Origin of the sequence: Streptomyces neyagawaensis, assembly GCF_023516595.1 — a bacterium.
Taxonomy (GTDB): domain Bacteria; phylum Actinomycetota; class Actinomycetes; order Streptomycetales; family Streptomycetaceae; genus Streptomyces; species Streptomyces neyagawaensis.
Genome location: NZ_JAMGBG010000057.1, coordinates 1 through 57,193, shown reverse-complemented (window position 1 = coordinate 57,193; position 57,193 = coordinate 1). Strand labels below are relative to the sequence as shown.

The window sequence follows — 57,193 nt, the reverse complement described above, 5'->3', positions numbered from 1 at the left end:
GGCGTGCGTCCGGACGGCGCGCCCCCTGTACGCCGCGCACGCCGACCTGCCGGTGCCCGAGCGCCCGCACCTGGCGCTGTGGCATGCGGCCACCCTGCTGCGGGAGCACCGGGGCGACGGACACCTCACGGTCCTCCTCGGTGCCGGGCTCGACCCGGTCGAGGCGCTGGTCAGCCACACCGCCACGGGCAAGGGCATGTCCCCGAAGTGGATGCTCGGCACCCGCGGCTGGACGCGGGCCGACTGGGAGGCGGCCCGCGGGCGGCTCCAGGAGCGCGGACTGGTCGACGGCGAGGGCGAGTTGACCGCGGCGGGCATCACGCTGCGCGAGGAGATCGAGACGGCGACGGACCGCCTCGACCGGGCCCCGTACGAGCATCTGGGGGCGGCCGGTGTGGAACGCCTCACCGAGCTGATGGGCGCCATCGTGCCGGCGATGCTCGGGGCGGGGGCGTTCCCGGAGGGGATGATCGGCAAGAAGTGACCTGGCCGGGGCGGCGGCACACGGACAGGTCGGCGGCACGCCTGTGGTCCGGCTCTCCGGCCTGCGCTGTTCACGCATGAACGAAGCGGGACGCGGTACCCGTGCTTTCCCGGCCCGGTCGGCCGGGAGAGGAAAGGGGAAGTACGTGTTCCGTGCGATCGCAGATGTGTTGCGGCAGATCGGAGGGGCCATCGCCACGGTGGTGACCCTGCCGTTCCGGGCCGTGGCCCGGCTGTTCGGCGGCGCCTCCAGCTCCACGCGCCGCACCGGACGCGCCCGCCGGGCCTGACCCCGGCCGCGCCACCGACCGAGGGAGCCGGACGCGACCCCGCGTCCGGCTCCCGGTGTGTCCGGGTCCCGCTCGCCGGAGTCCGGACTCTGCTCCGGTTCCGCGCGGGTCCCGTTTCCCGGTCCGTCCGGTCCGGTGTCCGGCACGCGCCGCCCTGATCCCCCGTTGTCGGCGTCACCTGCCACAATTGCCGCGCAACCTCAGTGGAGAAGGCGGTACGGGATCGTGACGACACCCGGATCCATCGAAGTAGGGTCCATCGAAGGCAGGATCGCCGAGGAACTCGGCGTACGGGAGCGGCAGGTGAAGGCCGCGGTGGAACTGCTCGACGGCGGTTCGACCGTTCCCTTCATCGCCCGCTACCGCAAGGAAGCGACCGAGATGCTCGACGACGCGCAGCTGCGCACGATCGAGGAGCGGCTGCGGTATCTGCGCGAGCTGGAGGACCGCCGTGCGGCGATCCTCGACTCGGTGCGTGAGCAGGGCAAGCTGACACCCGAGGTGGAGGCGCAGATCCGCGGCGCCGAGACCAAGGCACGGCTGGAGGACATCTACCTGCCGTTCAAGCCGAAGCGGCGCACCAAGGCGCAGATCGCCCGCGAGGCGGGGCTCGAACCGCTCGCCGAGGGCCTGCTGGCCGACCCGACCGTGGAGCCGGCGGCCGCCGCGGCGGCGTTCGTCGACGCCGACAAGGGCGTCGCCGACCCGCAGGCCGCGCTGGACGGCGCGCGGGCCATCCTCACCGAGCGGTTCTCGGAGGACGCCGACCTGATCGGCGAGCTGCGCGAGCGCATGTGGGTGCGGGGCCGACTGGCGGCCAAGGTGAAGGACGGCAAGGAGGAGGCGGGCGCCAAGTTCGCCGACTACTTCGACTTCGCGGAGCCGTTCACCGAGCTGCCCTCCCACCGCATCCTCGCGATGCTGCGGGGCGAGAAGGAGGACGTCCTCGACCTGGTCCTGGAGCCGGAGGAGCCCACGGACGGCCCGTCGTCGTACGAGGGGATCATCGCGCACAAGTTCGGGATCGCCGATCGTGGGCGTCCCGCCGACAAGTGGCTCACGGACACCGTCCGGTGGGCCTGGCGGACCCGCGTCCTCGTGCACCTCGGCATCGACCTGCGGCTGCGGCTGCGCACGGCCGCCGAGGACGAGGCGGTGAACGTCTTCGCGGCGAACCTGCGCGACCTGCTGCTCGCCGCCCCCGCCGGCACCCGCGCGACGCTCGGCCTCGACCCCGGTTTCCGTACGGGCGTGAAGGTCGCCGTGGTCGACGCGACGGGCAAGGTGGTCGCGACCGACGTCATCTACCCGCACGTTCCGGCCAACAAGTGGGACGAGGCCATCGCCAAGCTGGCCCGGCTCGCCAAGGAGCACGCGGTCGAGCTGGTCGCCATCGGCAACGGCACGGCGTCCCGCGAGACCGACAAGCTCGCCGGTGAGCTGATCACCCGGCACCCGGAGCTGAAGCTCACCAAGGTGATGGTGTCCGAGGCGGGCGCGTCGGTGTACTCGGCGTCGGCGTTCGCCTCGCAGGAGCTGCCCGGGATGGACGTCTCCCTGCGCGGTGCCGTCTCGATCGCGCGGCGGCTTCAGGACCCGCTCGCCGAGCTGGTGAAGATCGACCCGAAGTCGATCGGCGTCGGCCAGTACCAGCACGACCTGTCCGAGGTGAAGCTGTCGCGCTCGCTGGACGCGGTCGTCGAGGACTGTGTGAACGGCGTCGGCGTCGACGTGAACACGGCCTCCGCGCCGCTGCTCGCACGGGTGTCCGGCATCTCCTCCGGCCTCGCCGAGAACATCGTGGCCCACCGGGACGCCAACGGTCCGTTCCAGTCCCGTTCCCAGCTGAAGGGTGTCGCGCGGCTCGGCCCGAAGGCGTACGAGCAGTGCGCGGGCTTCCTGCGGATCCGGGGCGGCGACGACCCGCTGGACGCGTCCAGCGTGCACCCGGAGGCGTACCCCGTGGTGCGGCGGATGGTGAAGGCGGCGGGCAGCGAGGTCGCGGCGCTGATCGGCAACACCGGTGTGCTGCGGTCGTTGAGGCCGGGTGACTTCGTGGACGAGACCTTCGGTCTGCCGACCGTGACGGACATCCTGAAGGAACTGGAGAAGCCGGGGCGCGACCCGCGGCCCGCCTTCAAGACGGCCACCTTCAAGGAGGGCGTCGAGAAGATCTCCGACCTGGTCTCCGGGATGGTGCTGGAGGGGGTCGTGACGAACGTGGCGGCCTTCGGTGCCTTCGTCGACGTCGGGGTGCACCAGGACGGGCTCGTGCACGTGTCCGCGATGTCCAAGACGTTCGTGAAGGACCCGCGGGACGTCGTCAAGCCCGGCGACATCGTCAAGGTGAAGGTCCTCGACGTCGACATTCCGCGCAAGCGGATCTCGCTGACGCTGCGGCTGGACGACGAGGCCGCGCCGCAGGGCCAGTCCGGCGGCGGCGCGCGGCCGCAGCGGGGCGCCCGGGCCCCTCAGCAGCGGCAGGGCCGCGGCGGTGGCGGCGGTGGCGGTGCCCGGCAGGGCGGCTCCCGGCAGGGCGGCGCCGCGCCGGCTCCGTCGAACAGCGCGATGGCGGACGCGCTGCGCAAGGCGGGGCTGCTGGACCCGAAGCGCCGCTGAACCGACCGGTCCGGTGCCGGGCGCCCCGTTCGCGGGGTGCCCGGCACCGGTGTGCCGTGAGGCCGTGGGCCTGCGGCTCAGTTCTCCGTGACCTTGCCCGAGGTCACCTCGAAGCGCCTGGTCACCCGTACCGCGTCGAGCATGCGGCGGTCGTGGGTGACCAGGAGCAGCGTGCCCTCGTAGGCGTCGAGGGCGGACTCCAGCTGCTCGATGGCGGGCAGGTCGAGGTGGTTGGTCGGCTCGTCCAGGACCAGGAGGTTCACGCCCCGGCCCTGGAGGAGGGCGAGGGCGGCGCGGGTGCGTTCCCCGGGTGAGAGGGTCACGGCGGGGCGCAGGACGTGGTGGGACTTCAGGCCGAACTTGGCCAGGAGGGTGCGGACCTCGGCCGGCTCGGTGTCGGGCACGGCCGCGCAGAAGGCGTCGAGGAGGGACTCGGGGCCGTGGAAGAGCGCGCGGGCCTGGTCGACCTCGCCGACGAGGACACCGGAGCCGAGGGAGGCGTCGCCCGAGTCCAGCGGGATCCGGCCCAGCAGGGCGCCGAGCAGCGTGGACTTGCCCGCGCCGTTCGCGCCGGTGATGGCGACGCGGTCGGCCCAGTCGATCTGCAGGGACACCGGGCCGAAGGCGAAATCGCCCCGCTTCACCTGTGCGTCGCGCAAGGTCGCGACGACGGCGCCGGAGCGCGGGGCCGACGCGATCTCCATACGCAGCTCCCACTCCTTGCGCGGCTCCTCGACGACGTCGAGGCGCTCGATCATGCGCTGGGTCTGCCGGGCCTTCGCGGCCTGCTTCTCGCTGGCCTCACTGCGGAACTTGCGGCCGATCTTGTCGTTGTCGTTGCCCGCCTTGCGTCGGGCGTTCTTGACGCCCTTGTCCATCCAGGAGCGCTGCATCTGGGCGCGGTCCTGGAGCGCGGCCCTCTTGTCGGCGTACTCCTCGTAGTCCTCGCGGGCGTGCCGCCGGGCCGTGTCGCGCTCCTCCAGGTACGCCTCGTAGCCGCCGCCGTAGAGGTTGATCTGCTGCTGTGCCAGGTCGAGTTCGAGGACCTTGGTGACGGTGCGGGTGAGGAACTCGCGGTCGTGGCTGACGACGACCGTGCCGGCGCGCAGGCCGCTCACGAAGCGTTCGAGGCGTTCCAGGCCGTCGAGGTCGAGGTCGTTGGTGGGTTCGTCGAGGAGGAAGACGTCGTAGCGGGAGAGGAGGAGGGAGGCGAGGCCGGCGCGGGCGGCCTGGCCGCCGGAGAGGCCGGTCATCGGCTGGTCCAGGTCGACGGCCAGGCCGAGGGAGTCGACGACCTCCGCCGCCCGTTCGTCGAGGTCGGCGCCGCCGAGGTCGAGCCAGCGCTCCAGGGCGGCCGAGTACGCGTCGTCCGCGCCGGGCGCCCCGTCCACGAGCCCCTGGGTGGCGTCGTCCATCACACGCTGGGCCTCCGCGACGCCGGTGCGGCGGGCGAGGAACTCCCGGACCGTCTCGCCCTCGCGGCGCTCCGGCTCCTGCGGGAGGTGCCCGACGGTGGCCGTGGGCGGGGACAGCCGCAGCTCCCCCTGTTCCGGCGGGAGGAGCCCGGCGAGCAGCCGCAGCAGCGTGGACTTGCCCGCGCCGTTGGCGCCGACCAGCCCGATCACATCGCCGGGGGCGACCACGAGGTCGAGTCCGGAGAAGAGCGAGCGGTCGCCGTGGCCGGCGGCGAGGTTCTTGACGACGAGGGTGGCGGTCACAGGGTGCGATCCTAACGACCCGCGGCCGACCGACAACCGCGGCCCGTCACCGCCCCACGGCGCCCCTCACCTCCGGTCAGGGTCCCACAGGCACCCTCGCGTACGGTCACTGCCCCATCGGCGCCCTCGCCCCCGGTCACCGCCCCACCGGCACCCTCACCGCCGGTCACCGCCCCATCGGCTCCACCAGCACCGTGCCCGTGGTCCGGGCCACGATGAACGACTCCCCCTTCACGGACTTCGCGTCCAGCCCGATCCGGTGCTGCCCCGCCGGCAGGATCCCGTCGAAGAACCGGTACGTGTGCGTCCGGTACAGCCGGTCGAGGCGGTACGCGGTGAGCTCCACCCGGCAGGTCGAGGTGATCTCGATCCCGGCCTGCCCGTCCGCCGCGATCAGCCGGGTGAGCCGGCGCTGCTCGGCCGGGCTGCGGTCGAGCGCGTTCTCGATCTGCGCGACGAGGAGCGGAATGATCGGGGCGAACCCGTCGACGTACGCGACCTCCACCCCCGCCCGGTCGAAGGCCCGCCGGACCGCCTGCCGGCCCTGTTCTCCGACGGCCCGGCCGAAGACGACCGCGCCGTAGCCGCGCAGTTCCTCGTCGGGCACACCGGCGGCGTCGTGCGCTATGTCGGCGCCGATCCCGATGGCCCGCAGGGCGGCGGCGAGTTTGGCGAGGACGGCGACCCGGGCACCGATGAGGAGGACCCGTCGACGCGGCGACGTTTCGTCGGCGTCCTCGCGCAGCAGCGACTGCAGGGCGCTCCGGTACTCGGAGCCGTGGAACCGGAAGGGGCCGATGCCGGTGTAGCCGTTCAGTCCGAGGTCGGCCTCCCCGTCCGTCTGCCAGGCGAAGTCGCGCCACACGTAGTCGTCGCCGTCCCGCTCTATCACCGCGGTCACGGCCCCGCAGGCGAGGTCCGCGCACTCGGGGCAGCCGTAGATGACGTACCGGCCGCCGGCCAGGGGCGCGTCGGCCTCCAGGAGCAGGCTGCGCACCTGGGCGGTGAAGATCGAGGGCGGGACGTCGGAGGCGAGCGGGGAGACGGCGTCGAGGTCGGAGAGCTGGAACAGCAGCGGGCGTCCGTCGACGATGAAGTCCACGAAGTCCCGGTGGGCTTGGTAGGCACCGTCGGCGAGGACGCCACCGGCGCGGATCGCCGGTGCCAGGCCGAAGGTCGCGTACTCGGCAGACATGGTGTGAGTATCCCCACAAAGTCAGACTTGTGAGCACGGCATGACATATTCCGTTAACGTCCCCTCGTGACCAAGGAATCGAACAGCGATGTGATCGTGGTCGGTGGCGGTGTCATCGGTCTGACGACGGCCGTAGTCCTCGCGGAGAGCGGCCGACAGGTACGCCTCTGGGCACGGGAGCCCGCGGAGCGGACCACGTCCGCCGTGGCGGGCGGGCTGTGGTGGCCGTACCGCATCGAGCCGGAGGCGCTCGTCGGCGCGTGGGCGCTCGTATCGCTGGCGGTGTACGAGGAGTTGGCGGCGCGGCCGGACGAGACGGGCGTACGCATGGTCGAGGGCGTACACGGCGAGACCACACTGGACGCGCTCGGGGCGTGGGCCTCGCGGGTGGCGGGGCTGCGGGCCGCCACGGCACAGGAGTACGCGGGGACCGGGCTCTGGGCGCGGCTGCCGGTGATCGACATGCCGGTCCATCTGCGGTGGCTGCGCGAGCGGTTCGTCGCGGCGGGCGGGACGGTCGAGGAGCGCGCGGTCACGGACCTCTCGGCGGTCGACGCCCGGGTGGTCGTCAACTGCACGGGGCTCGACGCCCGCGACCTGGTGCCGGACCCTTCGGTGCGGCCGGTGCGGGGGCAGTTGGTGGTGGTGGAGAACCCGGGGGTCACCACCTGGATGACGTCGGTGGACCACTCCGACGCGACGAGCACGTACTTCATTCCGCAGCCGGGCGGGTTGATCCTCGGGGGGACGGCGGAGGAGGACGCGTGGTCCATGACGCCCGATCCCGTGACCGCCGAGGCGATCGTGCGGCGGTGCGCGGCCGTGCGGCCGGAGATCGCGGGGGCGCGGGTGATCGAGCACCGGGTGGGGCTGCGGCCGGCCCGGCCCGCCGTACGGCTGGAGCGTGAGCGTGCGGCGGCCGGACGGCTGTTGGTGCACAACTACGGGCACGGCGGGGCAGGCGTGACGGTGGCCTGGGGATGCGCCCGGGAGGCCGCGGAACTCGCCGCCGGGTGACGGCGGGGCCGGGCGGGGGGCCGGGTGGGGGGCTAGGGTCATCGGGCCGGAGGCAGCGGGCACCGGGCCGGTGCGGCGCTCCCCGGTGGCGGTCATTCCTTCCGGTGTCCGATGGGGTCGCCCTCGATCTCCGTTCCCTGCCCCGGGCCGACCCTGATCTCGAACTCGCCGTCGTAGCGCTTGTGGCCCTCGATGACGGCGAGTTCGACGGCCTCCGAGGCCATCTCCTCCCGCACGATCACCGAATCACGGCGCAGGTCGCGCATGAGCGCCACACACATACCGATCATGACCAGGACGAACGGGGCGGCCGCCAGGATCGTGAGGTTCTGCAGGCCGGTGAGGGCGTCGCCCTGGCCGCTGCCGACGAGCAGCATGATCGCGGCGACGGCTCCGGTGAGGACGCCCCAGAAGACGACGACGAAGCGGCCCGGTTCGAGAGCGCCGCGCTGGGAGAGCGTGCCCATGACGATGGAGGCGGCGTCGGCGCCGGAGACGAAGAAGATGCCGACCAGGACCATCACCAACAGACTTGTGACGGTGGCCGCCGGGAACTGGTTGAGGACGGCGAACAATTGGCCCTCGGGGGTGGACTCGTCGCCGAGTCGGCCCTGGTCCTGGAGCTTCATGGCCGTGCCGCCGAACACCGCGAACCACACGAGGCTGACCGAGCTGGGCACGAGTATCACACCGCCGATGAACTGGCGGATGGTGCGGCCACGGCTGATGCGCGCGATGAACATGCCGACGAAGGGCGTCCAGGAGATCCACCACGCCCAGTAGAAGACGGTCCAGCTGCTCAGCCAGTCGGCCACGCCCTTGCCGCCCGACGCCTCGGTGCGGCCGGCGAGCTGCGGCAGGTCGCCGAGGTAGGAGAAGACCGAGGTGGGCAGGAGGTCGAGGACGAGGATGGTCGGGCCGGCCACGAAGACGAAGAGGAGCAGGGCCAGGGCCAGCACCATGTTGGTGTTGGACAGCCATTGGATGCCCTTCTCCACGCCGGACACCGCGGAGGCGACGAAGGCGAGGGTCAGCACGGCGATGATGCCGACGAGCAGCCCGGTGCTCACCTTGTCCATCCAGTCCAGCTCCCGCGCGCCGGAGCCGATCTGGAGCGCTCCGAGACCGAGGGAGGCCGCCGAGCCGAAGATGGTGGCCACGATGGCGAGGATGTCGATGATCCGGCCGCCGGTGCCGTTGGCGTGCTTCTCGCCGATCAGCGGGGTGAAGACGGCGCTGATGGTCTGGCGGCGGCGCTTGCGGAACGTGCTGTAGGCGATGGCGAGTCCGACCACCGCGTAGATCGCCCAGGGGTGGAGCGTCCAGTGGAACAGCGTGGTCGCCATCGCCGTCTCCATGCGCTCACCGGCCACCTCCGGGTTGGTGCCCGGCGGGGGCGTGGTGAAGTGCGCGAGGGGCTCGCTGACGCCGTAGAACATCAGGCCGATGCCCATGCCTGCGCTGAACATCATGGCGACCCACGACACCGTGCGGAACTCGGGCTTCTCCCCCTCCACGCCGAGGTGGATACGGCCGTAGCGGCTGGCGGCGAGCCACAGGGCGAAGATCACGAAGCAGGAGGCGGCCAGCATGAACGCCCAACCGCCGTTGTGGATGAGGCCGCTCAGCATCTTGCCGGAGACGCTCTCCAGCGAGTCGGTGGCGAGGGCGCCCCAGAGCACGAACGCCAAGGTCAGTGCTGCCGTCACGCCGAACACGACGCGATCGGTTCTGGGCCGCCCGCCGCCGGGGAGACCTGCCTCCGAGCCGGGAAGCAGGCCTCCCCCGTGGTGGGTGGTGGTCTGGTCGTGCGTCACAGGTGGAACCTTTCCGGGAGTGGCTGGAACTCAGCTACTCCTGCCCAGCGAGCCCTCCCACATGTGACCCCGACCCCTTCTTCTTCAACAGGCGGTGTCGGGTTCTCCCACCGTCAGGTGGTACGGCGCCCGTTCGTCCAGGAGCAGGGGAACGAGCGCGCGCAGTTGCTGGCGCAACGGAACGAGCACACCGTCGTCGCGGGTACGCGCGCGCACGCCGTGCAGGGCCAGCTCGTCGCCGACCTCCGCGTACTGCCCAGCGGTGAGCCGGTAGCCGCAGGGCGGGTCCTGGAGCACCTCGGCGGGTTCGGCGGGGTCGTTGTCGGCGCCGCCGAGATAGACCGGCCCGGTGTCGCCGAGGCCGGCGAGACGGGCCGCGCGGGTCGCCGCGTCGACCTGGCGGCCCCGCTCCACCGTGAACCCGAACAGGCCCTGGAGGGCCGCGCGTTGGGACTCCACGCGACGACGGTTGTTGACCGGCTCGGGAGTGTCCGGCGTCTGAGGTTCGACACGGCTCTCGATGAGCAGGCCGACGGAGTGCTTGACGCCGGACATGTTCCGCAGAATGCGTTCCTGGCCGTCGCCCGCGACCTGCCGAATCGGTTCGCCGGTGACCGGGTCGGTCCAGATGCCGTACGTGCCCGTCGAGTGGCCCGCCGCCCGCGCCGCCGGCCGTACGTGCTCCAGGGACAGGGTGCGCGCCTCGGTGTGGACGGCCGTGTCCGTGTTGAGGTTGCGCGGCCAGAGGTCGAACAGGTCCTTGTCGTAGTACGGGGGTGTGGCGCCGTACTCGTGCAGGTCGTAGACAATATCCGGTTTGCGATCGCGGACGATCGCGGCGAGCGTCCTGGCCTCCGCGGTTCGCAGGGCCAGATGGTCGCGGTTGATGTCGACGCCGTCGCTGTTGCCGCGGGTGTCGGCGGCCCTGCCGTCGGGATTGGCGGTGGGCACCACCAGCACGGTGGTGGTTTTCAGCAATCGCTCGGTCCGCCGGTCCCCGGGCCGGGCGAGGTCCCGGACGGTGGTGAGGCACGCCTCGCGGCCGGAGGGCTCGTCGCCGTGCTGGCTGCACACGAGGAGCACCGTCCGCGAGGTGGGTCGGGTGCCGATCCGGACGAGGTGGAGCGGGCGGTCCTGCGCCGTGGTGCCGACGCGGGCGACCGACACGCGGTGGCTCGCCCGGTCCACCGCGGCGAGGAACTCCTCCTCTTCCGGCTGGCTCGTCCACCGGGCTCCGCCGGACTGCTCGAATCCGGTGCGCGGCAGGGGCGTGGTGTCCCCCGCGTACGCGGGGGCCGACAGCAGGGGCGCGGCAAGCACGGTGGCGAGCAGCGCGGCGATCCGGGCCCTCATGCGCCGTCACCGGGGAGACGGGCGGGCCCGCTCGGGTCGCCGACGCCGCCGAGGACGGAGCCCTTCGGTGCGGACGGGGATCCCTCCGGTGCGGAGGTGGATCCCTTCGGTGCGGAGGTGGCGCCCGAGGTCGCCTTCTTGAAGGCGGTGGGTCCGCCGACCAGCGGCACCTTGGCGTAGGTGCGCTTGAGGTCGAGGGTCAGGGTGGGGGTCGTCGACGGCGGGTCGATGAGGCCCTCGTCGGTGCCCGCGACGATGAGGGCGAGCCGGTGGCCGGCCGGGACGACGTGATCGCTCGCGTGCAGATCGAGGGTGAGGGTGTACGCGGTGCCGGGGGTGAGCGGGGAGCCGGTGCCGGAGGAGTGGTTGCCGAGGTCGGCCCAGCCGCGGCTGAAGATCGTGTAGTCCACGGCGGCGTTCTTCGCGCGGGTCTTCAGGTAGCAGGAGCTGTCACCGGGGGTGCTCGGGCCCCAGCAGGTGCGGTCGGTGAGGGTGGTGATGCCCTCGCCGGTGGAGGAGTAGTCGCGGATGGTGTCCGGGCCGAGGTCCACGAGGATCGCCGACAGGTGGGCGGTGGAGGTGGTGGGCGTGGCGGTGACGGTCACCTTGGTGGAGCCGGACAGCCGCAGGTCCCTGGTGAGCGGGGCGGTGACGAAGCCCGCCTTCTCGGGGGTTGACCGGCCGATGTGGGCCGCCCAGTCGGTCTCGTTCAGGGTGGGGTTGTCGGTGAAGGTCTCGGTGCCGGACCGCTTGCGCAGACCGAGGGTGCCGACGCCGGCCCGGGCGCCCTTGCCGGGGCGGAGGGTCGTGGTCTTCGTCGCGCGCGGCGGCCAGGTCTTCGTCGTCACCCACTGGTCGGGGTGGCGCTCGATGTCGGCCATGGGCTCGTCGTCGATGCCGTTGTCGTAGCCGAGGAGTTCGTGGTCGAACCAGCGGTGCAGGGTGTCGACCCAGGCGGCGCGGCGGAAGTCGAAGGGGTCGACGTGGCCGGTCTGGGAGAGCCAGATCTTGCGCTCGACGCCGTGCTTCGCAAGGGCGTCCCACCACTGACCGAAGTGCTTGGGGCGGACGTTGAGGTCCTGCTGCCCGTGGATGACGAAGACGCTGGCGTCGATCTTGCGGACGTCCTTGACGTAGTCGCGCTCGGTCCACAGCCGCGTCCAGTCACCGGTGCGCGGTGCGCCGTCCACGAGCGCCTGCTGGACGTGGGCGCACTTGGCGCGGGCCTCGGGGCTCTCGATGGCGTCGGACAGCCAGTCCGGACCGGAGCTGTAGAGGGGGGCGCCCTTGGCGAAGTAGTAGTCGTACCAGGAGGAGATGGCGCCGATCGGGACGATGGTCTCCAGGCCCTCGACGCCGGTCGCGGCGACCCCGTTGGCGATGGTGCCGTCGTAGCTCTTGCCGATCATGCCGGTTCTGCCGTTGGTCCAGCCGGCCTTGGCCTTCGTGGAGCCCGTGCGGGTGGTGTACGCCCTTCCGCGACCGTTGAGCCAGTCGACGACCGCTTTGGCGGACTGGATGTCGGAGCGGCCGCCGACGTCCACGCAGCCGTCGGAGCGGTTGGTCCCGGCGAGGTCGACAGCGACGAAGGCGTAGCCGCGGGGCACGAAGTAGTTGTCGTAGAACAGCGGCATCTGGACAACGTTGCCGTTCGCGTCGTACGTCTTGCGCTGGCTCTCGTTGCCGCGTCCACAGCACGAGTAGTAGGGGCTGGCGTCCATGATCACGGGGATCTTCCGGCCCTGCTGGGCGGGTTCACTCGGGCGGACGATGTCGACGGCGACGCGGTCGTTGTTCCCGTCGCGGTCGCCGTCGAGTCCGGTGTCCACCCAAACGGCCTCGCGGATGGCCTTGTCGTAGGCGTAGACGGGCCGGCTCTTCCGCGGCGTCGCGCTGTCGGCGACCGCCGGGGTGACGAAGGTGGCCATCAGGACGGCGGACGTGGCGACCGTGGCGAGAGATCTCCAGGTCGAGTGGGGGGCGCGTCGCGCGGATATCGGCATGCGCCGGACGGTACTGCTGTCAACTCCCGTTCAAAAGAGGGCCCATTGGTGCGCGCGGGAGATCGGTCCCGGTGTTGGCCGGAAAGGAGCGTCAGGGGAAGTAACTCATGTCGGCGGGCGAAGGGTATGACGGCGCGTTTCCTTGGTCACGCGCATGGTTCGGCGGTCACAGACGTGGTTCCGCCTTCGCGTCGATCTGTTCGCCGAGGATCCTGCTCGCCAGGTTCGAGGCCAGTTCCGATACGTGGACGCGGAGTTCGGCCTCGGCGCTGACCCGGTCGGAGGCGATGCGGGCCTGGCCCCGGGTGACGATCGCCGCGTACTCGCGCCGGGCCTCCTCACGGGCCTCCGCGACCAGCGTCGTACCCTCCGCGAAGGCCCGCTGGCGGATACGGGCGGCCTCGTGGCGGGCCTCGGCCAGGGTCGCGGCCGCCTCCGCCCGCTTGATCTCCGCCTCCCGCCGTACCGCCTCGGCCCGCGCCTCCGCCCCGTCGGTGACCGCTTCCCGCTCCGCCAGCACGTGCTGCACCCGGGGCGCCAGCCGGACGAAGAAGAGGAACACCAGCGCGAACAGCACCGCCGCGACGACGAGTTCCGCGACCGGGGGGTTCAACGGACCGATGTCCACCGGAAGAAGGTTCATACCGGTGGCTTACCCGTTCACACGCGCGACGCGTCGCACGTCTGCGCCAGAGTTGACCGATAATCGACGACGGTTCACCCCAACGGCCGCCGCTCGGCCCGGCACGCCGCCGGGCCGTCAGTCCCCGTGGTCGTACACCGTCACCGCTATCCCCCGCCGCACGAGCCGCTCGCTGATCAGGGGCTCCACCCGCGACCATGTGCCGCCGGCGAGACCACAGCCGATGCGCGGCATGTGGACGGAGGCTTCGAGCTCCAGGGCCTTGTCGGCGAGCAGAGCCAGGGCCTTGTCGATGGCCTCGTAGCGGACGGGGACGCCCTTGCTGCCCGTACGGATGCCGCGCTGGCCGATCAGGTTGGCCACCCAGGTGTACGGCCCGACCTGGACGAACTGGGCCGCGCCGAGCCCGAAGTCGTTGTGCGCGCGGTCACGGTGCCAGGCGCGGTAGGCCGCCTCCGGTTCCGGCCAGCGGCGGGACACGGCGAGGACGAAGCCCTTGCCCCAGCCGCCGAGGTCATTGCTGACGTGGGCGATGACCTTGACGCCCTTGCCCAGGGGCACGGTGGCGTCCCCCCTGACGTATGTGATCCCCGACATGGCCCCACCGTAGAGGCACCCACTGACAATCCCCCGGAGCACCTGTTGAAGCTTTCACAGCACTGGTGGGACAGCGATACTGCTGAACATGACGACCGAGACCGGGGAAGGCGCCGACACGGCCGAGGACACCGAGGAGGGGGTCCTGACCGTGGACGAGCTGGCCGCGCGGGCCGGGGTGACGGTGCGCACGGTCCGCTTCTACAGCACCAAGGGGCTGCTGCCGCCGCCGGTGATCGGTCCGCGTCGGGTCGGCCGGTACGGGCGCGGCCATCTCGCCCGGCTCGCGCTGATCGAGGAACTCCAGCGGCAGGGCATGACCCTGGCCGCCATCGAACGGTATCTGCGGCAGCTGCCGCCTGATCTGTCGCCGCGCGATCTCGCCCTGCAACGGGCCGTCGTGGCCTCCTGGGCGCCGGACGCGGTGGAGACGGTGACACGGGAGGAGCTGGAGCCGCGGGCCGGGCGGCCCCTCGACGAGGACGACGTGGAGCGGCTCACGGCGATGGGCCTGGTCGAACGGGACGGCGACGGGTTCCGGGTGGACCCCGGTCTGCTGCGGCTGGGGGTGGAACTCCTCGATGTGCCCCTGTCCCAGGAGTCGATCCTCGCCGCGCGGAACGTCCTGATCGAGCACGCCCGGGCGGCCGCCCACGAGCTGTCCGGTCTCTTCCGCGACGCGGTGGCCGAGCGGGACCCGCAGGCGGTGAAGTCCCTCTCGGCCCACATGCAGCCCTTGGTCGTCCAGGCCCTGCTGACGACGTTCCAGCGCTCACTGAGGGACGAGCTGCGGGAGTGGCTGAAGGAGGGGTGAGGGGTGGGGGCCGTGTCGTTCGTCCGCGGGTGAGTGGGGGTTGTTCGCGCCCACGCGGCGGAGCCGCAGATGTCAGAGCCCCGCGCCCCTGGAGGGACGGGCCTGCGGCCCGCCCTCCCCCTTGAAGAGCACGGGGCGCAGCCCCGGTCGCTTTTCAGGGGCGCGGGGAACTGCGCGACCAGCCACAACGAACCCGCGGCCGCCAACGCACCCCCGCCCCCGAACCGTCACGCGTCGGTGAACCTCTCCCCCCGCTCCGCCTTCTCCACCAGCAGCGCCGGCGGCGTGAAGCGCGCGCCGTAGCGGTCGGCCAGTTCCCTCGCCCGGGCCACGAAGCCCGGCAGGCCGCCCTCGTAGCCGTTGATGTACTGGAGGACGCCACCCGTCCAGCCGGGGAAACCGATGCCGAAGATCGAGCCGATGTTGGCGTCGGCGACGGACGTGAGGACGCCCTCCTCCAGGAGGCGGACGGTGTCCAGGGCCTCGGAGAACAGCATGCGTTCCTGCATGTCCTCGAAGGGGATCCGGTGGTCGGGGCGGGTGAAGTGCTCGCGCAGGCCCGGCCAGAGCCTGGTGCGGCGGCCGTCGGGACCGTAGTCGTAGAAGCCGACGCCGCCGCTGCGCCCGGTGCGGCCGAACTCGTCGACCATGCGGTCGATGACCGCCTCGGCGGGGTGCTCCTCCCACGTGCCGCCCGCCTCCTCCACGGCCCGCCGGGTCTCCGTGCGGATCTTGCGGGGCAGGGTCAGGGTCAGCTCGTCCATCAGGGACAGGACCTTCGCGGGGTAGCCCGCCTGGGCCGCCGCCTGCTCGACCGACGCGGGCTCGATGCCCTCGCCGACCATGGCGACGCCCTCGTTGATGAAGTGGCCGATGACACGGGAGGTGAAGAAGCCACGGGAGTCGTTGACGACGATCGGGGTCTTCTTGATCTGCCGGACCAGGTCGAAGGCGCGGGCGAGGGCCTCGTCGCCGGTCCGCTCGCCCTTGATGATCTCGACGAGCGGCATCTTGTCGACGGGTGAGAAGAAGTGCAGGCCGATGAAGTCGGACTGGCGCTCCACACCTTCGGCGAGGGTGGTGATGGGGAGGGTGGAGGTGTTGGAGCAGAGCAGCGCGTCGGGGGCGACGACGCTCTCGATCTCCTGGAACACCTTGTGCTTGAGGGCGGTGTCCTCGAAGACGGCCTCGATGACCGCGTCGCAGCCGGCCAGGTCGGCCGGGTCGGCGGTGGGGGTGATCCGGGCGAGCAGGGCGTCGGCCTTCTCCTGCGTCGTACGGCCCTTGGCGACGGCCTTCGCGCAGAGCTTCTCCGAGTAGCCCTTGCCCTTCGCGGCGGCCTCCGCGGACACGTCCTTCAGGACGACGTCGATGCCGGCGCGGGCGCAGGAGTAGGCGATGCCGGCGCCCATCATCCCGGCGCCGAGGACGGCGACCTTGCGGACCTGGCGGGGTTCGACGCCCTTGGGGCGGTTGGCGCCGGAGTTGACGGCCTGGAGGTCGAAGAAGAACGCCTGGATCATGTTCTTCGAGGTCTGGCCGGCGGCCAGCTCCACGAAGTAGCGGGCCTCGATGACCTGGGCCGTCTCGAAGTCGACCTGGGCGCCCTCGACGGCGGCGGCGAGGATGTTCCGCGGGGCCGGGTAGGGGGCACCGGCCGTCTGCTTGCGCAGGGTGGCGGGGAAGGCGGGCAGGTTCGCCGCGAACTTGGGGTTCGAGGGCGTGCCCCCGGGGATGCGGTAGCCCGGCTTGTCCCAGGGCTGCTGGGACTCGGGGTTGGCGTCGATGAAGGCGCGGGCCTTGGCCATCAGCTCGTCGTGGGTGGCGGCCACCTCGTGGACGAGGCCATTGTCGAGGGCGCGCCGCGGGCTGTACTGGGTGCCCTGGAGCAGGACCTTCAGCAGCGCGTCGGCGATGCCGAGGAGCCGTACCGTGCGGACGACGCCGCCGCCTCCGGGGAGCAGGCCGAGGGTGACCTCGGGGCAGCCGATCTTGGAGCCGGGGGCGTCGAGGGCGACGCGGTGGTGGCAGGCGAGGGCCAGCTCGAAGCCGCCGCCGAGGGCGGCGCCGTTGATCGCGGCGACGACGGGCTTGCCGAGGGTCTCGATGCGGCGCAGATGGCGCTTGATCTCCAGGCCACCGTCGAACAGCTGCTGCGCGGTGTCGGGGGTGACCCGGATGAGGTCGCGCAGATCACCGCCGGCGAAGAAGGTCTTCTTGGCGGAGGTGATGATGACGCCGCGGATGGAGTCCTTCTCGGCCTCCAGGCGGTCGGTGATCACGGCGAGGGAGTCGCGGAACGCCTGGTTCATGGTGTTCGCGGACTGGTGGGGGTCGTCGAGGACGAGGGTGACCAGGCCCGAGCGGTCCTGTTCCCAGCGGATGGTGGTGCTCTCGGTCATGAGGGGGCTCTCCGTAGAAGTCTTGTGGTTCCGCCGGGTGTCAGACGCGCTCGACGATCGTCGCGATGCCCATGCCGCCGCCCACGCACAGCGTGGCCAGCCCGTACCGCTTGTCCTGGCGCTCCAGCTCGTCGACGAGGGTGCCGAGGATCATCGCGCCGGTGGCGCCCAGCGGGTGGCCGAGGGCGATGGCGCCGCCGTTGACGTTGACCTTGTCCAGGGAGATGCCCATGTCCCTGACGAAGCGCAGGACGACGGCGGCGAACGCCTCGTTGATCTCGACGAGGTCGATGTCGTCGATGGTCAGTCCGGCCCGGGCGAGGGCCTTGCGGGTGGCGGGCGCGGGCCCGGTGAGCATGATGGTGGGCTCGGAGCCGGAGACGGCGGCGGAGACGATCCGCGCGCGCGGGCGCAGGCCGTAGCGGTCGCCGATCTCGCGGGAGCCGATGGCGACGAGCGCCGCGCCGTCGACGATGCCGGAGGAGTTGCCCGCGTGGTGGACGTGGTCGATCTCCTCGACCCAGTGGTACTTCTGCAGGGCCACCGCGTCGAAGCCGCCCAGCTCGCCGATGTCGGCGAACGACGGCTTCAGCTTGGCGAGCGAGTCGGCGGTGGTGCCCGGCCGCAGATGCTCGTCGTGGTCGAGGACGACGAGGCCCGCGCGGTCCTTGACGGGGACGACGGAGGCGTCGAACCGGCCGTCCTTCCAGGCCGCGGCGGCCCGCTCCTGGGACAGGGCGGCGTACTCGTCGACGTCCCGGCGGGAGAAGCCCTCGATGGTGGCGATGAGGTCGGCGCCGATGCCCTGCGGCACGAAGTTGACGGCCAGGTTGGTCATCGGGTCGTTGAACCAGGCGCCGCCGTCCGAGGCCATCGGCACCCGCGACATCGACTCGACACCGCCGGCGAGCACCAGGTCCTCCCAGCCGGAACGGACCTTGGCGGCGGCCATGTTGACGGCCTCCAGACCGGAGGCACAGAAGCGGTTCTCCTGGACGCCGGCCACCGTGTCGGGCAGTCCGGCGGCGATCGCGGCGATACGGGCGATGTCGGAGCCCTGGTCGCCGACGGGGCCCACCACGCCGAGCACGATGTCGTCGACGGCGGCCGGGTCGAGGCCGGGGTGCCGGCGCCGGACCTCGTGGATCAGCCCGACGACGAGGTCGATGGGCTTGGTGCCGTGCAGGGCGCCGTTCGCCTTGCCGCGTCCGCGCGGGGTGCGGATCGCGTCGTACACGTACGCTTCGGTGCTCACGGGTCTGGCCTTTCGGGTGGCGGTGGAGAGCCGGGTGGTCGGGGGCGCGGTGGCCGGGCGTCAGACGCCGGCCTCGCCGTTCGGGACGGCTTCCCTCGGGGGAACGTCCGTGGCGGCGGCCGGGGAACGGGCGTCGAGGAGGCCGGGTATGCCCCAGTCGCGGGCGACGTCGGTCGTGTCGGCGCCCGGCTGGGCGGGGCCGCCGCGGACCGAGGTGTGGGTCGCGGAGAAACGGGGTGCGGGGGCGGGCTGGGTGATGCCGCCGAAGTCGGTGAACGTGCCGCGGGCCGCGAGATGCGGGTGGTCCGGGGCCTCGCGCAGCGACAGCACGGGCGCCACGCAGGCGTCGGAGCCCTCGAAGACGGCCGTCCACTCGTCGCGCGACCGGGTCTTGAAGCGGGCCTCGACCGTCTCGCGCAGGGCGCCCCAGGCGGCGACGTCCTTGCGGGCCGGCGCCCGGTCCTTGATGCCGAGGAGGTCGACGAACTCCTCGTAGAACTGCTGTTCCAGGGCGCCCACGGCCATGTACCGGCCGTCGGCGGTCTCGTAGGTGCCGTAGAAGGGGCAGCCGCCGTCGAGGAGGTTGGCGGCGCGGCGGTCCTGCCAGCCGCCGGCGGCGAGCATGCCGTGGATCATCGCGGAGAGGTGCGCGGTGCCGTCGACGATGGCCGCGTCCACGACCTGGCCGGCGCCGGTGGCGCGGGCGTGGTGCAGGGCGGCGAGGACACCGACGACGAGGTAGAGCGAGCCGCCCGCGTAGTCGCCGAGGAGGTTCGCGGGGGCGACGGGCGGGGTGTCCGGGGTGCCGATCATGCCGAGGGTGCCGGTCAGGGCGATGTAGGCGATGTCGTGGCCGGCGCGCTGGGCGAGAGGGCCCTGCTGGCCCCAGCCGGTCATCCGGCCGTAGACGAGGGCCGGGTTGCGGGCGTGGCAGTTCTCGGGGCCGACGCCGAGGCGCTCGGCGACTCCGGGGCGGTAGCCCTCGATGAGGATGTCGGCCCGTTCGGCGAGGGCGAGGACGGTGTCCGGGCCGTCGTGGGACTTGAGGTCGACGATCACGGACCGCTTGTTGCGGTTGGTGATGTCGTACAGGGGGTTGACGGCAAGGCCGGCGCCGCCGGGCCGGTCGACGCGGACCACGTCGGCGCCGAGGTCGCCGAGGAGCATGGCGGCGAACGGACCGGGGCCGATGCCCGCGAGTTCGACCACGCGCACACCGGCGAGCGGGCCGTGCCCGGGCGTCTTCGCCACTGCCATCGAGAGCCCCCAGCTCTGTGACACCGATGATGTAACACCAGTGATGCTAAGAACGTGTTCCACCGCGCACAAGGCCCGGGTGAGCGAACGCTTAGCCATTGTGCCCAAGGTAGTGCCGGATGTCCCGGCGCGCGTCGGCCAGGCTCAGCGGGTCTCCAGCTCCGCTATCAGGCGCTTCGGGGCGATCACGCGGTAGCTCTCCTCGACCCAGTCGCAGAGCAGTTCCGCGCTCGGGGCACCCGGCTCCTCCAGCGGGACGCGCACCCAGCCGGCCTTGCCGAGGCCGTATCCGGCGGGCTCGGCCCCCGGACAGGTCAGGGCGTGGGCGCGGGTCTCCTCGTCCTTGAGCTTCACGGTGACACCCAGCGGATGGCTGCCGTCATCCACACCGAGGAACACGAACACCTTCGTGTTGACCTTGGCGACGCTCTCGCCCCAGGGGAACTCCTCGGCGGCGCCGGGCATCCCGAGGGCGAACTCGCGTACCTTCTCCCATTTTTTCAGGGCGTTCCTGGGCACGGCCACGGCCACCTCCGGATCCCGCGCGTTCGGCTGCTCGTCCCTCACGCTAGCCTCACCCACCGACAACGGCGCGGGGGCGAGGGCTGAGGGGTTGCATGGGCACGCACAGCAGGGCGGATCGGGCGTACGACATCGTGCTCTTCGGGGCGACGGGGTTCGTCGGCGAGCTCACCGCGGAGTATCTGGCCGAGCACGCGCCCGAGGGGCTGCGCTGGGCACTGGCCGGGCGCAGCGCCGAGAAGCTGGCGGCACTGCGGGAGCGGCTCCCCGGCGGTGAAGGGATCGGTGTGCTCCGGGCGGACGTGTCCGATCCGGCGTCCCTGCGTGAACTCGCCCGGCAGGCCCGGGTGGTGGCCACGACGGTCGGCCCGTACATCACGTACGGCGAGGAACTGGTGGCCGCCTGCGCCGACGAGGGCACCGACTATCTGGATCTCACCGGTGAGCCCGAGTTCGTGGACCTGATGTTCGTCCGGCACGACGCACGCGCGCGTGAGACGGGCGCGCGGATCGTGCACGCGGCGGGCTTCGACTCGATCCCGCACGACCTGGGGGCGTACTTCACGGTGCGACAGCTCCCGGAGGACGTGCCGATCACCGTCGACGGCTTCGTGCGGGCGTCGGGGATGTTCTCGGGCGGTACGTTCAACTCCGCGCTGACGGGTTTCTCGCGGGCCCGGCAGACGGCAGCCGCCGCGCGGGACCGCAAGCGGCACGAGCCGCGGACGGTGGGGCGGCGGGCGTACGCGCCGGTGAGCGCGCCCCGTTTCGCCAAGGAGGTCGGTGCGTGGGCCCTGCCGCTGCCGACCATCGACGCGCAGGTGGTGCAGCGTTCGGCGCGGGCTCTGCAGCGGTACGGGCCGGACTTCCGCTACCGCCACTACGCGGCCGTCAGGACGTTGCCGTTCGCGGTGGGCGGGGTCGCGTTCGTGGGTGCGGTCGTCGCCGCCGCGCAAGTGCCGCCCGCCCGGCGCTGGTTGGGCAACCTGCACAAGCCGGGTGAGGGGCCGAGCGCCGAGACGCGGGCCAAGAGCTGGTTCTCGGTGCGGTTCGTGGGCGAGGGTGGCGGCCGGCGTGTCTTCACGGAGGTCGCGGGCGGTGACCCCGGCTACGGCGAGACCGCGAAGATGTTCGCCGAGTCGGCGCTCTGCCTCGCCTTCGACGAGCTTCCGCCCACCGCGGGCCAGGTCACGACGGCGGTCGCGATGGGCGACGCGCTGATCGAACGTCTGCGCGCGGCGGGCATCACGTTCCGGGTGGCCGCCTCCCGGTGACGCGGGCTCCCGACGTCGTGAGGCGGCCGGGGGCCCACCGCCCCCGCCGCCCTCGCCCTACTGGGCCCATCCCGTCAGCGTGTAGACCATCCCGCCGATCCACGCGAGCCCGGCGATCAGGGCGAGCAGCAGCCCGGCGGTGACGGCACGCTCGACGGGCTGGCTGGGGCTGGCGGCGGGCTTCGGGGCGCGGTGCGTCGTCATACCGACAGCCTGCCGATCATGACGACGCGTCGGTATCCGTACTCGTACTCAGATGCGAGCCCCGGACGTACTCACGTGCGCGCCCCGAGGGCTCAGCCCGCCGCCTCCCGCAGGGCCCGGCGGCAGAGTGCGTCGGCGTGCCGGGTCGTCTCCGGGATGCGGTAGGCCGGGGTCAGGGCGAGGGTGTGGGCGCAGGCGTTGTCGAGGGTCACGCGGTGGCCGACCGACACGAAGACCGGTTTGACCCCGGTGCGGGTGCGCAGCGCGCGGCCCACTTCCTCGGTGCCCGATCCGGTGGCGGCGAGGAGGGGCGAGGCGCTGCCGCGGGGGGTCTCCGGGTCGTCGTAGGTGAAGGTGAACGGGTTCTTGGCGACGCCGATCGTGGGAAGTCCGGTGAGGACGCCTAGGTGGCTGGCGAGGCCGAAGCGGCGGGGGTGGGCGAGGCCGTAGCCGTCGCAGACGACGAGACCGGGGTCGCACGGCAGCGCGTCGAGGGCGGCGAGGACGGTCGGGATCTCGCGGAAGGCCAGCAGCCCGGGGACGTACGGGAAGGAGACCTGGCCGATCGCCGTGGCCTCGGCGACCACGTCGAGCGTGGCCGCGTCCAGGACGACGGCCGCCGCCGCGACCACGTCCCGCTCGTCGTCGTACGCGACGTCGACGCCGGTGACATGTCCGGTGCCGGGCGGCGGCCCGGTCTCGTCGAGGACCACCTTGCCGCGCAACTCGTCCTGCACGGCTCGGGCTTGATCGTCGGTGGCGGGCCAGCCCGCGGGGATGCGTACGGTCGTCATGGTCCGACGAGCGTACGCATCCCCGCCGTGAGCACGCCTCCCAGGGGCTGTTCGGCTACTTGTCGAGGGCGCGCTTGAGCTGGCTCTTGTTCATGTCGGAACGGCCGCGGATATTGCGCCGCTTGGCCTCCTCGTACAGCTGGTCGTACGTGGGTCCCTCGGACCCACTGTGGGAGCGCTGCCCGCCGCGCTTGCTGGACGACATGTCCTGCGTGGACGTACGGCTCGCGGTCCTGGACTCGCCGGACCGGGCGCGTTCCTTGTTGACCGTGCGGGCGGCGATCTCCTTGGCGCGCGACTCGCTCTCACCGCGGTCCTCGGCACTCTCCTTGATGTGCTCGTACTGGCGTTCCCGCTTGGGGCTCGAACCGCGTGGCATGCCGATCACTCCCTTCATGACGCGAACACCGCACGGGTATCCCGGCGGGCGGGATCCACTCCCGCCCGCCGCCCGTTCACCGGCCGTCCCGTCAGTTCTCCAGCCGGGCCACGCGCCCCTTCTCCCCGGCGGCCCAGCAGCCCCGGTCGGGGGTGCAGTCGACCGTGTCGTACGAGCCGGTGTCGACCGTGCGCCAGGTCCGGCCGCCGTCGGTGGTGAGATCGGTGCCGGTGGGGCCGACGGCGAGGGCGGTCGTACGGCTGTACGGGAGCCAGGCGACGCCGGAGCGGTAGGCGGGCGGTGGTTGCGCGGCGGACGTCCAGTGGCGCCCGGCGTCACCGGTGGTGGCCGCCGCCCTCGGGGACGGCTGGTCGGCGCGGTAATCACCGCCGACGGCGATGCCGTGGGCCCGGTCGCGGAAGGCGAGGGCGAAGACTCCGCGGGCCGGGTCGCCCGCCGGGACGGGGGTGTCGGTGGCCGTCCAGGTCAGGCCGCGGTCGGCGGAGTGCAGCACACGCGCGCGTGCCGCTCCGCCGGTCGCCAGCCAGACATCGCGCCGGCCCGAGCTGACCAGGCACTGCCCGCTCGCCGCGAAGCCCGCCTCGCCCTCCAGGGCCGGGGGCATGCCGTCGTTCGGCAGGACGTCCCAGGAGCGGCCGCCGTCCTCGGTGGACAGGATGCGGAACTTCCCGTCCACCGGGTCGCTCATGGCGAGCCCGTGGCGCGGGTCGAAGAAGGTCAGGCAGTCGTAGAAGGCGCGCGAGTCGGTGTTGCGGAAGGTCTCTGTCCAGGTGGCGCCGCCGTCGTCCGTGCGGTACACGCGGGAGGACTCGCCCTCACCGATGGCCAGAACGACCGCCCGGCGTGCGTCGAACGCTTCGATGTCCCGGAACTGCAGATCCTGTGCGCCGGGCGGTGACACCGTGCGCCAGTGCTCGCCCCCGTCCCTCGTCCGCAGCACGGTGCCGCCGGTGCCGGCCAGCCAGGCCGTGTTCCGGCTGACCGCGGCCAGCCCGCGAAAGCGCACGTCAGTGCCGGTCTGCTTCAGTTCCCAGTGCGGTGGCCGGCCGTCCCCGTGTGCCTGCGCGGGCACGGCCAGGGCGGCGGCGAGCGCCGTCGCGGCCAGTCCCATCGTCATCGTCCGACTCGTCCGGATCCTGCTTCTCGACTGCCCCATGGCCCTCATGGCGGGCGAAGCTAGCCGACCCCCCGGGCGCCGTCCAGATGGCCTCGGACGGGAACCGCGGGGCCGTGTCCGGTGTCCTCACGGGTATCCCGGGACGCCGGGACGAGAAATGGATCACCTCGGTGATTGGACTCGGTGACAGAGGTCACTCGAAGCCCGCGTGCACGCATCGGTCCGATCCAGCGTCTCTTCACATGACCGGCCATGTCGTCCGGAGTCCGTCCATCCGTCACAAGGGAGCAAGGCGTTGTCCACCGTCATCGAGCAGCCCGTCGAGGCCCGTCTCGTCGCCGCCGCGCCGCGGATGCCGAGCATTCCCGCCACGCTCCACTACGACCGGAGCGACCCGTTCGCCGTCCGTATGACGTTCCCCGCCCCGGCGACGCTGGAGGGTGTCGAGGTCTGCTGGACCTTCGCCCGCGAACTCCTGGTGACCGGCATGGACGAGGCCGTCGGCCACGGGGACGTCCGCGTCCGCCCCTACGGCTACGAGCGGCTGGTCATGGAGTTCCACGCCCCGGAGGGCACCGCCGTGGTGCACGTCCTCGCCGGTGAGGTGCGCCGCTTCCTGGACCGGACGACCGAGCTGGTGCCCCTCGGCCTGGAACACCACCAGGTCGACCTGGACCGCGACCTGGCCGAGCTGATGCGGGACGCCTGCTGAGACCACGCCTCCCGACGCCGCCCCGCCCATGCCGGGGGCGGCCGGTTCCGGGTGCCGATTTAATCCGTTGACACCCCCATAACGCCCTCCTACCTTGTACAGCGGTCCTGTTGCCGTCGATTGGAGAAGGACGTTGCTCGTCTGAGGTCCTGAGACACCGCGCCACACATCATCGCCGTATCCCGGCTTCCTGTGTGCGTTGCGTGCGACCTCGGCGTACGAGCCGTCCCCCGGCAGCGGGCCTTCTTCCGGCCCCGCCCCAGCGGGTTCGCCCTCGCCTCGACTGTGTCGCCCCGCGGTGTCCGCACGCGTTGCCCCGACCACCGCAAGCAACCGCGAGGCCCTTATGTCTACTCCCCTTTCCCTCACCTGCACCTCCCTGTCCTTCGCCTGGCCCGACGGCACGCCCGTCTTCGAGGACCTCCAGATCGCGTTCGGCCCCGGCCGGACCGGGCTCGTCGGGGTCAACGGGTCCGGCAAGTCCACCCTGTTGAAGCTGATCGCCGGGGAACTGACCCCCACCGACGGCACGGTCCGGGCGGCCGGCGAGATCGGCTACCTCCCGCAGAACGTCACGCTCGACACCGCGCTGCGCGTCGACGAGGCGCTCGGCATCGCCGCGACCCGCGCCGCGCTGCACGCCATCGAGGCGGGCGACGTGGCCGAGGAGCACTTCGCGGCGGTCGGCGACGACTGGGACGTGGAGGAACGCGCCCTGGCGACCCTCGGTCAACTCGGGCTCGGTCACATCGACCTGGACCGCACGATCGGCGAGATCTCGGGCGGCGAGTCCGTGCTGCTGCGCCTGGCCGCGCTGCTGCTGCGCCGCCCGGACGTCCTGCTCCTCGACGAACCCACCAACAACCTCGACCTGTACGCCCGCCGCAGGCTGTACGACGCCGTCTCGGCGTGGTCCGGGGTGATGATCGTGGTCAGCCACGACCGGGAACTCCTCGACCTGGTCGACCAGATCGCCGATCTGCGCTCCGGGGAGGTCACCTGGTACGGCGGCAACTACTCCGTCTACGAGGAGGCGCTGAACACCGAGCAGGAGGCGGCCGAACGGATGGTGCGGGTCGCCGAGGCCGATCTGAAGAAGCAGAAGCGCGAACTGGTCGACGCCCAGGTGAAGCTGGCCCGGCGCAAGCGGTACGGCCAGAAGATGTTCGAGCAGAAACGCGAGCCGAAGATCGTCATGGGGGCCCGGAAACGGGCAGCCCAGGAGTCCGCCGGCAAGCACCGCATCATGCACGAGGAGAAGCTCGCCGAGGCCAAGGAGCGGCTCGACGAGGCGGTGGAGGCCGTAAGGGACGACGACGAGATCCGCGTCGACCTGCCGTACACGGCCGTACCGCCCGGCCGCACCGTGCTCACCGCCCTGGACCTGCGGCTGCGGTACGGGGCCAGGGTGGACGGCGGCCTCGATCTGCGGGGCCCCGAGCGGATCGCGCTCGTCGGGCGCAACGGCGCGGGCAAGACCACGCTGCTGCGCACCATCGCGGGCGAGCTGCAGCCGGTGGGCGGCGAGGTGCGGGCACACGTTCCGCTGCGGTTCCTGCCGCAGCGGCTCGACGTTCTCGACGACGACCTGACCGTCGCCGAGAACGTGGCCCGGTACGCGCCGGGCGCCACCAACAACCGGGTGCGGGCCCGACTGGCCCGCTTCCTGTTCCGGGGTGCCCGCGCCGACCAGCCGGCGGCGACGCTGTCCGGCGGGGAACGCTTCCGCGCGGCCCTCGCCGCGCTGATGCTCGCCGAGCCCGCCCCGCAGCTGCTGATGCTGGACGAGCCGACGAACAACCTGGACATGGCGAGCGTGCGCCAGCTGACGACGGCACTGGAGTCGTACGAGGGAGCGCTGATCGTGGCCAGCCACGACCTGCCGTTCCTGGAGTCCCTGGGCATCACCCGGTGGCTGCTGCTGGAGGAGGGAGGCCTGCGCACCACGACCCCGGAGGAGCTGGCGACGACCGGCTGATCCCGGCGGACGATCCCTGCCACCGGACGCCCGGCCCCGGCTACCACCGAGTATCTCAGGAGGGGCACAGCCTGCGTCCGGGGGTTTTGTCCTGGTGGGGCGGAGCTGCATGATGGCGGACCGGCGTCGCTTCACGGGCGCCGGAAAACCCTCGTTCGATTCGGAGTCCCACACGTGCCCAGCAAGAAGGCCCTCGTCCGTCGTCCCAGCCCCCGCCTGGCAGAGGGCCTCGTCACGCACATCGAACGCGCGGAGGTGGACGTCGACCTCGCGGTCGAGCAGTGGGAGGCGTACGGGGAGGCCCTGCGCACCCACGGCTGGGAGACCATCGAGGTGGACCCGGCCGACGACTGCCCGGACTCGGTGTTCGTCGAGGACACGGTGGTCATGTACAAGAACGTGGCGCTGATCGCGCGCCCCGGTGCCGAGTCCCGGCGGGAGGAGACCGCCGGGACCGAGGAGGCCGTGGCCGCGCTCGGCTGCTCGGTGAACTGGGTGTGGGACCCGGGCACGCTGGAGGGCGGCGACGTCCTCAAGGTCGGCGACACCGTCTTCGTCGGCCGCGGCGGGCGTACCAACGCGGCCGGGGTCCAGCAGCTGCGGGCGGCGTTCGAGCCGCTCGGGGCGCGGGTCGTGTCCGTGCCGGTGAGCAAGGTGCTGCATCTGAAGTCGGCGGTCACGGCGCTCCCGGACGGCACGGTCGTCGGGCACATCCCGAAGATGGACACGCCGTCGCTGTTCGGGCGCTTCCTGCCGGTGCCGGAGGAGGCCGGGGCGCACGTGGTGCTGCTCGGCGGCGACAAGCTGCTGATGGCGGCGAGCGCGCCGAAGACCGCGGAGCTGTACGCCGACCTCGGCTACGAGCCCGTCCTGGTCGACATCAGCGAGTTCGAGAAGCTGGAGGGCTGTGTGACATGCCTCTCGGTGCGCCTGCGGGAGCTGTACGTCTGACCGAGTGACCGCCTCACCGTTTCGGCCCCTGGACCTGCGCGTCCAGGGGCCGTTCGGCATACCCGCCCCGCCCGGTGCAAGGCGTTTCTGATCAGGGGTCTTTACCGCGTACTTAACCTACGTCTTCGTAACCTACGGATTCGTAGCCTACGATGCCGTAGGTTCGGCCACGCGCGCGTGACCGCACATGTGTTCATCCCCCGGTCGTCCCCCTGGAGCCTCTGTGTCGCTCACTTCCCCTCTTCTCGGCAGCCCGTCCTCCGACTGGACCGACGCGCGGCTGCTGTACGCGCTGGAGGAAGTCGTCGAGAAGGAGCTCAACCGGCATCTGAAGGTCGCCAAGGACTGGATGCCGCACGAGTACGTGCCGTGGAGCGACGCCCGTAACTTCCCCGGCCTCTTCGAGGACGGCGAGCCTTGGGAGAAGGAGCAGTCGAAGGTCAGCGAGATCGGCCGGATCGCCCTCGTGGTGAACCTGCTGACCGAGGACAACCTGCCCAGCTACCACCACGAGATCGCCACGCTCTTCGGCCGTGACGGCGCCTGGGGCACCTGGGTGCACCGCTGGACCGCCGAGGAGGGCCGGCACGGCATCGTGATGCGCGACTACCTGCTCGCCTCACGCGCGGTGGACCCGGACAAGCTCGAAGAGTTCCGCATGTCCCACATGGGCGAGGGCTTCGAGTCGGACAACCGGCACTCGATGCTCCACACGGTCGCGTACGTCGCCTTCCAGGAGCTGGCCACCCGCGTCTCGCACCGCAACACCGGCCACCACTCCGGTGACCCGGTCTGCGACCGCATGCTGGCTCGCATCGCGACCGACGAGAACCTCCACATGATCTTCTACCGGAACCTGCTGAAGGCCGCGTTCGAGTTCGCGCCCGACCTCACCATGCAGGCCGTCCGCGATGTCGTCGTCAACTTCCGCATGCCCGGCCACGGCATGCCCGGCTTCGAGCGCGCCGCCGCGCAGATGGCCATCGGCGAGGTCTACAACCTGCGCATCCACCACGACGACGTCCTCGCGCCCGTCATCCGCTTCCTGAAGATCATGGAGATCGACGGCCTCGGCCCCGAGGGCATGAAGGCCCAGGAGGAACTCGGCCTCTACCTGGGCGGCCTCGACGCGGAGGCCCGCAAGTTCGACGAGAAGCTCGCGGCCCGCAAGGCCCGGATGGTGGCGCGCGGGAAGGCGTGACCCCCGCGCGGGACGCGGCTGACGCCGGGTGGACGGAGACCCGTCACCCGGCGTCAGCCGCGTCCGGCACGCCGCAGGTGCAGTCTCTCCTTCTCGGACAGGCCGCCCCAGACGCCGAAGCGCTCGTCGTTGGCCAGGGCGTAGTCGAGGCAGGCGGTGCGCATCTCGCACATGCCGCAGATGCGCTTGGCTTCCCGCACCGAGCTGCCGGGGTCGGGAAAGAAGAAGTCGGCCCCCGTCTGCGCGCACAGCGCCCGCTCCTGCCAGGCGATGTCGACCGGGGTGATCGTGTCGATGTGCATGGAGAGGATCGTGCCGGTCGACGAAAAACGTTCGATCAACGCCGCATCAACACGGCGGCCCGGACCCTTGATGGTCGCTCCGGAGGGCACCCCCGCGCACGGCGGCGCGCGGAGGCGTGCGGGCGCCTGCGGGACCGCCCGGCTGCGTGGCCCCGGCCTCCCGGCTGCCTACCTTCCCGGCTTCCCGGCCCCCAGCCGCCGCCTTCCCGGCCCCCGGCCGCCCGACCGCCCGCCTTCCCGGCTTCCCGGCCCCCGGCCCCCGGCTCCCGGCTCCCGGCTCCCGGCTCCCCGGCCATCGCATCTGGGCGGCGCGGAATGCCCACTCCCGCCGCGGCGGACCTGTCCTCGGTGACCCCTCCGACGGCCGAGCCCCGGCCGTGGCTCCCCGGCGATTGTCAGCGGGCGGTGCGAGACTCGACAGAAAAGGCAGTGGGACCCCTCACGGACCCCTCGGAGGAGGGCCAGGATGCTCACCACCCGTTTTGTCACCGGCGCCCCGAACTGGATCGACCTCGGCACCCCCGACATCGAGGGAGCCAGTGCGTTCTACGCCCATCTCTTCGGCTGGGACTTCCGGTCGGCCGGCCCCGAGATGGGCGGCTACGGCTTCTTCCAGCTCGACGGCCGCACGGCCGCTGCCGGGATGCAGAATCCCCCGGAGCAGGGCCCGCCGTCGTGGAACGTCTACTTCCAGTCGCCGGACGCGGACACCACGGCCGAGGCCACCGAGCGGGCGCACGGCTCGGTGCTGATGCCACCCATGGATGTGGCGGAGGAGGGCCGGATGGCCATCCTCGCCGACCGGGCGGGCGTCCCCTTCGGTATCTGGCAGCCCCGTCGCACCACGGGCCTCGACGTCGTCATGGAGCCCGGTTCGCTGTGCTGGGTGGAGCTGTACACCCCCGACCTGCCGGCCGCGGCGGGGTTCTACAACGCGGTGTTCGGCTGGGAGACCTCGTCGATGGACTTCGCGGGCGGCAGCTACACCTGTGTGAACCCGGCCGGCAAGGAGGAGAGGGACATGTTCGGCGGCATCGTCCCGCTGGACGCGGACCCCACCGAGGCGGAGTCCGGGCCCTACTGGCTGCCGTACTTCGAGGTCACGGACACGGACGAGACGGTGCGCAGGGCACAGGAGCGCGGCGGCGGCGTCCGTATGCCCGCGACGGACCTGGCGGGTGTGGGCCGCATCGCCAAGCTGACCGACCCGTACGGTGCCCGCTTCGCGGTGATCAAGAGCGCGCCGCCGCAGGGCTGAGAGCGCGGGAGACCGGCAGCGGTCCGCCGGTGCCGGGTCGGGCCGGTGGCGGGTCGGGCCGGTGGCGGGTCGGGCCGGTGGCGGGATCCGCTGAGCGGGGCGAGTCCAGGCACCTGAGAACCGTCCCATCAGCCGTCAAGTCTCGAACACCGAAAAGTTCTGGGAGCGCTCTCAGTCATAAGTCTTGACGGCTCAACCTCCCCTGGGAACAGTGGGGGCACCACAGCAGGGGCCCCACCCCCTGTGCCTCCACTCCCCACTCCCAGGAGGCCCCACCATGCTCTCTCGTCGTAGGTTCCTCGCCGGAACCGCCACCGTGATCGGCGCGACCGTGCTCGGGAGCGCTCTCAGCTCTCCCGCCCGGGCCGCCGCTCCCGCCACCTGCCAACTGGCGCTGCGCAACGCCTCGTTGCCGGGCACGGTCCGGGCGTACGTCACCGGGCACGAACAGGCGACCGGCGCCTGGGTGCTGCTGCGGGCCAACGGCAGCGTCTACCGGCCGACCTCGCCGTCGGCGCCGCAGACGCCGCTGCCGGTGGACTGCGCCATCCCGCTCGGCCCCGCCGGCTCCGCGCCCGTCGTGCTGACACTCCCCCAGATGTTCGGCGCCCGCGTCTACTTCGTGCGCGACAACACCCTGGACTTCTTCCTCAACCCCGGCCCGGCGCTGGTCGAGCCGGCGTTCGCCACCCCCGCCGACCCCAACTTCGGCCGGACGTGGTCGTTCTGCGAGTTCACGTTCGACACCACCCAACTGTTCGCCAACATCAGCTACGTCGACCTGGTGACGGCCCTCCCCATCGGCCTGACCCTGGAGGGCGACGCCACGCACACCGTGGCACCGTTGCCGAGCGGCGCCGTGGACCGGATCGCCGCGGACCTGGTGGCCCAGGCCGCGAGGGACGGCCAGCCGTGGGACCGGCTCGTCATCCGGGGCGGCGACGGCAGGGTCCTGCGAGTCATCTCCCCGCAGAATCTGATGGCGCCGTACTTCGACCGGCCGGACCAGATGCCGTTCCGCTCCTACTGGGACGCGTACATCAACCAGGTGTGGGACAAGTACCGTTCGACCGACCTGCGGATCGACCTCCAGGGCGGCCGGGGCGTGCTCACCGGCCGGGTCGCCGGCGACCGGCTCACCTTCACCGGGGGCCATTCGTTCACCAGGCCCACCTCGAAGGACATCTTCACCTGCAACCACGGCCCGTTCGCCAACAATCCCGGCGACCCCGACCCCAAGAAGGCCCTCCTCGCCCGGATCGCCGCCGGCTTCAACCGCTCGCTCATGCTCACCCACCCCACACAGCCGAACGGATCCACGGCGAACGACTACTACCGGGGAACCGTGACCAACCACTGGTCGCGTGTCGTCCACGCCAACTCGCCCATCGGGTACGCGTTCCCGTACGACGACGTACGACCCGACGGCCAGCCGGACGTGTCCGGCGCGGCGCACGACGGCAACCCACGACGGTTCACGGTGACGGTGGGCGCGTAGGCCCCGTGCGAGCCGCGGGCCCGAGGGGGTCCGGCAGACAGGTCCTGGGCCCCGCGGCTCACGCGGAGGCGCGGCGGATCAGTGTCGTCGGGAGGACGACGCTGGACGGCGCGCCGCCCAGGCCCTTGCCCGGACCGGGGTCCGCGTCCTCGTCCCGGCCGCGTCGGTCGAGGCCCCGCAGCAGGAGCCGGGCCATCAACCGCCCCATCTCCTCTATGTCCTGACGGACCGTCGTCAGGGGCGGTTCGGCGCTCTCCGCCACCGGCAGCATGTCGTCGAAGCCGACCACGGCCACGTCCTCCGGCACCCGCCGCCCCCGCTCCCGCAGGACCCGCAGGGCGCCGGAGGCCGACAGGTCGTTCGCGGCGAACACCGCGTCCACCTCGGGGCAGCGGTCGAGGAGGACGCGCATCGCGCGCTCACCGCCGGCCGGGGTGAAATCGCCCTCCACGATCAGCCGCGGGTCGGTGTCGACCATGACGTCGCGGAAGCCGTCGAGGCGGTCGACCGCCGAGGTCTGGTCGAGGGGGCCGGTGATGTGGGCGACCCGGGTGCGGCCGAGTCCGACGAGATGCCGTACGGCGTCCCGTGCTCCGCCCCGGTTGTCGCTGTCGACGTAGACGGTGGGGCCGTCGCCGCGCGAGCCGTCGCCCCAGCCGGGCCGTCCGCCGAACACGGTCGGCACACCGGCGCCCCGGATCAATCCTGGCAGCGGGTCGTCGAGGTGCAGGGAGAAGACGAGCGCCCCGTCGACATGCCCGCCCGCGAGATACCGGCCGACCCGCGCGTAGTCCTCGGGCCCCTCGGTGAGCAGCAGGACCAGCTGGGAGTCATGGGCCGTCAGTTCCTTGCTGATCCCGCGCAGTTGGAGGGCGAAGAAGGGGTCCGCGAAGACCCGGGTCTCCGGTTCGGCGATCACGACGGCCACCGCGTCGTGACGCCGGGTGACCAGGCTGCGGGCCGCCTGGTTGGGGACGTAGCCGAGTTCCTCGACCGCCCGGCGCACCCGCTCCACCAGCGGCTCACGGACGCCGTCGCCCCCGTTCACGACACGGGACACGGTGGCCCGTGACACCCCGGCGCGCGCGGCCACGGCCTCCAACGTGGGACGCGACACTGCCTCGGTCACTTCGGGACTCCTCAAGAGCGGGTGGGGATCAGGATAGCCTCGCCCGGGTCGGCCTGAGAGCGCTCCCGGACCGGGTGGAGGCGTCCGCGGGAATTCGGTTGCGCCGGGGCCGGGGCGGCCGTGAGGATCCCCGTATGACCATGAGAAAGGCCCATGACGCCTGACCGCCTCGCCCCGTACGCCCGCCTCCCGCGCGCGTACCACGATCTGCGTCTTCTCCACAGCACGGTCGACGCCTTCGGCCGTGCCCACTGGCTGCTGAGGACGCCCGAGGAAACACCGGGGCCGTACGACGCGATGGTCGTCACCGTCGACGACGGCGCTTCGTACGAGACCGCGCTCAGTTCGGTGACCGCCCGTCATCCCAAGGTCGACTCGCTCCCGGACGGCGGCTTCGTGGTCGCCGACGCCCGCAGTCGGGCGGGTGACGAGCAGGTCCAGGTCTTCGACGCGCTGGGGCGCCCGTCCTGGACGTTCCGCGTCGGCGACGCCATCGAGCATCTGCTGACCGACGAGTCCGGCGACCTGTGGATCGGGTACTTCGACGAGGGCGTGTTCGGCGACGATCCGCTCAGCGCGGCGGGCGCGCGCCGCTGGAGCGCCACGGGCGAGGCACTGTGGGAGTACCGCCCGCCGCCCGGCGGTGACTGGATCGCCGACTGCTACGCGCTGAACGTGGACCGGAGAGTGGCCTGGGTGTATCCGTACACGTCCTTCCCCTTGGTGGAGGTACGGGACAGCCGACCGCCGCGACTGCGGACGACGCCGGTCCGGGGCGCGTCGGGCGTGGCCGTGGACGGAGAACGCGTCGCGTTCCTCGGCGGGTACCGCCGGGACCGCGACCGCGTGGTCCTCGCCTCGCTCGGCGAGGCCACGGTCGACGTCCTGAGCACAAGCCGTGTGGCGTGCGCCGACGGCACTCCGCTGGACCGCCCGCGACAAGTCGTGTCGCGGGGGCCGCGTCTCTACGTCCGGGACCGGTCGAGCACCGAGTGGGACGTGCTGGACATCGGCGGGGGCTGAGGCGGGGCGCGGGGGGTGAGGTCCGCGCGGTCGCGTCCGACCGCGCGGGCAGGACTCAGTGCGCGTGCTCCTGCTTGCCCTGTTGCTTGGTGTCCTGCGCGTGCTCGTGCGGCTCGTACCCCGGGATCGTGCCGTCCGGCTTGCGGACCAGGAACAGGCCGACCATGCCCATGTCGGAGTGGCTCTGGACGTGGCAGTGGTACATCCAGGCGCCGGCGCCGACACCCTCGCCGGCGATGACCTGGAAGCCGAAGGAGTCGGCGGGGCCGCAGATCTTGTTGTCGATGACCTGACTGGGGTCGTCGGGGCCGGTCAGCTGGCCCGTGCGGTTGTCGGCCCAGCGATGTCCGTGCAGGTGGAAGGTGTGGTAGTACTCCCCGTGGGTGATGACGACCCACTCCACCCGGTCGCCGACCGTCGCGTCGAAGTGGGGTCCGGTGTGGGCCGGCTTGTTGTTGATGAGCATGTCGTTGAAGACGACGGTGACGGTCTTGTCGGGCAGGACGTCGCCCTTGCGGCGGACGACGACGGCGCCGTAGAGGCCCTTGCGGATGCCGACCGTGCCGTGTTCGGTGCCGACGACGTGGTCGTGGTAGTGCCAGTAGCCCGCGCTGCCCGCCCGCCAGGTGCCGTCCTTGCGCCGGCCGGGTGCGTGCGTCCGCCAGGTGTACGTACGGGTGCCGCCGGGCTCGACGTCGCTCTTGTTGAGGGCGGTGCCGTCGCTGGAGGTCTCGTAGTCCAGGCCGTGGACGTGCAGGCTCGCCCGGACGTCCATGGTGTTCTCGAACTCGATGTGCAGCGTGTCGCCTTCGTTCAGTTCGATCAGCGGGCCGGGGACGGACGCCTTGCCCTTCTCCAGGCCGTAGCCCATCTGCCCGTCCGCCAGTTTCTCGGCGTACAGCTTGATGTGCCGGACCTCGCCGCCCGCGGGGGCGGTCCGCGCGGCGGTGTCGGCGCTCGCGGCCTCGGGGGCGCCGATGGTGTCGATGGCCATGGACAACGATGTCGCGGCGGCCGCGCCACCCAGCAACAGCCGTCGGTTGAAGCCTCGTCTGTCCAGTCCGTCCATCCGGAACTCCCCATGCGAGTACGACATTTACGACAACGCGCCTGAGCCTGTGGTGAACCTGTGAGACGGTAGCGGCCTGACGGGTGTTTATCCACACCCAGGACAAAGTTCATGGCATTCCGGTCATACATATTGGCGTGCCGCGCAAAGGGGTCTAACTTCCTTGGCGCTGTGGCTGTGACCGAGGAGGTGCCCATGTACTTACGAGGGTTGAGCGACACGAGAACGCGGGGAAGACGGCCCTGGGCGGCCGTGGTGACCGCCTCGGTCCTGGCCGCGGGGCTGCTGTCCGGCCCCGCGGCGCATGCCCGCCCCGCGCCGGAACCCGCGCTGACAACGATGTCGATCAGCTCACCCCCGGGCGGCTCGGGCCCGCGGGTGCTGGTCTTCCACGGATCGGCGGCCGCCGGTGAGGAATCGCCGCTCGTCAACGCCGGAATCGAGGCGATCGAGCGTATCGGACTGTCCGGGCCGGCGGCCGAACGGTTCGAGGTCGTCGCCACCGACGACGCCTCCGTGTTCACCGACGGGGCCCGCCTCGGCGGGTTCAACGCGGTGGTCTTCCTCACCGGAGGCGGCGACGTCCTCGACCCGGAGCAGGAGGCGGGCCTGGAGGCGTACATGGAGGCGGGCGGCGGTTTCGTCGGCATCCATGACGCGGCGCGCGCCGAGCCGTACTCGGACTGGTTCACGGGGCTGATCGGCGCCCGCCCGGCCGCGTCGAGCCCGGCATCGGTGCAGCGGGCGACGGTCGAGGTCGGGGACCGGCGGCACCCTGCCACCAAGGATCTGCCGGTGCAGTGGAAGCGGCCCGACAGGTGGTTCAACTGGGTGAAGAACCCGTCCGGCGCCGTCCACACCGTGGCCCGGGTGCGCGAGTCCACGTATCAGCCGGGTGCGAGCGCCAACGGCTGGGACCATCCGGTGAGCTGGTGCCGGGACTACGACGGCGGCCGCTCCTTCTACACGGGCATGGGCGGGACGGTGTCGGCGTACGACGAGACCGACTTCCGTACGCATCTGCGGGGCGCCCTGCTGTGGACGTCCCGGCTGAGCCGGGCCGACTGCAAGGCGACGATCGACGCGAACTACAAGGCGGAGCGGCTGACCCGGCCCAACCGGCCCGGGCAGAACGACCAGATCGGCGAACCGCACGGCCTGGTCACCGCCCCCGACGGACGTGTCCTCTACATCGGTCGCGGCGGCGCGGACTCCTCGCAGCCGGTGGTCACCGACTGGAACGACCCGAACATCGGCAAGGGCAAGGGCGAGGTCCATGTCTACGACCCGCGGACCAAGCAGGTCACCCTGGCCGGCGCCCTCACCGTCTTCGGCAACAAGGGCGGCGGCGACGAGCTGATCAAGGTCGAGGAGGGTCTGCTGGGCATCGAGCTGGACCCCGGCTTCCAGCAGAACGGCTGGGTGTATCTGCACTACACGCCGCACGAGCGGATCAACCGGGACACCCGGATGGCCGAGCGCCGTGTCTCCCGTTTCACCCTCGACCTCGCGACCAACAAGCTGGACCTGGGCAGCGAGAAGGTGCTGCTCACGTGGCCGGTGCAGATCCACAGCTGCTGCCACGCGGGCGGTGGGATGGCCTGGGACTCGCGGGGCAACCTGTACATCGCGACCGGCGACAACAACTCCAGCGGCTTCAGCGCCGGTTACTCGGGCAACAACCCGCAGCCCGCCTACAAGGGCGTGTCGTTCGCCGACGCGCGCCGCACCGCCGGGAACACCAACAACCTCAACGGCAAGATCCTGCGCATCCACCCGGAGCCGGACGGCACGTACACGCTGCCCGCCGGCAACCTCTTCACCGGGAAGGAGACAGACGAGGGCGGCGGGAAGACACGCGGCGAGATCTATGTGATGGGTGTCCGGAACCCCGCGCGGATCTTCGTCGACAAGAAGACGGACACCCTCTACGCGGGCTGGGTCGGCCCGGACGCCTCGGCGCCGTCGACGACCTGGGGCCCGGCGAAGTACGACACGTTCGCCGTGATCACCGACGCGGGCAACCGGGGCTGGCCGTACTGCATGGGCAACAAGCAGCCGTACCGGGACCGCAATCTGCCGGACCCGTCGAAGCCGCTGGGCTGGTACGACTGCGACCACCCGAAGAACGAGTCCCCCAACAACGACGGCCTCGTCAACCTGCCCCCGGTGACCGGCAACACCATCTGGTACTCGCCGCAGGGCGGCGCCCCCGACTTCCCGAGGGACGCGAACGGCGTCCCCTCCTACAAGAACGAGGACGCCACGTACCTGCTGCCCTGGCTGAAGGGTGGCGGGCAGGCCGCGATGAACGGGCCGGTCTACCGCTACGACCCCGCCGCGACGGGCTCCGGCCAGTGGCCCGCGTACTGGGACGGCAAATGGTTCGTCGGCGACTTCTACGACGCCGACCAGCCGCGGCACGCCGTGCTCACCGATCCGAGGAACCATGGCAGCGGCGGACTCCCGATCCACGCCGAGACGCTGAAGCGGATCATCCCGGTCGGCAACGACGGCATCAAGAACCTCATGGACTGGAAGTTCGGGCCGGACGGGGCCCTCTACCTCCTCGACTACGGGCGCGGCTTCTTCACCTCCGACGCCAAGTCCGCCCTGTGGCGGGTGACCTACACGGGCGGCGGCCCCACGCCGTCCGCCGACCAGCTCGCGAGGAGGGCGCGGTGACGCGGAGAAGACGCCTGTGGGCGGCCCTGGTGGCGGCCCTGCTGATGATGCTCGGCCTCACGGCGACGCCCGCCTCCGGGCGGGCCGAGCCGGCCGCCGAGGCCGCGGCCCAGGTGCTCACCTGGACCGCCGGCGACGACATCACCAAATACACGACCGCCCCGAGGACCGCGGTGGCGGGCGTGACGACCCTCGTGTTCGAGAACAGCGCGGCCACCGGCAACACGACGGGCATGCCGCACACCCTGACGTTCGACGTCTCGGACCCCGAGTACAACCACGACGTCCCGCTGAACATCCTGGCCAACCCGAACGACGACCGGGGCGGCCGTCACACCGCCGAGGTCACGCTCACCCCCGGCCGCTACCGCTACTACTGCACCATCCCCGGCCACGGGCAGATGCAGGGCATCCTCGTGGTCACCGAGGGCACCGGCGAGGACACCACCGCGCCCGAGACCTCGGCGACCGTGAGCGGCACCCGGAACTCCGAGGGCGCGTACGTCGGTTCGGCGACCGTCACCGTCACCGCGACCGACACGGGCGGCTCCGGGGTCGAGCGGATCGAGTACGCGACCGGCGACTCGGGCGCCTGGGTGCCGTACACCACCCCCGTCGTGACGGACCGGGTGGGCAGCCACAAGGTCCGCTACCGGGCCGTCGACAAGGCGGGCAACACGGCCGCCGAGAAGAGCGTGGAGTTCACCGTCGTCGCCCCGCCGACCGACGACACCACCGCGCCGGAGACCTCGGCGACGGTGACCGGTGAGCGCGACGCGCAGGGCCAGTACGTCTCCATGGCCACGGTCACCGTCTCCGCGTCGGACACCGGCTCGGGCGTCAACACCGTCGAGTACGCGCTCGGCGACTCGGGCGCCTGGCGGCCGTACACGGCTCCGGTGATGGTCCACGAGGTCGGCACGCACACCGTGCGGTACCGGGCCACGGACAAGGCGGGCAATGTCTCGGCGGCGAAGAACGTCGGGTTCACGGTCGTGGCCCCGCCCGCCGCCGACACGACACCGCCGGTGACCGGGGTGACCGTCGAGGGCGAGCGGAACTCTGCCGGCGCCTACCTGAGGAACGCGAAGGTCACCGTCAGCGCCACGGACCACGGCGGATCGGGTGTCGCCGGGATCGAGTACTCCCTGGACGGCGGCCCCTATCTCGCCTACACCTCCCCCGTGGTCGTCGACCGCGCGGGCACGCACACCGTGGCGTACCGGGCGAGCGACAAGGCGGGCAACACCGCACCCGCGCGCTCGGCGACCTTCACGGTCGTCGCGGGCGGCGGCGTCCCCGCGCCCAACTGCGCGGAGTACGACGAGCGGTTGACGGTGTTCGTCGGCACGGTCGACTCGGGCGTGCCGAACCGGGTCACGAACAACCGGTGCCGCATCAACGAACTGATCGAGGACGAGAAGGAGTGGACGTCCCACGCCCTGTTCCTGAAGCACGTCGACACCGTCCTCGACAGGCTGCTGAAGGACGGGGTCGTCGACCAGCGCGAGTACGACGCGGTGAAGGAGGCCGCGGCGGAGTCCGGCATCGGCAGGCCCGGGCAGACCGAGGGCTACCGCACGATCCTCGACGGCACGGCCGAGTCGTTCGCCAAGTGGCAGCAGGTGGGCGGCGGTTCGTTCGCCCGGAACGCCGACGGCTCGATCACGTCCGGGACGACGAAGGACGGGCTGGGCATGCTGTGGTTCCCGGAGCGGAAGTACGGCGACTTCTCGCTGCGCCTGCAGTGGCGTGACGACGCGCCCGGCACGTCGAACGCCAACTCCGGGGTGTTCGTGCGGTTCCCGTGGGTCCACGAGCACCCGGAGGAGTCGCGGCCGGAGTGGGTCGCCATCAAGTACGGCCATGAGGTGCAGGTCCTGGACCGGCCCGACGGCGACATGTACAAGACGGGGTCGGTCTACGGCTTCGACCGCGTGGGGCTCGCCGGCGCGGGCGTCACGCAGAAGGGCACTTGGAACGACTACGAGATCCGTGTGGTCGACCAGCACTACTCCGTGTACCGCAACGGGGTGCTGATCAACGAGTTCGACAACACCGGCGGCCAGGACTTCGCGCCGCCCCGCGCGGACGACCCGGGCACGGACGGGCGGCGGTTCGCCTCCGGCTACCTCGGGCTCCAGGTGCACGGAACGACGGACGTGGTCTCCTACCGGGACATCCGGATCAAGGAGCTTTAGCGCCCGCTCGCCCCCGGCCCGTTGTCAGTGGCGTACGGCATGCTGTGACCCGTGGCTGCCGTACGCCACCGCACAACGGGGAGGCCTTGGTGCTCACGGGGATCGACGACGTCGACTGGGCGTCGATGGGGCATGCGTACACCGATTCCGCGACCGACGTCCCCGACCTGCTGTGGGGCCTGGCGTCGCAGGACCCCGCCATGCGGGACATCGCGCTGGACGGCCTGTACGGGGCGGTGCACCACCAGGGCGATGTGTACGACAGCACGGTGGCCTGCATACCGTTCCTCTTCGAACTGGCGTCGATGCCGGGCCTTCCGGACCGGGCGGCGATCGTGCGGTTGCTGTGCAGCGTCGCCGGTGGGCGCAACCCCGACCCGGCCGAGCTGGACGCCCCGTTCGAGGACGAGCGGGAGAACGCGGCGTACGTCCAGCTGTATCTGGACGCCTGGGCCGGGGTCCGGGAGCGCGCCGACGCCTTCCTCGCGCTGCTCGGCGACCCTGATCCGGAGGTACGGGCGGCGGCCGCCGAAGCGCTGGCCGAGGTGCATCCGCAGCCCACGCGGGTGTTCGACGCGTTGTGTGGGCGGCTTCCGGTGGAGCGGGACCCCGGGGCACTGCGTGCCCTGGTGGGGGCGATCGGCGAGCTGGCCGGCGCGCACCCGGAGCAGTTGGGTGACGCGGCCGAGCCCGTCCTGCGCGAGATGGTGCTCTCGGGGGGTGCCGATCACGAACTGCGGCTGGCGGCTCTCGTCCAGCTGGCGCGCTGCGCCCCGCGGTCCCTGCCCGCGAACAGTGTGCGGATCGCCCTGGACACGCTGCGCTCCGCGTACGAGCGGAAGGCGTCCGCCGCCCGCGCGGCCGAGCCGGCCAGGGAACGGCCGCGGACGGACACGATGGTGTCGTATCTGCGCGACCTGGAGGCCACGCACTACGCGCTCGCCGACACCGACGCCACTCCCGACCTCCTCCTGGAGTTGCACCACGCGCTGGGCGACCGGACCGACCTGCGGTTTCCGCTGCTCCTCGGGCAGTTGGGCAGCGCGGACTGGGGTCAGCGCATGGCGGCGATCAGGATGGCCGGGGCGCTGATGACGGGCTGGCGGATCCCGGACGACGAGCCGCTCTTCGCGCTCGCCGGGCAGCTGCGGGAGCCCGAACTCCGTTTGAACAAGGCCGCGTTGACCGAGCTGCGGTATCTCGCGCCGGTCGCCCGGGTGGTGGCCGACGATGTGGTGGCGTTCGTCGAGGACTGGTGGGAGAGCGGGCGGACCGAGCCCATGGACGGCCTGCGCTGGCTCGACACGGCGATCGGCAGGGCCATGGAGGTGCTGGCGCTCCAGGGCGACGACCGGGCGTTGAACGCCCTGAAGTCCGTCCTGAGCCGGCTGGACCCACCGGAGGAGACCGCGCGGTGGCTGACGGCCTACGGGCCGGAGGCGGGCGCGGAGCTGGGCCCGGTGCTGCATGAGCGGCTCGCCGACCTCGACCCGGACGACCGGGGTGTCACCCGGCGCCGGCTCCTCGACGGGCTGGGCATTCTCCGGCATCAGCCGTCCTTGCCGCTGGTCGTCGCGGCGCTCCGCGACAGCGGCGACGACGCGGCGGCCCGGCGTCACGCGCTGAAGGCCCTGGCCCGCTACGGCACGGCGGCGGCCGAAGCCGCCCCGCTGCTGCGGGAGCGGGTCTCGGGGGCCGCTGCCCGCGATTCCGACCGCACCGAGGCCGCGGCGGCCCTGTGGGCGGTGACCGGTGACGCCGAGGCGGTGCTTCCCGCCCTGAGCGCCGGTCTTCGGTCCGAGCACCGGTACGAGCGGAGGGCCGCCCTCCAGGTGATCGGCTCGCTCGGCCCGGCGGCCGTGTCGCTCGCGGCGAGCCTGCGCGGGCCCGAGCCACAGGGCGTCGACGAGGCCGTCGCCCTGTGGCGGATCACCGGAGACGCGGAGGAAGCGCTGCCGGTGCTGTCGCACCACTGGACCGCCCAGCCGGTGCACCGCCCGGAGATCGCCGCCTGTCTCGTCGGGATGGGCCCCGCGGCGGCCCCGGCCCTCCCCCTCGTCCGGGCGGAACTGTCCTCACCCCGCCGCCACCGCACCGACACCACCCACGAGACGGCCCACGCCGGCGTGAACGTACGGGGGGACGTGACGTCGGACGAGGAGTTGCTCAGGGATTGCCGACGCATGGTAGGGGCGTTCGAGACCGACTGAGGTCGCGGGCGGACCCGTCGGCCTGGTCGAACCGTCCTCAGCCGCGGGTGTAAGTGAGGAACGCCGCCCCGCCCTCCAGGACGACGTGGTCCGTCAGGTTCCAGACGCGCGGATCGAAGGCGGCCGAGCGGCCGAAGAGAGGGATCCCGGTGCCTATGGTCAAGGGGCCCAGTTTGACGATCAGTTGGTCGATCTCGTCGTACAGGACGCCCGCGAGTTCGCCGCCGCCGATCAGCCAGAGGTCCTTGCCGTCCTCCTGCTTCAGCTCCCGCACCTTCGCCACCGGGTCACTCGTGACCAGCTCCACGGCCGGGTCGGGGCTCTCGGTCATGGTGGTGGAGAAGACCAGGTGCCGCAGGTGGGGGTAGGCGTCGGCGATCCCGGCCTTGAGGCCGATCTCATAGGTCTTGCGTCCTTCGAGGACGGTGTCGAAGTGGGTGCCCTCGGCCTCGATGGACAGAGCCTTCCTCGCCGGGGCGGGCAGGGTCTCGGGGTACTCCGCGGCGAGGTACTGCACATAGTCGCCGGTGACGGGCCAGAAACCGTCAGGTCCCGTGGGGTCGGCGCCGTCGGGCCCGGCGATGAAGCCGTCGAGGGTGGAGGCGATGTAGTACACGAGCTTGCGCACGAAGGATTCCTTCTGGATCGGTGGCCGGACAACGGTGGTGCACGGAGGGCGGATCGAGGGCGTCCCAGCCGAACCGGCTGCGGGAGCGCCGCCGGCTCGGGCCAGCCGCGCTCGGGGTCAGCCGTGCTCGGCGGCAGCCCACTCGACGAACTGGATGATCACCCCGTTGGGGTCGGTGACCTGGAACAGGCGCTCGCCCCACGGCTCCTCGCGCAACGGCATGGTGATCCGGACCCCGGCCTCACGCAGCCGCTTCTCCTCGTCCGCCAGACCGGAGGCGACGGTGAAGGCCAGGATCAGACCACTGACGCGCTGGTCACGCTGCTCGGGCGGCAGCACCTCGATCCCGCGGGCGAGCAGGACGACGTCGACCGCGTCGTCGTGCGACAGGGACACGAAGCCGTCGGCGGCGTGCCGGACGGCGTAGCCCAGGTGGGCGGTGAAGAACTCCTGCGAACGGGTGATGTCGTCCACGGTCAGCGAGACGGTGGAGGAGGTGAACTGCACAAGACTCCCTGGATGCGGTGGAGACGGACACGCCACCCGCCCCCATCCATCTAATCGACATAAACTTACTACCGACGTAAACTTACCCATGACCATTCTTGACGTCAACACAAAAATGCCACAGGGGTAAGATTCCGCCATGGCTACCCAGGTGCCGCCTCTCAAGGCCGGGCTTCGAGAGACCAAGAAGCAGGAGACCCGGCAGCTCATCTCCGATCACGCGACACGGCTGTTCATCGCCCAGGGCTTCGAGCAGACGACCATCGCCGAGATCGCCGCCGCCGCCCGCGTCGCCAAGAAGACCGTCACGAACTACTTCCCCCGCAAGGAAGACCTGGCGCTGGACCATCAGGACCGGTTCGCCACCTCGCTGGCCCGAGCCGTGGACGCGCGGCAACCGGGGGAATCCGCGCTGGCCGCACTGCGCCGGGCCTTCGCCGACTCCGTCGCAGCCCAGGACCCGGTCGCCGGGTTCTCCGGGCAGGAGTTCGCCCGCATGATCGCCGGCAGCCCCACCCTGAGCTCGTGCGTCCGCGGCCTCCACGACCAGCGGGCACAGCACCTCGCCCGGGCGCTCGCCGAGGCCACCGGCGCCGACCCCGACGACATCACCGTCCGGACCGTCGCCGAAGTGCTGGGCAGCGCGCACCGCACGCTGTTCCAGCGCATCCAGGAGCTGACTCTCGCCGGCCACCCCGGCGAGCGGATCGCCCGGACCATCACCGCCGAGGCGGCCCAGGTCTTCGACCTGCTGGAACCCGCCCTCGCCGACTACGCCACCGGCTAGTACGGCGTTCGACGCCCGCCGGGAGAGACGCCGCCCCCTTGGTCGAGGCGGCGATGACGGGCTCGGGGCCTCTGGGCAGGCCGGGGCTCGAGCGCCGGCCGCCCAACTGATCGTTTTGCCGCTCGGGGGCGGGGAGGACCTCTGGTAGCGAGTCGGCGGGGGCGCGAATCGGATCAGTTCAGTTGGGGTGGGACCCAGGCGTGGTGTCGAAGGATCAAGCGGGTCGCGAGGTGGGAGGGCGTCAGCCGCATTGCCGTGTTGCGCAGGGTGACGGCCAGCGGGTGGGAGAGCTGCTGGCCCATCCGCCCGGCCTGCCGGGCAGCGCGCGCGACCGCCTGGCTGCGCGGCCGGCGCTCGGCGTCGTAGCGGGTGAGCGCGGCTTCGACGGTGGGCTCGGTGGTGAGCGCGGCGGCCAATGTGACCGCGTCCTCCAGCGCCTGGCAGGCGCCCTGTCCGAGGTTGGGGGTCATCGCGTGTGCCGCGTCGCCGAGGAGCGCGATCCGGCCGACCTTGTACGAGGGGAGCGGGGTGCGGATTTCGTTGACGTCGTGGTGGAGCACGGCGGCGGGCCGGGTCGCGTCGAACAGCGCGGGGATCGGGTCGTGCCAGTGGCGGAACCGTCGACGCAGTTCGGCCAGCGGGTCGGCGAACCGTGTCCCGGCGGGCAGGTTGAGGACGGCGTGCCACTCGGCCCGCCCGCCGAGAAGGGCGATGTGCCCGAACTCGGCCCCCTGCCCCCAGGTCAGCTCGAAGTCGGTGCGCAGTTCGACCACCTGCTCGGTGATGGCGCGCAGCACCGTCGAGCCGCTGTAGACCGGGCCGGGGTGGGCCGGGAGGAGAAGGCCGCGCACCTTGCTGCCGATGCCGTCGGCCGCCACCACCAGATCGGCGTTCAGGACCGTGTCGCCGCAGACGACTCGAACCGTCCCGGGGCCGATCTGCCGGACCGAGTCGGCCTCGGCACCGATCAGCAGCGCCTCGGCGGGCAGGGCCTCGCGAAGCAGCCGGTGCAAGGTGGAGCGGGGGATGCCCATGATCGGCGTGCCCACCGCTTTCTCCAGCGCCGCGCCGTCCATCCGGGCCAGCCAACCACCCTCCGGGGTGCGGGTGCCGCCTCTGTACTGGCCGCGCGAGGCGTCCCGCACCGCATCGCCGACGCCGAGTTCGTCAAGTGCCCGCACGCCGTTGGCGGCCAGTGAAATGCCCGCCCCCGCGTCCTCAAGCACGGACGCGCGCTCCACGACCGTCACGTCCCATCCGATGCGGCGCAGGCCGATCGCCGCGGCCAGCCCGCCGATGCCCCCTCCGACCACCACTGCCGTGCCACCCATGCCGAACCCCCAGCGCTTCTACATCTGTAGAAGGATCACCCTATCCGAGGCTCTACAGGTGTAGAAAGGAGCCATGGCTTCGGATCGACGCACCCTCCTCGCGGACGCGGCTCTCGACGTACTCGCCGACGAAGGGATCCGCGGCCTGACCCACCGGGCGGTCGACCGTAGGGCGGCCCTGCCGCCCGGTACCACGTCGGCGTACTTTCGCACCCGGGCCGCGCTGCTCACCGGACTCGTCAGACGCCTGGTCCAACTCGACCAGGAGGAACTGCAAACGATGGCCGAGCATCTCCCGCCCATCCGCACGGTCGAGGAACTGGTAGACGGCATGGTGTTGCTCACCCGACAGCGACTCACCGGCGAGGGCCGCCGCCGCTCGCTCGCCCGTTACGCCTGTGCCGTCGAGAGCGTGCGGGACCCCGAACTGCGCGAGATCCTCATCCCCCGCGAGAACGCCGGCCGCGAGGCCGTCCGACTGTTCCTCGACCATCAGGGCGTGCCGGATGTGGAGAACCGTACCCACACCCTGCTGACCTGCATCGACGGGCTGGTCTTCGACCGACTGGTGTGTGGCGGCGAAGTGCCGCGCGAGCCCCTCGAAGGGCTTGTCGCCGCCGCCCTGCGTCAGACCCCCGCCGCCCACGGTCCCGAACCAAGCAGCGTGACCTCGCTCGAAGAGTTCCGGAATGGCCGGTAAGTCGCGGGTCACCCCTTCTTCGCTCGGCTCGGCTGCACCCTCTTCGGCTCGCCCGGCATCTTCGGGTACTCCGGCGGATACGGCAGGTCGCCCAGACCGTGGTCGTGCTCGTCGCGTGCGGCCAGTTCGAGCAGCGCCTCCAGCGAGTACGCGTGGTCGTCCATGTCGGCGTGGACGTCGCCGCGTTCGGCGTAGCGCACCGGCATCGTGGCGAGGTCGAAGTCGCGGGGCACGGCGGAGCCCACCTCGTCCCAGGTGAGGGGCGCGGAGACGGGGGCGTGCGGGCGGGGCCGTACGGAGTAGGCGGAGGCGATGGTGCGGTCACGGGCGGTCTGGTTGTAGTCGATGAAGATCTTCTCGCCCCGCTCCTCCTTCCACCACGCCGTGGTCACCTGGTCCGGCATCCGGCGTTCCAGTTCCCGGGCGGCGGCAATCGCGGCCCGTCTGACCTGGGTGAACGTCCAGTGCGGGGCGATCGGGACGAACACATGCAGGCCGCGTCCGCCGGAGGTCTTCGGCCAGCCGCGCAGGTCGCCGTAGTCATGGAGGACGGAACGCAGCTCGTGGGCGGCGCGGACGGCGTCGGCGTAGTCGGTGCCGGGTTGCGGATCGAGGTCGAGGCGGAGTTCGTCGGGGTGGTCGACGTCGTCGCGCCGGACCGGCCACGGATGGAAGGTGAGCGTGCCGAACTGCGCGGCCCAGACGACGGCCCCGACCTCGGTCGGGCACATCTCGTCGGCGCTGCGGCCACTGGGGAAGGTGATGTGGGCGGTGGGGATCCAGTCGGGCATGTTCTTCGGGGCCCGCTTCTGGAAGAAGTTCTCGCCGGTCACCCCCTCCGGGTAGCGCTCCAGGGTCGTGGGCCGGTTGCGCAGGGCCCGCAGGATGCCGGGGCCGACGGCGATGTAGTACCGGGCGAGGTCCAGCTTCGTGAAACCGCGCTCCGGGAAGAACACCTTGTCAGGGCTGGACAGCCGCACCGTCCGGCCCGCCACCTCCAACTCCACCGCATCAGCCATGCGGCCACGGTAGGCGGAGGCGACGCATGCCGCATACCGGGCGAATCCCCGCGCGGGGTCGCAGAATCAGAGCATGGATCTGCCGGTGATGCCGCCCGTGAAGCCGATGCTCGCCAAGTCCATGGCGAAGATCCCGCCGCACATGCACTACGAGGCGAAGTGGGACGGTTTCCGGGCGATCGTGTTCCGCGACGGACCCGAGGTGGAGCTGGGCAGCCGTACGGGCAAGACGCTGACCAGGTACTTCCCGGAGCTGGTGGAGTCGCTCGCGGAGCGGTTGCCGCAGCGGTGCGTGATGGACGGCGAGATCGTGATCGTCCGGGAGGGCCGCCTCGACTTCGACGCGCTCACCGAGCGCATCCACCCCGCGGACTCCCGTGTCCGAATGCTGGCCGGCACCCAGCCCGCCTCCTTCGTCGCCTTCGACCTGCTCGCCCTGAACGACGAGTCCCTGACCGACGTCCCGCTGACCGACCGGCGCGCGCTCCTCGAACGCGCCCTGGCCGGTGTGACGGCCCCCGTCCATCTCGCCCCGGCGACCACGGACCGCGAGGTGGCCGAGCGGTGGTTCGAGCAGTACGAGGGCGCGGGCCTGGACGGGGTCATCGCCAAGCCGCTCGATCTGCGCTACCGCCAGGACGAGCGGGCCATGTTCAAGATCAAGCACGAGCGGACGGCGGACGTGGTGGTCGCCGGGTACCGGCTGCACAAGAGCGGACCCGTCGTCGGTTCCCTGCTGCTCGGCCTGTACGACGACGGGGGCACCCTCCAGCACGTGGGGGTGTCCGCCGCGTTTCCCATGAAGCGGCGGGCCGAGCTGGTGACCGAGCTGGAGCCGTCGCGGATGCCGGACGTCCGGGAGCACCCCTGGGCCGCGTGGGCCGACGAGGCGGCTCATGAGACCGCGCGGCTGCCGGGCGCGCCGAGCCGCTGGTCGGGGAAGAAGGACCTGTCCTGGGTGCCGCTGCGGCCCGACCGGGTCGCCGAGGTGGCGTACGACCACATGGAGAACGGCGTCCGCTTCCGCCACACGGCCCGCTTCCGCCGCTGGCGCCCGGACCGCACCCCCGAGAGCTGCACCTACGCCCAGCTGGAGGAGCCGGTGAACTACGACCTGGCGGAGATCCTCGGCCCGTAGCGCCACACCCTCCGGACGGGACCTCAGGTTCGCTCACGGCCGGGACCTCAGGTTCGCTCACGGCTCCAGCAGTACCTTCACCACGCCGTCGTCCTTCCGCTGGAACATCTCGTAGGCGTGCGGTGCCTCGGAGAGCGGCATGCGGTGGGTGGCGAAGTCGTCGACACCCAGCGGGTCCTCGTCGGTGAGGAGGGGCAGGATGTCGTCACTCCAGGTGCGGACGTTGGCCTGGCCCATGCACAGCTGAATCTGCTTGTCGAACATGGTGAGCAGCGGCATGGGGTCGGCGGTGCCTCCGTACACCCCGGAGATGGAGATGGTGCCGCCGCGCCGCACCAGCTCGATGGCGGTGTGCAGGGCGGCGAGCCGGTCGACGCTGAGATGTTCCGCGAACTTGGCGCCGATGGTGCGGGGCAGCAGGCCGGCCGCGGTCTGGGCGAGCTTGGCCGCCGCGCTGCCGTGGGCCTCGGTGCCGACGGCGTCGATCACGGAGTCGGGGCCGCGCCCGGCCGTGCGGTCGCGGATCGCGGCCACGAGTTCCTTCTGGCTGTCGAAGTCCCTGAGGTCGTACGTCTCGACGCCGCGTGCGCGGGCCCGGCGCAGTCGCTCGGGCACCAGGTCCACACCGAACACCTGCTCGGCGCCGCGTACCCGGGCGACCCGGCAGGCCATGTCGCCGATGGGCCCCAGACCGAGCACGGCGACGCTGCCACCGGGCGGGATGTGCGCGTACTCGACTGCCTGCCAGGCGGTGGGGAGCACGTCGGAGAGGTAGACGAACCGGTCGTCGGGCGGGCCTTCCGGCACCTTGATCGGCCCGAACTGGGCCTGCGGGACCCGCAGGTACTCGGCCTGGGCGCCCGGCACCGCGCCGTACAGCCGGGTGTAGCCGAAGAGGGCCGCGCCCATGCCCTCGGCGGTGCACTGGGTGGTCTCGCACTGGGTGGGCAGCCCGGTGAGGCACATCCAGCAGTTGCCGCAGGCGATCTGGAACGGCACCACCACCCGGTCGCCCGCCGCGAGGTCCGGTACTCCGGCACCGACCTCCTCGACGATGCCCATGGGTTCATGACCGAGGATGTCGCCCGGCGTCATGAACGGTGTGAGCACCTCGTAGAGGTGCAGATCGGAGCCGCACAGCCCGGTGGAGGTGATGCGGATGACCGCGTCCGTCGGCTCCTGGATCGTCGGGTCGGGCACGGTCTCGACGCGTACGTCCCGCCTGCCCTGCCATGTCACTGCCTTCATCGCGTCCCGCTCCGTCCCTCGACTCGGCCTCGCAGGTCCGGCACGAGTACCCGGAGCCCCAGTCCCGAACCACCTCGGAGCACGGTCGGCCCGGTCGATCGGATGCGGTCAGAAGAAGACAGGGATAGCCATCTATCCGCCTATAAGCCCACAATCAAAGACAAACTCAACGAAGGATGGGCACGGTGGGCATGAAACTGAAGGCGCGGCGGACTCGGCGGCACGTGACGCGGTCGACTCGGCGGCACGTGACGACGGGCATGGTACTCGCCGCGCTCACGGCGGGCGCCCTCCTCGCGGGCTGCTCCGGCGGCGGCTCGGGCGACGACAACCGCCAGGGCGAGAGCCCCACGCGGAGCCCCGGCACCACGGCGCCCGTGGGTTCGATACTCGCCGTGAAGATCGACAACGTGCGCACGGCGAGACCCCAGACGGGGGTGGACGCCGCGGACATCGTCTACGCCGAGCAGGTCGAGGGCGGCCTGAGCCGGCTGATGGCCGTCTACGCGACGAGGTTCCCGGACGCCGTCGGCCCCGTGCGCAGCGCCCGGGAGTCCGACCTGGAGCTCCTGCGCCAGTTCGACGAGCCGACGCTCGCCTTCTCCGGCGCCCAGAGCAAGCTGCTCCCGCTGATCGACAGGGCTCCGCTGGACGCCAAGACCCCGGGGGAGGCCGGTTCCGCGTACTACCGGGGCAGCGACAAGCCCGCCCCGCACAACCTGTATCTGCGCCCCGCGAAGCTGGTCGGTTCACCGCCCGGCGCCGAGGCCCTGACCACGGGCTTCCGCTACGGCGAGGCGCCCCCCGGCGGCACGCCCGAGGAGTCCCGCACGATCCGGTACCCGGCGGCCCGCTTCACCTTCACCTGGTCCGACGAGGAGCGGCGCTGGCTGCTCGCCATGGACGGGCAGGACACCGTGCTCACCGACGGCGCGCGGGTCGCTCCGGCCACGGTGGTCGTGCAGCACGTGACCATCCGGCAGTCCCGGTTCCACGACTACCTCGGCAACAACACGCCGTACACGGAGACGGTGGGCTCGGGGAAGGCCGAGGTCCTGCGCGACGGACGCGTCTTCGAGGCCGACTGGGAGCGGAAGACGCCGTCGGACGGCACGACCTTCACGACTGCGGACGGCGAGCCCATGAACTTCGCCAAGGGCCAGGTCTGGGTGCTGTACGTCAAGAAGTGACCGGATCCCCGCCATGACGCGCCACGTCGGGAGCGGGGGCTCCGCCGAGCCGGTCGGAGGCCTGACGGAGCGGTTCCGCCGGACTGCGCAGTTCCTCCGCGGCGTCGGCCACCCGCCGGATCAGCTCGAAGAACAGATTCTGCTCGTCTTCCGACAGGGGAGCGAGGAACACCTGGTTCATCCGGGCCGTCCGCACGGTCAGCCTGCGGTGCGTCCGTACGCCGTCCTCCGTGAGCCGCAGCAGGAAACGCCGTCCGTCCTGCGGGTCGCGGACCTTGTCGAGCAGGCCCCGGCGGCCGAGCCTGGTGATCACCTCGGACATCGTCGAGCGGTCGAGGCCGACCCGCTCCCCCACCGTGCGCTGGTCCAGCCCCGGCTCGGCGACGAGCGTGTTGAGGACCGCGAACTGCGGCGAGGTGATCTCCTCGGAGACCATCACGTTCCACAGCAGGTAGTGCGCCTGCTGCAGCCGCCGGGCCAGGTGCCCGGGGTGGGTGGAGAGGTCCACCGCGGCCATGTGCGCTCCTCGGCTAGGTCGACACGGACGGTGATTCGTTTGTGTACTGAACAATACCTGCCATCCGGCGGAGCGTGTCCAGAGCGCCGCACACGTCTGACCTCGCCCTTCTCACGGGTATTGACGGCGGACTCCCCGAGTGGCAGCGTGAAGGAATCTTCACTGAAATACTCAGTGCCCTGATTAATTGCTCGCCGGGCGCTCGGCGTGGGCCAGGGCCTCGCCCCGGTCCTCGAACGCTAAGGAACCCTCATGACACTCACCCAAGCGGACATCGACCAGGAGATCGCGGCCCAGCACGCCGCCTACGAGAAGCGGATCGCCGACGGTGCCCCAGTCGAGCACCAGCCGCGTCGCGACTACGCCCCCTACCGGTCCTCGCTCCTGCGGCACCCGAAGCAGCCGCCGGTCTCCATCGACGTCAGCAAGGACCCGGAGGTGGTGGAGCTGTCCTCCCCCGCCTTCGGCGAGCGGGACATCACCGAGATCGACAACGACCTCACCCGGCAGCACCACGGTGAGCCCATCGGTGAGCGCATCACCGTCTCCGGCCGCCTCCTCGACCGCGACGGACGCCCGATCCGCGGCCAGCTGGTCGAGATCTGGCAGGCCAACTCGGCCGGCCGCTACGCCCACCAGCGCGAACAGCACGACGCCCCGCTCGACCCGAACTTCACCGGCGTCGGCCGCACCCTCACCGACGACGACGGGCACTACCACTTCACGACGATCCAGCCCGGCCCGTACCCGTGGCGCCAGCACCTCAACGCCTGGCGGCCCGCCCACATCCACTTCTCGCTCTTCGGCACGGCGTTCACCCAGCGGCTGGTGACGCAGATGTACTTCCCGAGCGACCCGCTGTTCCCGTACGACCCGATCATCCAGTCGGTGACGGACGACGCGGCGCGGCAGCGGCTGGTCGCCACCTACGACCACAACCTGTCGGTGCCGGAGTTCTCCATGGGGTACGTCTGGGACATCGTGCTCGACGGACCCCACGCCACCTGGATAGAAGAAGGACGCTGACCTGCCATGACGAAGATCGACACGAGCCGTCCCGAGACGGTGCTCCCGACCCCGTCGCACACGGTCGGCCCCTTCTACGGACACGCCCTGCCGTTCCCCGGCGGCGGCGACATCGCCCCCGTCGGCCACCCCGACACCATCGCGCTCCAGGGTTACGTCCTCGACGGCGCGGGCGATCCGCTGCCCGACGCCTTCGTGGAGCTGTGGGGCCCGGACCCCGACGGCAACGTCCCGCAGGTCGACGGCTCCATGCGGCGCGACCCCGCGAGCGGTGGCTTCCTCGGCCGCAACGGCGTGGAGTTCACCGGCTGGGGCCGCGTCCAGACCGACGCCAACGGGCACTGGACCGCGCGCACGCTGCGGCCCGGCGCACGCGGGCGGAACGCGCCCTACCTCAGCGTGTGCGTCTTCGCCCGCGGTCTGCTCGTCCACCTGCACACCCGGATCTATCTGCCGGGCGACGAGGCGGCTCTGGCCGCCGACCCGCTGCTCTCCCAGGTGGAGGAGGCGCGCCGCGGCACGCTGATCGCCGAGGACCGGGGGGACGGCACCTACCGTTTCGACATCCGCCTCCAGGGCGAGGGCGAAACGGTCTTCCTGGAGTTCCGGTGACTTCCTCACCCGCCGGCCGTGACGTGCCCCCGGCCGAGCCCGACGCCGGTCTGCTCGCCCCCGGGTGGACCGGCTCCCCGGCGGCGGTCGCGACCGGCGACGGCGCCTATCTGAGGGCGCTGCTCGACACCGAGGCCGCGCTGACCCGCGCCCAGGCCGCCCTCGGGCTCGCCCCCGCCGAGGCCGCGACCGCGGTGACCGAGGCGGCCCGCTCCGGCGCCTTCGACGTACGGTCCCTCGCGGAGCGCGCCCGCGGCGGCGGCAACCCGGTGATCCCCCTGGTCGCCGACCTCACCGCGGCGGTCGGCCCGGCGTACGGCCCGTACGTCCACCGGGGCGCCACCAGTCAGGACATCCTGGACACGGCGACGATGCTGGTCGCCGCCCGCACCCTGGACCTGGTGCTGGCCGACCTCGGCGGCACGGAGAGCGCGCTCGCCGGGCTGGCCGCCGGGCACCGGGACACGGCGATGCCGGGGCGGACGCTCACCCAGCACGCCGTGCCGACGACGTTCGGGCTGAAGGCGGCGGGCTGGCGGTCGCTGGTGCTGGACGCCCGGGACCGGATCGCGGTCGTACGGGCGAGCCTGCCCGCCCAACTGGGCGGAGCGGCAGGCACGTTGGCCGCCTTCACCGTCTTCGCCCCGGTGACCGGCGGCGGGGCACCGGGCATGCCGGTCGACACGCGGGCCCTCGTCGCCGCGTACGCCCGTGAACTGGGTCTACGGGAACCGGAGTTGCCCTGGCACACGCTGCGCACCCCGATCGCCGACCTCGCGGGGGCGCTCGCCTTCACCGCGGGCGCCCTCGGGAAGATCGCGGTGGACGTGCTCACGCTGGCCCGCACGGAGATCGCGGAGGTCGCCGAGGGCAACGGCGGCGGCTCGTCCGCGATGCCGCACAAGGCGAACCCGGTCCGCTCCACGCTGATCGCGGCGGCGGCCCGGCGCGCACCCCAGCTCGCGGCCACCCTGTACGGGGCGATGGCCGCCGAGGACGAGCGGCCGGCCGGGGCCTGGCACGCCGAATGGGAGCCGCTGCGGGATCTGCTCCGGCTGGTCGGGGGCGCCGCGCGGGACGCGGTGGAGCTGACCCGGGGGCTCCGGGTGGACGCGGACGCCATGCGGCACCATCTCGACCTCACCCACGGGCTGATCGTCTCCGAACGCCTGGCCGCCGAGCTGGCGCCCGTACTCGGCCGGGCCAGAGCCAAGGAGCTGCTCACCCGGACCGCCGCCCGCGTCCACACCGAGGGCCGGCCGCTCGCCGACCTGCTGGCCGAGGAGCCCGACCTGAAGGACCTCGACCTGACGGACCTCACCGACCCCGCCCGCTACACCGGCTCCGCCGGAGACCTCACCGACCGTGCCCTGGAGCGACGTTGACGGACACACTGCTCGACCACCGCGCGGAGGGACCTGCCTCCGCTCCCCCGCTGCTGCTCGGCCCGTCCCTCGGCACCTCCACCAGACTGTGGGACAAGGTGGCGCCCGAACTGTCGATCACCCACCGGGTGATCCGCTGGGACCTGCCGGGGCACGGCGGCTCCCCCGCCGATCTGATCGCCGCCGGGGCGACGGTCGACGACCTGGCCGCGCTGGTGCTGGCCCTCGCCGACTCGCTGGGCGTCGAACGGTTCGCGTACGCGGGGGTGTCCCTCGGCGGGGCGGTGGGTCTGCAACTCGCCGCGCACCACCCGGAGCGGATCTCGTCCCTCGCGGTGATCTGCTCCTCGTCCCACTTCAACGGGGAGAAGCCGTGGCGGGAACGGGCCGAACTGGTGCGGCGGGAGGGGCTGGCGGGGCTCGCCGAGACCGCCGACTCCCGTTGGTTCACCCCCGGGTTCACCGTGCCGGAGCTGGTCGACGACCACCGTCGGGCCGACCCGGAGGCGTACGCCGCGTGCTGTGACGCGCTCGCGTCCTTCGACATCCGTGACGCGCTGGCGGGGATCACGGCGCCGACGCTGTTGATCGCCGGGCGGGAGGATCCGGCGACCCCGCCGGCGCATCTGCGGGAGATCGCGGACGCGGTGCCGGGTTCGTCGCTCACGGAACTGTCCGGCGCGTCCCATCTCGCGCCTGCCGAACGCCCGGAGGCGGTGCTGGCCGCGCTGCGCGCGCACTTCGACGGGTATCCGGGGCGGGGGATGGAGGTGCGCCGCCAGGTCCTCGGCGATCCGCACGTGGACCGCGCCCAGTCCCGCCAGTCGCCGTTCACGGCCCGCTTCCAGGACTTCATCTCCCGCTACGCCTGGGGGGAGATCTGGACCGACCCGACGCTCTCGCGCCGCGAACGCAGCATGATCACGCTGACCGCGCTGGTCGCCCACGGCCACTACGACGAACTGGCCATGCACATCCGAGCGGCCCGCCGCAACGGCCTCACCCCCGACGACATCGCCGCGGTCCTCCTCCAGACAGCCGTCTACTGCGGAGTCCCCGCAGCCAACTCGGCCTTCGCCACGGCTCAGCGGGTGCTGGCGGAGGAAGTGAGGGAGGGAGAGGCCTGACCATCAGGGAGGGCCCTCCCTCGCAGCGTGACCAGCACGGGTACCGGAGCATCGTCCGCGGCCCGCCGCCGACCAGACCCGCAAGCCCTCGACGCACGGTCGGTCCAGCGGCGGTGCCGAGCCGGAGAAGAAGCCGTCGGGGCCCCCGGTCGCAGCACACGCCACCCGCGGGGTCCATCCGGCTCCGCGGTCACGACCGCCGCCGCGGTGAGCCCGACAGAGGCGGCCTAGACGAGCCGGGCGATGGCCTCCCGTGCACGGTCGACGAGGCCGTCCGCCCCGCAGGACTCGGCCAGGGTGAGGCCCCGCTGGAGTTCGGAGGTCGAGCGGGTGGCGATGCCGTATTCGACGCGGGCCGCGGCATGTTCATAGGCGGCGGGTGAGGCCTCCAGGTAGGTGACGGCCTTGGCGTACAGGGACGCGGCCTGCTTGCCCGTGGCGAGGGAGGCCTCGAGGCGGAGCGCCTCGCCGATGGCCGTGTCCGTGCCGAAGCGTTCGGCGCGGCGACGGACGGTGGCGGCGAGCTCGGCCGCACGACGGGGGTCCTCGTTGGCGAGGGCCCGGGCGAGCGCCCCGCCCCACGTCGCGGAGACCGTGTTGTAGTGGCCCCGGGCAGCGGTCGCCTTCTCGGCGGCCTCCAACTCGTTGATGCCTTCCTTGGTGCGGCCCACGGCGAGGAGCAGTCGGCCCCGCACGGAGCGGGGCTCCGGCATCACGATGGTGGACGGGTACGGCGGCGCGAAGTTGTACTGCTCGGCGACCTCCCAGGCCTCCTGGATGTGCCCGCGGACGAGCAGTGTGTCGACGAGGTTGCAGGTGGCGCTCCAGTACAGCGGCAGTCCCCTGCCGACCCGCTCGGCGAGCACCAGCGACTGGCGCAGGAAGGTCTCCGCCTCCTTGAGCCTGCCCCTCAGACGATGGATGAGCCCCACGTGCGCGTGGGCCAGAGCGAGGTGACCGCCGCTCCAACCGGCGGACTCATAGGTCCGCAGAGCCTCCGTGCACAGTCCTTCCGCCCGGTCGAGCCGGTCCGCGTAGGCGTACGCGACGGCCAGCAACAACAGCAGTTCGATGCCCCACTCGGTGTCCGTCCAGCCGAGTCCCGGCGCGAGGCGGCCGTTGACGAGTGCGCGGTCGCAGTGTTCGGCGACCACCTCGGCGTTCTCACCCCGTGTCATCGCGTCGTAGCCGCGCAGGATGAGCAGCGCGCGTTCGGAGTTGTCCCTGCCCCTGCAGGTCTCCGCGAGTCGGGCAAGCGCCTCGGAGTGCGCCGGCGGGAGTTCCTCACCCACATGGATGGTGTCCCACATGTAGCGCACGGCCTGCAGCCGCATCCTGGCGGGTCCGGAGTCCAGGCGCGCGATCTCCGCGTCGACCGTCCGGATGGCCTCGTCCGACTGATCGTTGTGGAGCAGCGCCTGGGACAGGCGGAATACCGCGTTCACTCGTTCTGCGTTGTCGAGGCCCGGTTCCGCGAGGGCCGAGCGGAGGTATTCGACTGTTTTGGCGGGGGCCGTGAGGAGGGTGGCACAGCCCAGTTCGTAGAGGACGCGTACGCGGACGTCGGGGCGGGGCGGTTCCTGGAGGGCGCGTTCGAGGCAGCGCCGGGCCGCTTCGGGGGCGCCGACGGCGAGGTGCTCGGTCGCGGCGGCCCGGAGTTGTTCGACGAGTTCGGGTTCGCCGTCGGGGAGGACCTCGATGAGGTGGCGGGAGGCCGCCGCGGGCCCGCGTCCGGACTCGGTGACGACGGTCGCGGCCACGCCGTGGAACGCGGTGCGGACGCTGGGCAGGATCGAGTCGTAGACGGCGGTGGCGATCAGGGGGTGGACGAACACCAGGTCGCCGTCGTCCGGCTGGCGGTTGGCCGGGTCGGGCGGGGTGAGGATGCGGGCCTGGGTGAGCAGTTCGGCGCACTCCCACGCCGTGGACATGGGCAGCCCGGCGAGTCGGGCGACGATCTCCACGGTGATGCCGGTGTGCAGGATGG

Annotated in this window: 49 protein-coding genes (1 of these 49 cut by a window edge); 24 read left to right on the top strand and 25 right to left on the bottom strand. The window is 71.8% G+C overall.

What is annotated here, in order from left to right; all coding sequences use genetic code 11:
* The 3 genes from M8J73_RS24680 to M8J73_RS24670 form a co-directional block, all read left to right on the top strand.
* Positions 1–484: the 3' portion of an SCO6745 family protein gene (locus M8J73_RS24680; protein WP_055537847.1), read on the top strand. The gene continues 386 nt to the left of window position 1, outside the view; 484 of the gene's 870 nt are visible here — the last part of the coding sequence; the start codon falls outside the window, past its left edge; its stop codon occupies positions 482–484.
* Positions 485–629: 145 nt separating this feature from the next.
* Positions 630–773, top strand: a complete 144-nt coding sequence (locus tag M8J73_RS24675) for an LPFR motif small protein (protein WP_169797823.1) — start codon at positions 630–632, stop codon at positions 771–773.
* Between the two features lie 225 nt (positions 774–998).
* Positions 999–3,392: a Tex family protein gene (locus M8J73_RS24670; RefSeq protein WP_055537848.1), complete on the top strand. Its 2,394-nt coding sequence runs from the start codon at positions 999–1,001 to the stop codon at positions 3,390–3,392.
* 77 nt (positions 3,393–3,469) lie between these two features.
* On the opposite strand, the gene M8J73_RS24665 is transcribed toward M8J73_RS24670, so the two are convergent.
* Positions 3,470–5,110, bottom strand: a complete 1,641-nt coding sequence (locus tag M8J73_RS24665; RefSeq protein WP_055537849.1) for an ABC-F family ATP-binding cassette domain-containing protein — start codon at positions 5,108–5,110, stop codon at positions 3,470–3,472.
* A 166-nt stretch (positions 5,111–5,276) separates the two neighbouring features.
* Positions 5,277–6,305, bottom strand: coding sequence for a hypothetical protein (locus M8J73_RS24660; protein WP_055537850.1), 1,029 nt, complete (start codon positions 6,303–6,305; stop codon positions 5,277–5,279).
* A gap of 66 nt (positions 6,306–6,371) precedes the next feature.
* On the opposite strand from M8J73_RS24660, the gene M8J73_RS24655 reads away from it, so the two are divergent.
* Positions 6,372–7,322, top strand: a complete 951-nt coding sequence (locus M8J73_RS24655) for an FAD-dependent oxidoreductase (protein WP_249829065.1) — start codon at positions 6,372–6,374, stop codon at positions 7,320–7,322.
* Positions 7,323–7,414: 92 nt separating this feature from the next.
* Here the strand turns inward: M8J73_RS24655 and M8J73_RS24650 are convergent, their stop codons facing one another.
* The 5 genes from M8J73_RS24650 to M8J73_RS24630 all read right to left on the bottom strand — a co-directional run bounded on the left by M8J73_RS24650 (position 7,415) and on the right by M8J73_RS24630 (position 13,735).
* Positions 7,415–9,100 (bottom strand): BCCT family transporter, encoded by a 1,686-nt coding sequence (locus M8J73_RS24650; RefSeq protein WP_240501267.1) that lies wholly within the window; start codon positions 9,098–9,100, stop codon positions 7,415–7,417.
* A gap of 123 nt (positions 9,101–9,223) precedes the next feature.
* On the bottom strand, positions 9,224–10,492 hold the full coding sequence (locus M8J73_RS24645; protein ID WP_055538744.1) for a M14 family metallopeptidase: 1,269 nt from the start codon (positions 10,490–10,492) through the stop codon (positions 9,224–9,226).
* A complete protein-coding gene (locus M8J73_RS24640; protein ID WP_055538743.1) occupies positions 10,489–12,495 on the bottom strand; it encodes a Xaa-Pro dipeptidyl-peptidase in 2,007 nt (668 codons plus the stop codon). The genes M8J73_RS24645 and M8J73_RS24640 overlap by 4 nt, the downstream gene beginning before the upstream one ends.
* A gap of 166 nt (positions 12,496–12,661) precedes the next feature.
* Positions 12,662–13,138: a F0F1 ATP synthase subunit B family protein gene (locus M8J73_RS24635; protein ID WP_055538742.1), complete on the bottom strand. Its 477-nt coding sequence runs from the start codon at positions 13,136–13,138 to the stop codon at positions 12,662–12,664.
* A 117-nt stretch (positions 13,139–13,255) separates the two neighbouring features.
* The gene (locus M8J73_RS24630; RefSeq protein ID WP_055538741.1) at positions 13,256–13,735 is read right to left on the bottom strand and encodes a macro domain-containing protein; all 480 of its coding nucleotides are present in this window, start codon (positions 13,733–13,735) and stop codon (positions 13,256–13,258) included.
* 88 nt (positions 13,736–13,823) lie between these two features.
* Here M8J73_RS24630 and M8J73_RS24625 point away from each other — a divergent pair, with 88 nt between their 5' ends.
* A complete protein-coding gene (locus M8J73_RS24625; protein WP_055538740.1) occupies positions 13,824–14,549 on the top strand; it encodes a MerR family transcriptional regulator in 726 nt (241 codons plus the stop codon).
* Between the two features lie 227 nt (positions 14,550–14,776).
* Here the strand turns inward: M8J73_RS24625 and M8J73_RS24620 are convergent, their stop codons facing one another.
* The 4 genes from M8J73_RS24620 to M8J73_RS24605 form a co-directional block, all read right to left on the bottom strand.
* Positions 14,777–16,951: a 3-hydroxyacyl-CoA dehydrogenase NAD-binding domain-containing protein gene (locus M8J73_RS24620; RefSeq protein ID WP_055541116.1), complete on the bottom strand. Its 2,175-nt coding sequence runs from the start codon at positions 16,949–16,951 to the stop codon at positions 14,777–14,779.
* A gap of 40 nt (positions 16,952–16,991) precedes the next feature.
* Positions 16,992–18,206 carry an acetyl-CoA C-acetyltransferase gene (locus M8J73_RS24615; RefSeq protein ID WP_055541115.1) on the bottom strand — a complete coding sequence of 405 codons (1,215 nt, stop codon included), beginning with the start codon at positions 18,204–18,206 and terminating at the stop codon, positions 16,992–16,994.
* Between the two features lie 60 nt (positions 18,207–18,266).
* Complete coding sequence (locus M8J73_RS24610) at positions 18,267–19,463, bottom strand: CaiB/BaiF CoA transferase family protein (protein WP_249829064.1); 1,197 nt, start codon at positions 19,461–19,463, stop codon at positions 18,267–18,269.
* Positions 19,464–19,607: 144 nt separating this feature from the next.
* A complete protein-coding gene (locus M8J73_RS24605; RefSeq protein WP_055541629.1) occupies positions 19,608–19,988 on the bottom strand; it encodes an MmcQ/YjbR family DNA-binding protein in 381 nt (126 codons plus the stop codon).
* 92 nt (positions 19,989–20,080) lie between these two features.
* Here M8J73_RS24605 and M8J73_RS24600 point away from each other — a divergent pair, with 92 nt between their 5' ends.
* On the top strand, positions 20,081–21,259 hold the full coding sequence (locus M8J73_RS24600) for a saccharopine dehydrogenase family protein (RefSeq protein WP_249829063.1): 1,179 nt from the start codon (positions 20,081–20,083) through the stop codon (positions 21,257–21,259).
* Between the two features lie 57 nt (positions 21,260–21,316).
* Here M8J73_RS24600 and mmpA read toward each other — a convergent pair whose 3' ends face one another.
* The 4 genes from mmpA to M8J73_RS24580 form a co-directional block, all read right to left on the bottom strand.
* The gene (mmpA, locus tag M8J73_RS24595) at positions 21,317–21,463 is read right to left on the bottom strand and encodes a morphogenic membrane protein MmpA (RefSeq protein ID WP_167738806.1); all 147 of its coding nucleotides are present in this window, start codon (positions 21,461–21,463) and stop codon (positions 21,317–21,319) included.
* 92 nt (positions 21,464–21,555) lie between these two features.
* Positions 21,556–22,257: an endonuclease V gene (locus tag M8J73_RS24590; RefSeq protein WP_055542799.1), complete on the bottom strand. Its 702-nt coding sequence runs from the start codon at positions 22,255–22,257 to the stop codon at positions 21,556–21,558.
* 55 nt (positions 22,258–22,312) lie between these two features.
* Complete coding sequence (locus M8J73_RS24585) at positions 22,313–22,636, bottom strand: hypothetical protein (RefSeq protein WP_055542800.1); 324 nt, start codon at positions 22,634–22,636, stop codon at positions 22,313–22,315.
* 91 nt (positions 22,637–22,727) lie between these two features.
* Positions 22,728–23,774 carry a WD40/YVTN/BNR-like repeat-containing protein gene (locus M8J73_RS24580; RefSeq protein WP_055542798.1) on the bottom strand — a complete coding sequence of 349 codons (1,047 nt, stop codon included), beginning with the start codon at positions 23,772–23,774 and terminating at the stop codon, positions 22,728–22,730.
* A gap of 295 nt (positions 23,775–24,069) precedes the next feature.
* Between M8J73_RS24580 and ssgD the strand changes: the two genes are divergently transcribed.
* The 4 genes from ssgD (at position 24,070) to M8J73_RS24560 (ending at position 28,616) form a co-directional block, all read left to right on the top strand.
* Positions 24,070–24,486, top strand: a complete 417-nt coding sequence (gene ssgD, locus M8J73_RS24575) for a spore wall synthesis regulator SsgD (protein ID WP_055542797.1) — start codon at positions 24,070–24,072, stop codon at positions 24,484–24,486.
* Positions 24,487–24,832: 346 nt separating this feature from the next.
* Positions 24,833–26,464 carry an ABC-F family ATP-binding cassette domain-containing protein gene (locus M8J73_RS24570; protein ID WP_055542796.1) on the top strand — a complete coding sequence of 544 codons (1,632 nt, stop codon included), beginning with the start codon at positions 24,833–24,835 and terminating at the stop codon, positions 26,462–26,464.
* A gap of 174 nt (positions 26,465–26,638) precedes the next feature.
* Positions 26,639–27,415, top strand: a complete 777-nt coding sequence (gene ddaH / locus M8J73_RS24565) for a dimethylargininase (RefSeq protein ID WP_055542795.1) — start codon at positions 26,639–26,641, stop codon at positions 27,413–27,415.
* Between the two features lie 187 nt (positions 27,416–27,602).
* Entirely contained in the window at positions 27,603–28,616 is a 1,014-nt protein-coding gene (locus M8J73_RS24560) for an acyl-ACP desaturase (protein ID WP_283946964.1), read from the top strand.
* 53 nt (positions 28,617–28,669) lie between these two features.
* Here M8J73_RS24560 and M8J73_RS24555 read toward each other — a convergent pair whose 3' ends face one another.
* Positions 28,670–28,918 carry a WhiB family transcriptional regulator gene (locus M8J73_RS24555; protein ID WP_180303658.1) on the bottom strand — a complete coding sequence of 83 codons (249 nt, stop codon included), beginning with the start codon at positions 28,916–28,918 and terminating at the stop codon, positions 28,670–28,672.
* A gap of 466 nt (positions 28,919–29,384) precedes the next feature.
* Here M8J73_RS24555 and M8J73_RS24550 point away from each other — a divergent pair, with 466 nt between their 5' ends.
* Complete coding sequence (locus tag M8J73_RS24550) at positions 29,385–30,176, top strand: VOC family protein (protein WP_249829062.1); 792 nt, start codon at positions 29,385–29,387, stop codon at positions 30,174–30,176.
* A gap of 277 nt (positions 30,177–30,453) precedes the next feature.
* Positions 30,454–31,674 carry a glycoside hydrolase family 64 protein gene (locus M8J73_RS24545; protein ID WP_055537855.1) on the top strand — a complete coding sequence of 407 codons (1,221 nt, stop codon included), beginning with the start codon at positions 30,454–30,456 and terminating at the stop codon, positions 31,672–31,674.
* Between the two features lie 58 nt (positions 31,675–31,732).
* Here M8J73_RS24545 and M8J73_RS24540 read toward each other — a convergent pair whose 3' ends face one another.
* Positions 31,733–32,803 (bottom strand): LacI family DNA-binding transcriptional regulator, encoded by a 1,071-nt coding sequence (locus M8J73_RS24540; RefSeq protein ID WP_055537856.1) that lies wholly within the window; start codon positions 32,801–32,803, stop codon positions 31,733–31,735.
* 153 nt (positions 32,804–32,956) lie between these two features.
* Here M8J73_RS24540 and M8J73_RS24535 point away from each other — a divergent pair, with 153 nt between their 5' ends.
* On the top strand, positions 32,957–33,826 hold the full coding sequence (locus tag M8J73_RS24535) for a hypothetical protein (protein WP_055537857.1): 870 nt from the start codon (positions 32,957–32,959) through the stop codon (positions 33,824–33,826).
* 55 nt (positions 33,827–33,881) lie between these two features.
* Here M8J73_RS24535 and M8J73_RS24530 read toward each other — a convergent pair whose 3' ends face one another.
* Positions 33,882–34,895 carry a multicopper oxidase domain-containing protein gene (locus M8J73_RS24530; protein ID WP_055537858.1) on the bottom strand — a complete coding sequence of 338 codons (1,014 nt, stop codon included), beginning with the start codon at positions 34,893–34,895 and terminating at the stop codon, positions 33,882–33,884.
* A 195-nt stretch (positions 34,896–35,090) separates the two neighbouring features.
* Between M8J73_RS24530 and M8J73_RS24525 the strand changes: the two genes are divergently transcribed.
* The 3 genes from M8J73_RS24525 to M8J73_RS24515 all read left to right on the top strand — a co-directional run bounded on the left by M8J73_RS24525 (position 35,091) and on the right by M8J73_RS24515 (position 41,991).
* A complete protein-coding gene (locus tag M8J73_RS24525; RefSeq protein WP_079054738.1) occupies positions 35,091–37,580 on the top strand; it encodes a ThuA domain-containing protein in 2,490 nt (829 codons plus the stop codon).
* Positions 37,581–37,624: 44 nt separating this feature from the next.
* Entirely contained in the window at positions 37,625–39,781 is a 2,157-nt protein-coding gene (locus M8J73_RS24520) for an OmpL47-type beta-barrel domain-containing protein (protein ID WP_240501117.1), read from the top strand.
* An 89-nt stretch (positions 39,782–39,870) separates the two neighbouring features.
* Positions 39,871–41,991: a HEAT repeat domain-containing protein gene (locus M8J73_RS24515; protein WP_249829061.1), complete on the top strand. Its 2,121-nt coding sequence runs from the start codon at positions 39,871–39,873 to the stop codon at positions 41,989–41,991.
* Between the two features lie 37 nt (positions 41,992–42,028).
* On the opposite strand, the gene M8J73_RS24510 is transcribed toward M8J73_RS24515, so the two are convergent.
* Positions 42,029–42,619 carry a dihydrofolate reductase family protein gene (locus tag M8J73_RS24510; protein WP_249829060.1) on the bottom strand — a complete coding sequence of 197 codons (591 nt, stop codon included), beginning with the start codon at positions 42,617–42,619 and terminating at the stop codon, positions 42,029–42,031.
* Between the two features lie 117 nt (positions 42,620–42,736).
* Positions 42,737–43,126: a VOC family protein gene (locus M8J73_RS24505; protein ID WP_055543095.1), complete on the bottom strand. Its 390-nt coding sequence runs from the start codon at positions 43,124–43,126 to the stop codon at positions 42,737–42,739.
* 139 nt (positions 43,127–43,265) lie between these two features.
* Between M8J73_RS24505 and M8J73_RS24500 the strand changes: the two genes are divergently transcribed.
* Positions 43,266–43,913: a TetR/AcrR family transcriptional regulator gene (locus M8J73_RS24500; protein WP_055543094.1), complete on the top strand. Its 648-nt coding sequence runs from the start codon at positions 43,266–43,268 to the stop codon at positions 43,911–43,913.
* A 173-nt stretch (positions 43,914–44,086) separates the two neighbouring features.
* Here M8J73_RS24500 and M8J73_RS24495 read toward each other — a convergent pair whose 3' ends face one another.
* A complete protein-coding gene (locus tag M8J73_RS24495) occupies positions 44,087–45,244 on the bottom strand; it encodes an FAD-dependent monooxygenase (RefSeq protein WP_055543093.1) in 1,158 nt (385 codons plus the stop codon).
* A 73-nt stretch (positions 45,245–45,317) separates the two neighbouring features.
* Here M8J73_RS24495 and M8J73_RS24490 point away from each other — a divergent pair, with 73 nt between their 5' ends.
* Positions 45,318–45,944: a TetR/AcrR family transcriptional regulator gene (locus M8J73_RS24490; protein ID WP_249829059.1), complete on the top strand. Its 627-nt coding sequence runs from the start codon at positions 45,318–45,320 to the stop codon at positions 45,942–45,944.
* An 8-nt stretch (positions 45,945–45,952) separates the two neighbouring features.
* Here the strand turns inward: M8J73_RS24490 and ligD are convergent, their stop codons facing one another.
* Positions 45,953–46,963 carry a non-homologous end-joining DNA ligase gene (gene ligD, locus M8J73_RS24485; RefSeq protein ID WP_249829058.1) on the bottom strand — a complete coding sequence of 337 codons (1,011 nt, stop codon included), beginning with the start codon at positions 46,961–46,963 and terminating at the stop codon, positions 45,953–45,955.
* A 73-nt stretch (positions 46,964–47,036) separates the two neighbouring features.
* Here ligD and M8J73_RS24480 point away from each other — a divergent pair, with 73 nt between their 5' ends.
* Positions 47,037–48,101, top strand: a complete 1,065-nt coding sequence (locus M8J73_RS24480) for an ATP-dependent DNA ligase (protein WP_055541885.1) — start codon at positions 47,037–47,039, stop codon at positions 48,099–48,101.
* A 57-nt stretch (positions 48,102–48,158) separates the two neighbouring features.
* Here M8J73_RS24480 and M8J73_RS24475 read toward each other — a convergent pair whose 3' ends face one another.
* A complete protein-coding gene (locus M8J73_RS24475; protein ID WP_055541884.1) occupies positions 48,159–49,349 on the bottom strand; it encodes a zinc-dependent alcohol dehydrogenase in 1,191 nt (396 codons plus the stop codon).
* Between the two features lie 191 nt (positions 49,350–49,540).
* Between M8J73_RS24475 and M8J73_RS24470 the strand changes: the two genes are divergently transcribed.
* Positions 49,541–50,539, top strand: coding sequence for a DUF3048 domain-containing protein (locus M8J73_RS24470; RefSeq protein WP_079055158.1), 999 nt, complete (start codon positions 49,541–49,543; stop codon positions 50,537–50,539).
* Here M8J73_RS24470 and M8J73_RS24465 read toward each other — a convergent pair.
* Complete coding sequence (locus M8J73_RS24465; RefSeq protein ID WP_240501657.1) at positions 50,529–51,056, bottom strand: MarR family winged helix-turn-helix transcriptional regulator; 528 nt, start codon at positions 51,054–51,056, stop codon at positions 50,529–50,531. The genes M8J73_RS24470 and M8J73_RS24465 overlap by 11 nt on opposite strands.
* Before the next feature lie 252 nt (positions 51,057–51,308).
* Here M8J73_RS24465 and pcaH point away from each other — a divergent pair, with 252 nt between their 5' ends.
* Genes pcaH through pcaDC form a run of 4 tightly spaced genes read left to right on the top strand, consistent with a single transcriptional unit; the run spans position 51,309 to position 55,206 of the window.
* Positions 51,309–52,082, top strand: a complete 774-nt coding sequence (pcaH, locus tag M8J73_RS24460) for a protocatechuate 3,4-dioxygenase subunit beta (protein WP_055541883.1) — start codon at positions 51,309–51,311, stop codon at positions 52,080–52,082.
* A 6-nt stretch (positions 52,083–52,088) separates the two neighbouring features.
* Entirely contained in the window at positions 52,089–52,694 is a 606-nt protein-coding gene (gene pcaG / locus M8J73_RS24455; protein ID WP_055541882.1) for a protocatechuate 3,4-dioxygenase subunit alpha, read from the top strand.
* Positions 52,691–54,079 carry a 3-carboxy-cis,cis-muconate cycloisomerase gene (gene pcaB, locus M8J73_RS24450; RefSeq protein WP_372504010.1) on the top strand — a complete coding sequence of 463 codons (1,389 nt, stop codon included), beginning with the start codon at positions 52,691–52,693 and terminating at the stop codon, positions 54,077–54,079. The genes pcaG and pcaB overlap by 4 nt, the downstream gene beginning before the upstream one ends.
* Positions 54,076–55,206 (top strand): bifunctional 3-oxoadipate enol-lactonase/4-carboxymuconolactone decarboxylase PcaDC, encoded by a 1,131-nt coding sequence (gene pcaDC, locus M8J73_RS24445; RefSeq protein WP_055541881.1) that lies wholly within the window; start codon positions 54,076–54,078, stop codon positions 55,204–55,206. Before pcaB ends, pcaDC begins: the two co-directional genes overlap by 4 nt.
* Before the next feature lie 227 nt (positions 55,207–55,433).
* Here pcaDC and M8J73_RS24440 read toward each other — a convergent pair.
* Positions 55,434–57,193: ATP-binding protein (locus M8J73_RS24440; RefSeq protein WP_249829057.1), on the bottom strand; the 1,760-nt coding region annotated here is incomplete at its 5' end.

Bases quoted from the DNA above. Each gene is read 5' to 3' on its own strand.
- M8J73_RS24660 (WP_055537850.1), bottom strand. From the start codon at position 6,305: ATGTCTGCCGAGTACGCGACCTTCGGCCTGGCACCGGCGATCCGCGCC.
- M8J73_RS24645 (WP_055538744.1), bottom strand. From the start codon at position 10,492: ATGAGGGCCCGGATCGCCGCGCTGCTCGCCACCGTGCTTGCCGCGCCC.
- M8J73_RS24640 (WP_055538743.1), bottom strand. From the start codon at position 12,495: ATGCCGATATCCGCGCGACGCGCCCCCCACTCGACCTGGAGATCTCTC.
- M8J73_RS24635 (WP_055538742.1), bottom strand. From the start codon at position 13,138: ATGAACCTTCTTCCGGTGGACATCGGTCCGTTGAACCCCCCGGTCGCG.
- M8J73_RS24630 (WP_055538741.1), bottom strand. From the start codon at position 13,735: ATGTCGGGGATCACATACGTCAGGGGGGACGCCACCGTGCCCCTGGGC.
- M8J73_RS24625 (WP_055538740.1), top strand. From the start codon at position 13,824: ATGACGACCGAGACCGGGGAAGGCGCCGACACGGCCGAGGACACCGAG.
- M8J73_RS24620 (WP_055541116.1), bottom strand. From the start codon at position 16,951: ATGACCGAGAGCACCACCATCCGCTGGGAACAGGACCGCTCGGGCCTG.
- M8J73_RS24610 (WP_249829064.1), bottom strand. From the start codon at position 19,463: ATGGCAGTGGCGAAGACGCCCGGGCACGGCCCGCTCGCCGGTGTGCGC.
- M8J73_RS24600 (WP_249829063.1), top strand. From the start codon at position 20,081: ATGGGCACGCACAGCAGGGCGGATCGGGCGTACGACATCGTGCTCTTC.
- mmpA (WP_167738806.1), bottom strand. From the start codon at position 21,463: ATGACGACGCACCGCGCCCCGAAGCCCGCCGCCAGCCCCAGCCAGCCC.
- M8J73_RS24590 (WP_055542799.1), bottom strand. From the start codon at position 22,257: ATGACGACCGTACGCATCCCCGCGGGCTGGCCCGCCACCGACGATCAA.
- M8J73_RS24585 (WP_055542800.1), bottom strand. From the start codon at position 22,636: ATGCCACGCGGTTCGAGCCCCAAGCGGGAACGCCAGTACGAGCACATC.
- M8J73_RS24580 (WP_055542798.1), bottom strand. From the start codon at position 23,774: ATGACGATGGGACTGGCCGCGACGGCGCTCGCCGCCGCCCTGGCCGTG.
- M8J73_RS24570 (WP_055542796.1), top strand. From the start codon at position 24,833: ATGTCTACTCCCCTTTCCCTCACCTGCACCTCCCTGTCCTTCGCCTGG.
- M8J73_RS24560 (WP_283946964.1), top strand. From the start codon at position 27,603: ATGTGTTCATCCCCCGGTCGTCCCCCTGGAGCCTCTGTGTCGCTCACT.
- M8J73_RS24555 (WP_180303658.1), bottom strand. From the start codon at position 28,918: ATGCACATCGACACGATCACCCCGGTCGACATCGCCTGGCAGGAGCGG.
- M8J73_RS24550 (WP_249829062.1), top strand. From the start codon at position 29,385: ATGCTCACCACCCGTTTTGTCACCGGCGCCCCGAACTGGATCGACCTC.
- M8J73_RS24545 (WP_055537855.1), top strand. From the start codon at position 30,454: ATGCTCTCTCGTCGTAGGTTCCTCGCCGGAACCGCCACCGTGATCGGC.
- M8J73_RS24535 (WP_055537857.1), top strand. From the start codon at position 32,957: ATGACGCCTGACCGCCTCGCCCCGTACGCCCGCCTCCCGCGCGCGTAC.
- M8J73_RS24530 (WP_055537858.1), bottom strand. From the start codon at position 34,895: ATGGACGGACTGGACAGACGAGGCTTCAACCGACGGCTGTTGCTGGGT.
- M8J73_RS24525 (WP_079054738.1), top strand. From the start codon at position 35,091: ATGTACTTACGAGGGTTGAGCGACACGAGAACGCGGGGAAGACGGCCC.
- M8J73_RS24520 (WP_240501117.1), top strand. From the start codon at position 37,625: ATGATGCTCGGCCTCACGGCGACGCCCGCCTCCGGGCGGGCCGAGCCG.
- M8J73_RS24500 (WP_055543094.1), top strand. From the start codon at position 43,266: ATGGCTACCCAGGTGCCGCCTCTCAAGGCCGGGCTTCGAGAGACCAAG.
- M8J73_RS24495 (WP_055543093.1), bottom strand. From the start codon at position 45,244: ATGGGTGGCACGGCAGTGGTGGTCGGAGGGGGCATCGGCGGGCTGGCC.
- M8J73_RS24490 (WP_249829059.1), top strand. From the start codon at position 45,318: ATGGCTTCGGATCGACGCACCCTCCTCGCGGACGCGGCTCTCGACGTA.
- ligD (WP_249829058.1), bottom strand. From the start codon at position 46,963: ATGGCTGATGCGGTGGAGTTGGAGGTGGCGGGCCGGACGGTGCGGCTG.
- M8J73_RS24480 (WP_055541885.1), top strand. From the start codon at position 47,037: ATGGATCTGCCGGTGATGCCGCCCGTGAAGCCGATGCTCGCCAAGTCC.
- M8J73_RS24475 (WP_055541884.1), bottom strand. From the start codon at position 49,349: ATGAAGGCAGTGACATGGCAGGGCAGGCGGGACGTACGCGTCGAGACC.
- M8J73_RS24470 (WP_079055158.1), top strand. From the start codon at position 49,541: ATGAAACTGAAGGCGCGGCGGACTCGGCGGCACGTGACGCGGTCGACT.
- M8J73_RS24465 (WP_240501657.1), bottom strand. From the start codon at position 51,056: ATGGCCGCGGTGGACCTCTCCACCCACCCCGGGCACCTGGCCCGGCGG.
- pcaH (WP_055541883.1), top strand. From the start codon at position 51,309: ATGACACTCACCCAAGCGGACATCGACCAGGAGATCGCGGCCCAGCAC.
- pcaG (WP_055541882.1), top strand. From the start codon at position 52,089: ATGACGAAGATCGACACGAGCCGTCCCGAGACGGTGCTCCCGACCCCG.